Annotated in this window: 51 protein-coding genes and 1 pseudogene; 39 read left to right on the forward strand and 13 right to left on the reverse strand. The window is 54.9% G+C overall.

What is annotated here, in order from left to right:
• Nucleotides 1-314 precede the first annotated feature (314 nt).
• From ABWO67_RS02560 to ABWO67_RS02590, 7 genes are all read left to right on the forward strand, one after another.
• Nucleotides 315-1520 carry an ABC transporter substrate-binding protein gene (locus ABWO67_RS02560; protein ID WP_353147054.1) on the forward strand — a complete coding sequence of 402 codons (1206 nt, stop codon included), beginning with the start codon at nucleotides 315-317 and terminating at the stop codon, nucleotides 1518-1520.
• Between the two features lie 121 nt (nucleotides 1521-1641).
• Nucleotides 1642-2502: a branched-chain amino acid ABC transporter permease gene (locus ABWO67_RS02565; protein WP_353147175.1), complete on the forward strand. Its 861-nt coding sequence runs from the start codon at nucleotides 1642-1644 to the stop codon at nucleotides 2500-2502.
• Between the two features lies 1 nt (nucleotide 2503).
• Entirely contained in the window at nucleotides 2504-3523 is a 1020-nt protein-coding gene (locus ABWO67_RS02570; protein WP_353147057.1) for a branched-chain amino acid ABC transporter permease, read from the forward strand.
• Nucleotides 3520-4284, forward strand: coding sequence for an ABC transporter ATP-binding protein (locus ABWO67_RS02575; RefSeq protein WP_353147060.1), 765 nt, complete (start codon nucleotides 3520-3522; stop codon nucleotides 4282-4284). The genes ABWO67_RS02570 and ABWO67_RS02575 overlap by 4 nt, the downstream gene beginning before the upstream one ends.
• On the forward strand, nucleotides 4284-4985 hold the full coding sequence (locus ABWO67_RS02580) for an ABC transporter ATP-binding protein (protein WP_353147063.1): 702 nt from the start codon (nucleotides 4284-4286) through the stop codon (nucleotides 4983-4985). Before ABWO67_RS02575 ends, ABWO67_RS02580 begins: the two co-directional genes overlap by 1 nt.
• A gap of 61 nt (nucleotides 4986-5046) precedes the next feature.
• Entirely contained in the window at nucleotides 5047-6309 is a 1263-nt protein-coding gene (locus tag ABWO67_RS02585) for a Zn-dependent hydrolase (protein ID WP_353147066.1), read from the forward strand.
• A complete protein-coding gene (locus tag ABWO67_RS02590; RefSeq protein ID WP_353147069.1) occupies nucleotides 6306-7826 on the forward strand; it encodes a M81 family metallopeptidase in 1521 nt (506 codons plus the stop codon). The genes ABWO67_RS02585 and ABWO67_RS02590 overlap by 4 nt, the downstream gene beginning before the upstream one ends.
• A 188-nt stretch (nucleotides 7827-8014) precedes the next feature.
• On the opposite strand, the gene ABWO67_RS02595 is transcribed toward ABWO67_RS02590, so the two are convergent.
• Together ABWO67_RS02595 and ABWO67_RS02600 are read right to left on the reverse strand one after the other, a co-directional pair.
• A complete protein-coding gene (locus tag ABWO67_RS02595; RefSeq protein WP_353147072.1) occupies nucleotides 8015-8608 on the reverse strand; it encodes a cupin domain-containing protein in 594 nt (197 codons plus the stop codon).
• Nucleotides 8609-8831: 223 nt separating this feature from the next.
• On the reverse strand, nucleotides 8832-9872 hold the full coding sequence (locus tag ABWO67_RS02600) for an XdhC family protein (RefSeq protein WP_353147075.1): 1041 nt from the start codon (nucleotides 9870-9872) through the stop codon (nucleotides 8832-8834).
• Between the two features lie 371 nt (nucleotides 9873-10243).
• On the opposite strand from ABWO67_RS02600, the gene ABWO67_RS02605 reads away from it, so the two are divergent.
• From ABWO67_RS02605 to ABWO67_RS02650, 10 genes are all read left to right on the forward strand, one after another.
• Nucleotides 10244-11863 carry an ABC transporter substrate-binding protein gene (locus ABWO67_RS02605; RefSeq protein WP_353147077.1) on the forward strand — a complete coding sequence of 540 codons (1620 nt, stop codon included), beginning with the start codon at nucleotides 10244-10246 and terminating at the stop codon, nucleotides 11861-11863.
• Between the two features lie 70 nt (nucleotides 11864-11933).
• On the forward strand, nucleotides 11934-12932 hold the full coding sequence (locus ABWO67_RS02610; protein ID WP_353147080.1) for an ABC transporter permease: 999 nt from the start codon (nucleotides 11934-11936) through the stop codon (nucleotides 12930-12932).
• A complete protein-coding gene (locus ABWO67_RS02615) occupies nucleotides 12925-13770 on the forward strand; it encodes an ABC transporter permease (RefSeq protein WP_353147083.1) in 846 nt (281 codons plus the stop codon). Before ABWO67_RS02610 ends, ABWO67_RS02615 begins: the two co-directional genes overlap by 8 nt.
• A complete protein-coding gene (locus tag ABWO67_RS02620; protein WP_353147085.1) occupies nucleotides 13767-14774 on the forward strand; it encodes an ABC transporter ATP-binding protein in 1008 nt (335 codons plus the stop codon). The genes ABWO67_RS02615 and ABWO67_RS02620 overlap by 4 nt, the downstream gene beginning before the upstream one ends.
• Entirely contained in the window at nucleotides 14771-15757 is a 987-nt protein-coding gene (locus tag ABWO67_RS02625; protein WP_353147088.1) for an ABC transporter ATP-binding protein, read from the forward strand. The genes ABWO67_RS02620 and ABWO67_RS02625 overlap by 4 nt, the downstream gene beginning before the upstream one ends.
• A gap of 38 nt (nucleotides 15758-15795) precedes the next feature.
• Complete coding sequence (locus tag ABWO67_RS02630) at nucleotides 15796-18252, forward strand: xanthine dehydrogenase family protein molybdopterin-binding subunit (RefSeq protein WP_353147091.1); 2457 nt, start codon at nucleotides 15796-15798, stop codon at nucleotides 18250-18252.
• Nucleotides 18253-18313: 61 nt separating this feature from the next.
• A complete protein-coding gene (locus ABWO67_RS02635) occupies nucleotides 18314-18568 on the forward strand; it encodes a hypothetical protein (protein WP_353147094.1) in 255 nt (84 codons plus the stop codon).
• Nucleotides 18569-18650: 82 nt separating this feature from the next.
• Nucleotides 18651-19115, forward strand: coding sequence for a (2Fe-2S)-binding protein (locus ABWO67_RS02640; protein WP_353147097.1), 465 nt, complete (start codon nucleotides 18651-18653; stop codon nucleotides 19113-19115).
• Between the two features lie 10 nt (nucleotides 19116-19125).
• The gene (locus ABWO67_RS02645) at nucleotides 19126-19920 is read left to right on the forward strand and encodes an FAD binding domain-containing protein (RefSeq protein ID WP_353147100.1); all 795 of its coding nucleotides are present in this window, start codon (nucleotides 19126-19128) and stop codon (nucleotides 19918-19920) included.
• A gap of 53 nt (nucleotides 19921-19973) precedes the next feature.
• Nucleotides 19974-20567 (forward strand): SRPBCC family protein, encoded by a 594-nt coding sequence (locus ABWO67_RS02650; RefSeq protein WP_353147103.1) that lies wholly within the window; start codon nucleotides 19974-19976, stop codon nucleotides 20565-20567.
• A 291-nt stretch (nucleotides 20568-20858) separates the two neighbouring features.
• Here ABWO67_RS02650 and ABWO67_RS02655 read toward each other — a convergent pair whose 3' ends face one another.
• From ABWO67_RS02655 to ABWO67_RS02685, 7 genes are all read right to left on the reverse strand, one after another.
• A complete protein-coding gene (locus ABWO67_RS02655; protein WP_353147106.1) occupies nucleotides 20859-22079 on the reverse strand; it encodes an alpha-hydroxy acid oxidase in 1221 nt (406 codons plus the stop codon).
• Between the two features lie 26 nt (nucleotides 22080-22105).
• Nucleotides 22106-23071, reverse strand: coding sequence for a Bug family tripartite tricarboxylate transporter substrate binding protein (locus ABWO67_RS02660; protein ID WP_353147109.1), 966 nt, complete (start codon nucleotides 23069-23071; stop codon nucleotides 22106-22108).
• A 56-nt stretch (nucleotides 23072-23127) separates the two neighbouring features.
• A complete protein-coding gene (locus tag ABWO67_RS02665) occupies nucleotides 23128-24018 on the reverse strand; it encodes an NAD(P)-dependent oxidoreductase (protein ID WP_353147112.1) in 891 nt (296 codons plus the stop codon).
• Between the two features lie 61 nt (nucleotides 24019-24079).
• Nucleotides 24080-25468: an FAD-binding oxidoreductase gene (locus ABWO67_RS02670; protein ID WP_353147178.1), complete on the reverse strand. Its 1389-nt coding sequence runs from the start codon at nucleotides 25466-25468 to the stop codon at nucleotides 24080-24082.
• A 59-nt stretch (nucleotides 25469-25527) separates the two neighbouring features.
• Complete coding sequence (locus tag ABWO67_RS02675) at nucleotides 25528-26478, reverse strand: 2-hydroxyacid dehydrogenase (RefSeq protein ID WP_353147115.1); 951 nt, start codon at nucleotides 26476-26478, stop codon at nucleotides 25528-25530.
• A 4-nt stretch (nucleotides 26479-26482) separates the two neighbouring features.
• Nucleotides 26483-27148, reverse strand: coding sequence for an RraA family protein (locus tag ABWO67_RS02680; RefSeq protein WP_353147118.1), 666 nt, complete (start codon nucleotides 27146-27148; stop codon nucleotides 26483-26485).
• Between the two features lie 20 nt (nucleotides 27149-27168).
• A complete protein-coding gene (locus tag ABWO67_RS02685; RefSeq protein WP_353147121.1) occupies nucleotides 27169-28137 on the reverse strand; it encodes a Bug family tripartite tricarboxylate transporter substrate binding protein in 969 nt (322 codons plus the stop codon).
• Nucleotides 28138-28336: 199 nt separating this feature from the next.
• Between ABWO67_RS02685 and ABWO67_RS02690 the strand changes: the two genes are divergently transcribed.
• The 6 genes from ABWO67_RS02690 to ABWO67_RS02715 all read left to right on the forward strand — a co-directional run bounded on the left by ABWO67_RS02690 (nucleotide 28337) and on the right by ABWO67_RS02715 (nucleotide 35407).
• Nucleotides 28337-29257, forward strand: coding sequence for a LysR family transcriptional regulator (locus tag ABWO67_RS02690; protein WP_353147124.1), 921 nt, complete (start codon nucleotides 28337-28339; stop codon nucleotides 29255-29257).
• Between the two features lie 131 nt (nucleotides 29258-29388).
• A complete protein-coding gene (locus ABWO67_RS02695; RefSeq protein WP_353147126.1) occupies nucleotides 29389-30867 on the forward strand; it encodes an aldehyde dehydrogenase in 1479 nt (492 codons plus the stop codon).
• 97 nt (nucleotides 30868-30964) lie between these two features.
• Complete coding sequence (locus tag ABWO67_RS02700; RefSeq protein ID WP_353147129.1) at nucleotides 30965-31927, forward strand: tripartite tricarboxylate transporter substrate binding protein; 963 nt, start codon at nucleotides 30965-30967, stop codon at nucleotides 31925-31927.
• Between the two features lie 222 nt (nucleotides 31928-32149).
• Nucleotides 32150-33652, forward strand: coding sequence for an aldehyde dehydrogenase (locus ABWO67_RS02705; protein ID WP_353147131.1), 1503 nt, complete (start codon nucleotides 32150-32152; stop codon nucleotides 33650-33652).
• On the forward strand, nucleotides 33615-34598 hold the full coding sequence (locus tag ABWO67_RS02710) for an NAD(P)-dependent oxidoreductase (protein WP_502929951.1): 984 nt from the start codon (nucleotides 33615-33617) through the stop codon (nucleotides 34596-34598). Before ABWO67_RS02705 ends, ABWO67_RS02710 begins: the two co-directional genes overlap by 38 nt.
• A gap of 95 nt (nucleotides 34599-34693) precedes the next feature.
• Nucleotides 34694-35407, forward strand: a complete 714-nt coding sequence (locus ABWO67_RS02715; RefSeq protein WP_353147134.1) for an IclR family transcriptional regulator — start codon at nucleotides 34694-34696, stop codon at nucleotides 35405-35407.
• Between the two features lie 12 nt (nucleotides 35408-35419).
• On the opposite strand, the gene aptA is transcribed toward ABWO67_RS02715, so the two are convergent.
• Nucleotides 35420-36745: an omega-aminotransferase AptA gene (aptA, locus tag ABWO67_RS02720; protein ID WP_502929950.1), complete on the reverse strand. Its 1326-nt coding sequence runs from the start codon at nucleotides 36743-36745 to the stop codon at nucleotides 35420-35422.
• 143 nt (nucleotides 36746-36888) lie between these two features.
• On the opposite strand from aptA, the gene ABWO67_RS02725 reads away from it, so the two are divergent.
• The gene (locus tag ABWO67_RS02725; protein ID WP_353147137.1) at nucleotides 36889-38316 is read left to right on the forward strand and encodes an aminotransferase-like domain-containing protein; all 1428 of its coding nucleotides are present in this window, start codon (nucleotides 36889-36891) and stop codon (nucleotides 38314-38316) included.
• Here ABWO67_RS02725 and ABWO67_RS02730 read toward each other — a convergent pair.
• From ABWO67_RS02730 to ABWO67_RS02740, 3 genes are read right to left on the reverse strand one after another with little or no spacing between them, the layout of a single operon-like run.
• Nucleotides 38313-38819 carry a dihydrofolate reductase gene (locus tag ABWO67_RS02730; RefSeq protein ID WP_353147140.1) on the reverse strand — a complete coding sequence of 169 codons (507 nt, stop codon included), beginning with the start codon at nucleotides 38817-38819 and terminating at the stop codon, nucleotides 38313-38315. The two genes, ABWO67_RS02725 and ABWO67_RS02730, sit on opposite strands and share 4 nt — an antisense overlap.
• Nucleotides 38820-38829: 10 nt before the next feature.
• Nucleotides 38830-39624 (reverse strand): thymidylate synthase, encoded by a 795-nt coding sequence (locus ABWO67_RS02735; RefSeq protein ID WP_353147143.1) that lies wholly within the window; start codon nucleotides 39622-39624, stop codon nucleotides 38830-38832.
• Between the two features lie 17 nt (nucleotides 39625-39641).
• The gene (locus ABWO67_RS02740; protein ID WP_353147146.1) at nucleotides 39642-40064 is read right to left on the reverse strand and encodes an OsmC family protein; all 423 of its coding nucleotides are present in this window, start codon (nucleotides 40062-40064) and stop codon (nucleotides 39642-39644) included.
• A 145-nt stretch (nucleotides 40065-40209) separates the two neighbouring features.
• Between ABWO67_RS02740 and ABWO67_RS02745 the strand changes: the two genes are divergently transcribed.
• From ABWO67_RS02745 to ABWO67_RS02815, 15 genes and pseudogenes are all read left to right on the forward strand, one after another.
• Nucleotides 40210-41880 carry a cbb3-type cytochrome c oxidase subunit I gene (locus ABWO67_RS02745; protein ID WP_353147149.1) on the forward strand — a complete coding sequence of 557 codons (1671 nt, stop codon included), beginning with the start codon at nucleotides 40210-40212 and terminating at the stop codon, nucleotides 41878-41880.
• A 2-nt stretch (nucleotides 41881-41882) separates the two neighbouring features.
• Complete coding sequence (locus tag ABWO67_RS02750) at nucleotides 41883-42476, forward strand: cbb3-type cytochrome c oxidase subunit II (RefSeq protein ID WP_353147152.1); 594 nt, start codon at nucleotides 41883-41885, stop codon at nucleotides 42474-42476.
• Between the two features lie 57 nt (nucleotides 42477-42533).
• Nucleotides 42534-43130, forward strand: a complete 597-nt coding sequence (locus tag ABWO67_RS02755; RefSeq protein WP_353147155.1) for a c-type cytochrome — start codon at nucleotides 42534-42536, stop codon at nucleotides 43128-43130.
• Between the two features lie 4 nt (nucleotides 43131-43134).
• A complete protein-coding gene (locus ABWO67_RS02760; RefSeq protein ID WP_353147158.1) occupies nucleotides 43135-43767 on the forward strand; it encodes an SCO family protein in 633 nt (210 codons plus the stop codon).
• Nucleotides 43764-44399, forward strand: coding sequence for a hypothetical protein (locus ABWO67_RS02765; protein WP_353147161.1), 636 nt, complete (start codon nucleotides 43764-43766; stop codon nucleotides 44397-44399). The genes ABWO67_RS02760 and ABWO67_RS02765 overlap by 4 nt, the downstream gene beginning before the upstream one ends.
• 8 nt (nucleotides 44400-44407) lie before the next feature.
• Nucleotides 44408-45103: a 2-polyprenyl-3-methyl-6-methoxy-1,4-benzoquinone monooxygenase gene (gene coq7, locus ABWO67_RS02770; protein ID WP_353147163.1), complete on the forward strand. Its 696-nt coding sequence runs from the start codon at nucleotides 44408-44410 to the stop codon at nucleotides 45101-45103.
• 575 nt (nucleotides 45104-45678) lie between these two features.
• Nucleotides 45679-46761 (forward strand): MraY family glycosyltransferase, encoded by a 1083-nt coding sequence (locus tag ABWO67_RS02775; RefSeq protein WP_353147186.1) that lies wholly within the window; start codon nucleotides 45679-45681, stop codon nucleotides 46759-46761.
• 54 nt (nucleotides 46762-46815) lie between these two features.
• The gene (tviB, locus tag ABWO67_RS02780; RefSeq protein WP_353147166.1) at nucleotides 46816-48090 is read left to right on the forward strand and encodes a Vi polysaccharide biosynthesis UDP-N-acetylglucosamine C-6 dehydrogenase TviB; all 1275 of its coding nucleotides are present in this window, start codon (nucleotides 46816-46818) and stop codon (nucleotides 48088-48090) included.
• A 23-nt stretch (nucleotides 48091-48113) separates the two neighbouring features.
• Nucleotides 48114-49139: an SDR family oxidoreductase gene (locus ABWO67_RS02785; protein ID WP_353147168.1), complete on the forward strand. Its 1026-nt coding sequence runs from the start codon at nucleotides 48114-48116 to the stop codon at nucleotides 49137-49139.
• A gap of 1 nt (nucleotide 49140) precedes the next feature.
• Nucleotides 49141-50490 carry a murein biosynthesis integral membrane protein MurJ gene (murJ, locus tag ABWO67_RS02790; protein ID WP_353147170.1) on the forward strand — a complete coding sequence of 450 codons (1350 nt, stop codon included), beginning with the start codon at nucleotides 49141-49143 and terminating at the stop codon, nucleotides 50488-50490.
• A 52-nt stretch (nucleotides 50491-50542) separates the two neighbouring features.
• Nucleotides 50543-51637, forward strand: coding sequence for a glycosyltransferase family 4 protein (locus ABWO67_RS02795; RefSeq protein ID WP_353147188.1), 1095 nt, complete (start codon nucleotides 50543-50545; stop codon nucleotides 51635-51637).
• Between the two features lie 36 nt (nucleotides 51638-51673).
• A complete protein-coding gene (asnB, locus tag ABWO67_RS02800) occupies nucleotides 51674-53590 on the forward strand; it encodes an asparagine synthase (glutamine-hydrolyzing) (protein ID WP_353147173.1) in 1917 nt (638 codons plus the stop codon).
• Nucleotides 53587-54723, forward strand: a complete 1137-nt coding sequence (locus tag ABWO67_RS02805) for a glycosyltransferase family 4 protein (RefSeq protein WP_353147190.1) — start codon at nucleotides 53587-53589, stop codon at nucleotides 54721-54723. Before asnB ends, ABWO67_RS02805 begins: the two co-directional genes overlap by 4 nt.
• Nucleotides 54720-55697 (forward strand): annotated as a pseudogene (locus ABWO67_RS02810) (glycosyltransferase); the annotation flags it as partial. The gene ABWO67_RS02805 and the pseudogene ABWO67_RS02810, both read left to right, overlap by 4 nt.
• Before the next feature lie 303 nt (nucleotides 55698-56000).
• Nucleotides 56001-57113 carry a glycosyltransferase family 4 protein gene (locus ABWO67_RS02815; protein ID WP_353147193.1) on the forward strand — a complete coding sequence of 371 codons (1113 nt, stop codon included), beginning with the start codon at nucleotides 56001-56003 and terminating at the stop codon, nucleotides 57111-57113.
• Nucleotides 57114-57261 lie beyond the last annotated feature (148 nt).

Genomic DNA, 57261 nt, shown 5'->3' on the forward strand with positions numbered 1-57261 from the left:
ACAAGCACGCCGTGCCGGACTGGCCTCACCCGCCCCAGACAACGTCATCAGAGTCGAACAACGGTACCAGAGCGAGACAACGTCACCAGAGCAAGACACCGTCACCAGAGCCGGACAGCGTCCCTAAAGCACCCAAGATGCAAGCGCCGCTTGAAAAGCATGGACCAATACGGAGTATTCCAGGTTTACCAATACGGTTGGCTGATTTGGAAAAACTGCATATTGCTGAACAACAATGCGCCCGTTAGTATTCGCGAACTACCATGCTGTTAGATCAAAACCACAATTATTAGAACCATCTGGAGACAACGCTCATGAATAGACGCGACATATTGAAGGCTGGCGCAACTGCAGCGCTGGTGTCACCGCTCTCACTGAAATCGGTTTTTGCTGCAGAATCAGGCCCCATCATGTTTGGAGCCCCTAACCCGATGTCGGGTCCTTTTGCCGCCAATGGCAAGTTTGCCGCCATGGGTACAGACCTGATTCTGTCGCAGACCAAAACGGTATTGGGCCAGTCGTTAGCGCATAAAGTGCTTGATACTCAGGGCAAACCCGCTATCGCTATACGACAGGTTCAGGATGCCTTCGAGAAAGACAAGGCCCATTTCTTTGCCGGAGGCATTTTGTCGTCGGAAGCGCTGGCGATGGGCAAGACCTTGGACAAGTTGGGCGGGATTTTTGTCACGACTGCCGGGGCAGATGAAATTACGGGTACTGATTGCAATCGCGGAACCTTCCGGTGGTCGGTGCCGACCTTTGGTGCGATTCGTGAAACAGTCGGGCCATTGATTAAATTGCATCCCAAGGCGAAACGCTGGTACACGATTACACCCCAGTATGTATTTGGCGAAGGTTTATTGGGCCACACCAAGAACATACTGAAGGAAAATAATCTTGAACACGTCGGCAATAGCTACCATTCGCTGGACGAACGGGAATTCAGCGGCTACCTGACGAATGCCATGGCAGCCAAGCCCGATGTCCTCGTGTTGCTGAATTTCGGTTCGCAAAGTTCAGAAGCGCTACGCCAGGCTGTCAGTTTCGGCCTCAAAACCAATACCATCATTCTGATGGCATGGGCATCCGGCCTTGAGCAGTTCGACTCTTTGGGGGCGGACTTATGTGAAGATGTTTATTTTGGCGTTCAGTATTGGCACACCGTTGATGCACCGATGAACAAGACACTGGTCGAGCAATGCCGCGCCAAGTTCAACATCACGCCAAACTACAGCCTGGCGGGTGCCTATATCTGCACCAAGATGATGCTCGATGGCATTGCCAAGGCAAACTCAACGGACACGGCCAAGGTCATAGCGGCAATGGAAGGCGCCCAGTACGACGGGCTAACCGGAAAGGAAGAAATCCGTAAAGCAGATCATCAGGTATTAAAAAACTACTACCTGCTCAAAGGTAAAGCCAAGGCAAAAATGGCCGACAAAGACGATTATTGCGATATCGTTAGCGAAGGCCAGTCTTTCCTGTCGCCAGCGGATGCTGGCTGCAAGATGCCTGCCTGATGCTGTGATACTCAGGCGGCAGTAAGGCATTCTGACCCCTGAGGTTTTCTTCTTTCAAGTATCTCGGCTCCACGCTGCCCTTGATGCCAGGGGGCCGGGGTAGTTAATGGTGCCTACCGGTATGAATTTATATGTATTGCAGGTCATAAACGGCGTTGGCATTGGGATGATCTATTTCCTGCTGGCCGTTGGGCTGTCCATCGTGTTTGGCTTGTTGCGTTTCGTCAATTTTGCCCATGGCGCCTTTTACCTTTTGGGTGCATACGCGTGCTATCAGTGCCTGCAGTGGGGCATGAACTTTTGGGTGGTATTGGCGGTCGGTCCCTTGATAGTGGGATTCAGCGCCTGGCTGGTCGAGCGTCTTTTGTTGCGCAGGGTTTACGACATGCCGCACGAATTCCATATTCTTTTCACTCTTGGGCTGGCCATGGCCATTCAAGAACTGGTGATTCTGACCTGGGGGCCAGTCGGCGTGAATGTGCCGCCACCCGACGCCTTGAAAGGGGTCGTGATGTGGGGTTCTTTTATCTATCCAAAATACCGTATTTTCCTGATTGCCTTGACGGCGGTCTTGGCTGTGCTGATTTGGTTGCTGCTGGAGCGCACGAAGCTGGGCAGCATCGTGCGCGCTGGCAGCGAGTCACCCGAAATGGTCACCTTGCTGAGCATCAATGTTTATAAGGTTTTCGGTTTGACTTTCGCGCTAGGCGCGGCCACGGCAGGGCTGGCGGGTGTACTTGCCGCGCCCTTGCGCGGGGTGGAACCTTTCATGGGAATAGAGGCGCTTGCCATCGCTTTCGTGGTGGTGGTGATTGGCGGCATGGGCAGTTTCAGTGGCGCGCTGTTAGGTGGCTTGCTGGTGGGCATAGTGCAAAGCGTGATGAGTACGCTGTGGCCCCAAGGCGCCAGCCTGATGATCTACATTGCCATGGCGATGATACTGTTACTTCGTCCTGACGGACTGATGGGAAGAAGGAGCTGACATGAGCCAGATTTTCTTGAAACGCCGCTATCTTTTGCTGGCTATTGCCGGCGTCCTGATATTGCCGCTGATGCTCGAGTCGGGTTCATTGGCCTCTGAAGTACTTGTTTTCGCCCTGGCGGCATTGGGGTGCAATCTTCTCCTCGGGTACACGGGCCTATTGTCGTTTGGTCAGGGCATATTCTTTGGCGTGGGCAGCTATACCTTGGGGATTCTGCTTACCAGGACGGGCATTCCTATGCCTGTCGTGCTGCTCGCGGCACTCGCGGTGGGCATGTTGGTTGCTGCGCTTGTGGGGTGGCTTGCCATCCGCCAGAAGGGCGTATATTTTGTGATGTTGACCTTGGCGCTGACGCAAATGTTCTATTTTCTGGCGTACTCCACACCAGAATGGACTGGCGGCGACAACGGCCTGCTCGATATTCCTCGCCTGCCGCTCACCGTGTTTGGTTATGCCTTATTTCCCAATAAGTCGGCCTGGCAATTCTATTCTTTCATTGCCATCATTTTCTTGCTGGTGTTCTGGGGACTGCAACGCGTGGTCGACTCGATCTTCGGGCGTACCTTGCTGGCCATACGAGACAACCCGGCGCGCGCAACGGCACTGGGCTACAACATCATCCATTTCAAGTTGCTGGCGTTCATGATCTCTGGCGCGGTGACGGCGTTAGCAGGTGCGCTCTACGCCATGATGACGGGTATTGCCCCGTTGACCAGCATCAACTATCACATGAGTGAAACGATTTTGCTGGTGACCGTGATCGGTGGAACAGGCAATCTGGTTGCCTCATTGTTGGGTGCAGCGCTGTACGTTATTGCCTCGGACTGGTTGTCCAATCTTTGGCCCCGATGGTTATTGCTGTTTGGCTTTCTGCTGATGGCAGTCAGTTTGTATATGCAGGGCGGACTGTGGGGGGCTTCGAAGATTTTGCTGGCCAAAATCAGGGGGAAAACCCCCGTCAGCGCCGCCGAACAGGTGCGACCGCAGGCAGCCGATAGCCAGTCACAGGAGCCATTATGAGCCAGATCATTCTTGATGCTACAGACGTCGTCAAGCGTTACGGCAAGTTCCAGGCGGTGGCGGGCGTCAACCTGCGTGTCAGGTCGAATACGGTGCATTCAGTAATTGGCCCGAATGGGGCAGGAAAGACCACCTTGTTCCACGCTCTGACAGGTACTGTTCCGTTAACCTCGGGGTCCATCCTTTTGAATGGGACCAATGTCAGCAGCATGGCCGATTACGAGCGCGTTCAACTGGGAATGGCCCGCTCATTTCAGGTCACGTCATTATTTCTTGGCCTTACCGTACGTGAAAACCTGCGGCTGGCGGCGCAGGGCGTGCAGCCGCGCAAGGCCTTTTATCTTTGGTCGGGCGCTGATCTGGATAAAGACCACGCCGAATTGACGGAGTCCATCCTGTCCCGTCTGGGCTTGAACTCCAGTATCGACCATATTGCCGGCCAGCTTTCGCATGGCCAGCAGCGGCGTCTGGAGGTAGGTATGGCGCTCGCCGCCAAGCCGAAAATTATTTTTCTTGATGAGCCAACCTCGGGCATGGGCATCGATGACATTGATGCCATGAAAGCCATTATCCACGGCTTGCGTAAAGACCTTACCGTTGTCCTGATTGAGCACAACATGGGGATCGTGATGGATATTTCGGATGTCATCACTGTGATGCAATCGGGTAAGGTCCTGGTAGAAGGACCGCCCGCTTCAGTCAAGTCTGACGAGCGCGTTCGCCAAGCCTACCTTGGCAACATGATTACCGGAGGCGCTTAATGCTTGTCGTCGAGAATATCCATGCCTACTACGGGCAAAGCCATGTTATCCAGAATGTTTCGCTTACCGTCGAACAAGGCGAACTGGTGTGCTTACTGGGGCGTAACGGGGCGGGCAAGTCCACTACCTTGAAAAGCATCATGGGCCTGGTGCCAGCGCGCGAGGGGAAAATCTTGTTCCAGGGCCGTGACATTACGGCAATGCCGACCTATGATATTTCTGCTCAGGGACTTTGCCTGGTGCCAGAACATCGCGGCATTTTTCGCTTGCTGACCGTGGAAGAAAACCTCAGGCTGGCGGAAAACAAGAAATCCCAATGGTCCCTGAAGGACATCTATCGGATTTTTCCGCGGCTGCACGAAAGGCGGCGCAATAGCGGCGCCAACTTATCGGGTGGCGAGCAGCAAATGCTGGCAATAGGACGTGCCATGATGAACTCGCCCAAGCTCTTGATTCTGGACGAGCCTGTTGAAGGTCTGGCGCCTGTCATCGTGGAGGAAATTGTGGCTCAGCTGAAGCTGATCAGGACGAGCGGCGTTGCCGTACTGCTGGTCGAGCAAAACCTGGAAGTGTGCATGCAGCTTGCTGATCGCCACTACATTATTGAAGGAGGCCGCATCGTGTACGAAAATGAGAATGCCGTCTTCATGGCCGACACCAGTGTCAAGGACAAATACCTTAGTGTGGGCGCAGCCGACTAAATACGCGCTGCTTTATTGCAGCTGTTTAACGTGATTTCCTGGCATAAACATCGAGACCGTTATGGATACTACTTTTACTGAACGTACCACTCTTCGCATCAATGGCAAGCGGTTGTGGGACTCGCTTATGTCGCTGGCACAGATCGGTGCGACACCCAAAGGCGGCGTGTGCAGATTGGCGCTGACTGAGCTGGACAAGCGGGGGCGTGACCTTTTCGTGCAATGGGCGCAAGAGGCCGGCTGCTCTATACGTATTGATGGTATCGGCAATATTTTTGCCCATCGGCCTGGCATGGATGACAGCTTGCCACCCGTCATGACCGGCAGCCATATCGACACCCAGCCGACCGGCGGGAAATTTGACGGGAACTACGGGGTACTGGCTGGCATAGAAGTCTTGCGTACGTTGAACGATCAGCAAATCCGTACTCAGGCACCGCTGGAAGTTGTGGTGTGGACCAATGAAGAAGGCTCACGCTTTGTGCCTGTGATGATGGGGTCGGGTGTCTTCGCCGGGGCGTTTACCCTGGATCATGTACTGGCTCAAGCCGATACAGAAGGCCTTACAGTCGGCGATGAGTTAAAGAAAATTGGATACGCGGGCACGGCATCTTGTGCTTCTTTTCCCATTAAGGCTTATTTCGAAGCTCACATCGAGCAAGGCCCCATACTCGAGGCCAGCGAAACCACTATCGGTGTAGTCAGCGGCGCATTGGGACAGCGTTGGTACGACGTCGTGCTGACGGGGATGGAGGCCCATGCCGGTCCGACGCCGATGGAGCTGCGCAAGGATGCTTTGCTGGGCGCCGCTGAACTGATACAGGCCATCAACAAGATTGCCCTGGACCATGCGCCTTATGCGCGCGCGACGGTAGGTTGGCTGAATGTGTTCCCAAACTCCCGAAACGTCATTCCGGGTACGGTTAAATTCAGTGTCGATCTTAGGGCTGCCAGCGACGATGTACTGACAGCAATGGAAGCTCAGTTAAAGGCGGCAGTCGATGTCGTGGTGGGGCGCGGGCAGATCGAGGCGGATCTCAAGCAAGTCGTTTACTTTCCGCCGCAGCCATTCGATAACAGTCTGGTCGATACCGTACGCCAGGCTGCGAAACAGCAAGGCTTTTCGCACAAGGATATTGTCAGCGGGGCGGGGCACGATGCTGTTTATTTGGCGCGGGTAACACCAACGGCCATGATCTTCATTCCTTGTAAAGATGGCATCAGCCATAACGAAATTGAGGACGCGTTGCCCGAACACATTGAAGCCGGATGCAATGTGCTGTTGCAGGCAATGCTGGCGCAAGCAGGGGAAGCCGAGCAATGAAAATACTGATTGCCAGGCTTAATCACGAGACCAACACGTTTTCCCCTGTCCCCACGCCGCTGAGCGCATTTGGCGGCCATGGCCCTGATTATGACGCTGCTGCCTACGCTGCGCAGAAGGGCGAGCGTACTGCCATGGGTGCATTCATCGAACTGGCCGAAGGCGTGCATGCCGATATTGTCACTCCGCTGTCGGCATGGGCGAACCCTAGCGGCCGCGTGGATGCTGACGCCTACAACGCCATGTGCGACCGTATTGTTCAGGCCGCAGCAGGCTGCGACGCCCTCATGCTGGATCTGCATGGCGCCATGGCGGTTGAGAATACTGACGATGGCGAGGGCGATTTACTAGAACAGCTCCGATCGCGTTTCCCAGGGATTCCGATAACCGTTGCCCTGGATCTGCACGGGAATGTTACCCAGAAAATGGTGGATAACGCCGATATTCTGGTGGGGTTCAAGACCTATCCGCACGTCGATATGTACGAGACCGGATTGCTGGCCGGCCAGTTGCTGCTGGATAAGTTGAAAGGCGCAAAGACGCCTGTTACGGCGTGGCGGCAACTGCCTTTGATGACGCATACCCTGACAAGCTCCACCCAGGCGCCAGCCATGAAGCGGGCCGTTGCCACGGCAACCCAAATGGAGCAAGACGGCGATGCGCTTGCCGTTACCGTGATGGCCGGCTTTTCTTTGGCCGATATCCCGGCGCCGTGCTTGAGCATTCTTGTCGTCGGTGAAGATGCCATTGCGGCCCAAAAGGCTGCCGACCGGCTTGCCACAGCAGTGTGGGCCGAAAAGGAAGGGTTTGTCTATCGCAGCCCGCCGTTGGCTGATTCAATCCGCCAAGCCATCGCGTTGGGAAATCAGCAGGGTGCGGCGCAGCCGCAATGCGGCGACGCCAATGGCCCTGTGCTACTGCTGGACCATAGCGATAACTGCATGTCGGGCGGCACTTGCGACACCATGGATGTGTTGCAAGAGGCCAGGGCGCAAGGCATCGTCAGTATTGCAGTCGGGCCATTGTGCGATCCGGAAGCCGTGGCCGCCATGTTCGAGGCAGGCGAGGGCGCCAGCCTTAGCATTGCACTGGGCAACAAACGGCCCCTGACAAGTTTGGGCATACAAAAAACACCGGTCACACTAACTGGTCGTGTACAGCGGCTTAGTAATGGCGAGTATGTCATTACCGGCCCGACCTACCATGGCATGAAGTTCAGCATGGGTCGCACGGCGTTATTTGTTAGCGGCGATATGGAAATCATTGTCACTGAAACCCCTCATGAACCGTGGGATTTGGGCGTGTTTTCGTGCGTTGGCGTTGATCCAACCAAAAAAGAGTATGTGCTGCTCAAATCGCGCATGTATTGCCGACCCGTGTTCTTGCCTATCGCAAAGGCTTTTGTCGAGTGCGACAGCGAGGGCGTTACCAGCTCGAATTATTCGCTGTTTCCCTTCAAAAATGTGCAGCACCCGGTGTATCCGTTGGATGATATTGCCGAGTGGGCGCCTGCGTAGTTCGTTGGAGGTGAAGTTTGGATTGATGTCCAATTTTTGAGGGCAGCTCATCTTCCGCGGGTGTTTTTCACGGAGCACCTACGGGAGGCGCAATTACTCGAAGATGAACTTCTCTATCCGCCCGACGGCACGGCATGCTTCTCAGTTAATAGCTTCGGTTGGCCAATGTATGACGTAAGGCTCGGGCGCTAGATTTCCCCCGCAATCTTGTGAGGGCAGATGATCCACATAAGCTTGGTTTCTTCCGTGGTGATGTTGTGTATGCGATGCGGTTTTCCGCTATCGAACTGAAAGCTGTCCCCCTCACTTAGGTTGTATTGATGTTCTCCGACAGATAACAGCAATTTCCCTTGCAGAATAATGCCGCCTTTTTCGCCGTTGCGCACGAGGTATTCAGGACCTGATCCCCCTCCCGGTTCTACTATCATCATGAAGAACTCAAGTGTTTTGCTACCCGAGCTGCTAGGAGACAGCAGCTCTTTGGTCAAGCCTACAGAAGGAAAATCCAGCCTCGCTCTTTCATTTGCACGAACTACAGGAGAACTAGAACTATTTTCTGTTGGTTCTTTGACGGGAAAAACCGCTGGCATCTCAACGCCAAGCGCTTGGCATATTTTATCTAAGGTTTTCAGCGAGGGCGTGGTTTGCGCCCTTTCGATGTGACTTAGCATGCTGACCGAAACATTTGATAAATCGGAGAGTTGGGCTAGCGATAGCCGCTGGTCTTTTCGTAATTTTCTTAGCCGGTGCCCGAGGTCTGTGGAAGGGTCAAGCGTAGCCATGTTTTTATACTCCGTCGGAAACGTATGTGCTTTTTTCTTTGCCGATAGCGATAGCGCTATCGGCTGTTATGTACTGCTCACCGTCATTTCCATATTATAAATTTTTGTTTTGAATCATCATGAGCCTGTCGGTTTAAGTAGGTTTTGATATGACAGTCTACAGAATGTCATTTACGGGTGGCTGCGAAGAAGCAAGGAACGCTCAATTCGCATCTGGTTCTAGTCACTCGTGTTGTCGAGCATGCTGCTTTTCTTCCTTAGATGACTCAGCGGAAACGAAGGCCTTCTTCTTGGCGTGGCAAATGTCAAATTCGCTGGGTAACAAAACTCCATTCTTGATCGCGATGACCTCTGCCATGATGCTGATCGCAATCTCTGGCGGAGTCTTGCTGCCAATATAGACTCCGACGGGGCCGCGTAGCGCAGCCACATGCGACGGTGACTGGTCTAGATGCTGGATCATGCGCTGTCGTCGTGTGAGGCTGTTACGTCGCGAGCCGATTGCTCCTACATAAAATGCCTCCGACTGCAGGGCGGCTAGCAGCGCCAGGTCGTCCAGTTTCGGGTCGTGAGTTAGAGCGATAACACAAGTTCGGCGGTCAGGTTTGAAAGCGTCAACGGTATCGTCTGGCATGTCGGTGACCAGCTTCACGCCTTTTACAGACCAGGATCGGGTGTGCTCAATACGTGGATCACACACAGTGACGGCAAAGCCACTAAATAGAGCCATTATGGCCAGATACTCGGTGAGCTGCCCTGCACCAATCAGCAGCATCCGATACTCGGGGCCAAAGGTGTTGGACATGGTCGAGCAATCGACTGTAAGCGCTGCTGGAGCATGCGTTTGGTTGAGTTGCACATCGCCGTTCTGGAGATTGACGGTTCTTAGCATTAAGTGACCCTGTTCCAATTGCGTTATGAGTTGCGCAAGCAGTCCAGTATCGGGTGTGTGCTCGAGCAGAAGCTCAATGGTTCCTCCACAAGGCAGTCCAAACTTATGGGCTTCGTCCGCATCAATGCCATATTTTATGAATGACGGCGGACCTGATTTTTCCATCTTAGGGTAACGAAGAATCAGGTCATCTTCGATACACCCGCCTGAAACCGAGCCTATTACGCTGCCGTCTTGGCAAATCGCCATGACTGATCCAACGGGACGGGGCGAAGATCCCCAAGTGCGTACAACAGTGACAAGACAAGCATGTTTGGCCTCTCTACGCCATTGCCATAGGGTTCGCAGCACCTGTAAATCCAAATTCTCCATATCCTTTCCTGTTAAAGAGGGCGCTAATAATTGCTAATGGGACAAAGTATCCCTTCTTTTGTTGGCGCTGACTCTAAGTATTTACACTGCCAGTATATATAAACGCCATTTTTCGGATTCTTATAGGGTTTTCACCTGTTTTTTATTGTAATTTTCAACGGTAGAATAATTTTTGTCCCGAATTATCAAATATTTCCAATGTGTCGATATTTGTTTCTTCTCCTTAAGACAGTGCGGAAGATGACTATGCGTATCAACATATGCCAGGGTCGGCGGTCATTTGGCTGAGGTTTTTCAGTGCTTCAAATTTGGTGATAAGCGTGGCTAGGTGCCACTGATTCTCTCGTTGTCTAAAAATAAAAGGACGGACCATGGTTTTAATGAAGCGAGTTTCAAGATTTGCGCAGTGTGCTGTTTTGGCCGTTGCCGCTTTAGGGGTTATGCCGATTTCAATGGCAGTTGAACCTCAGAAAGGCGGTACGTTGATAATCACGACGACACCTGAGCCGTCGATTATTACGAATGCTCTAAGCTCTGCGCCTACCACTAACGAAGTGGCGACAAAGATTTTTGATGGGTTATTGGAATACGACTCCAAATTGGAGCCTATTCCTTCGCTGGCCGAGTCATGGGAAATCAGTGAGGATGGAAAAACTGTCCAGTTCAATTTACGCAAGGGTGTTCTGTGGCATGACGGCAAGCCGTTTACCAGCGCGGATGTGGCTTTTTCTTTATTGAAGGTGGTGAAGGAGTTTCATCCTCGTGGGCTGAGCAATTTGGGGCCGGTGACTGCGGTGAAAACTCCCGACGAGTTTACAGCGATACTTGAGCTGGAACATCCCTATCCACCCATGATGAGAGGATTGTCTGGTCTGGAAGTGCCTATGCTACCCAAGCACATATACGAAGGCACTGATATAAGAAACAATCCCGCAGTGAATGTGCCTATCGGTACAGGGCCCTTCAAGTTCGCAAAATGGGAAAAAGGCAATTTTATCCAGCTTGACCGTAACGAACACTACTGGCGCAAGGGGATGCCTTACCTTGATCGCGTGATCTTTCGGTTTATTGCCGACGCATCGACCCGGTCAGCAGCGTTAGAGAAAGGCGAAGTTCATGTCGCGACTTTCGGTACGATTAATCCGGTGGAAATGAGACGGCTTGCCGACTTGCCGAATATAAAAATTGCGGAAGGTGGTTACGAAGCCCTGGCGCCCGTAATGCTGATGGAGTTGAATACTAAGCGTGCGCCACTCGATGATAAGCGTGTTCGGCAGGCCATTGCTTACGCGATAGATCGTAATCTGATCACGGAAAATATTTGGTATGGCTTTGGTAAGCCTGCTGTAGGTCCAATTTCTTCTGTATATGCCGGAGCAGGGTTGTATACGGAAGAGGGCGTACGTCAATATGGCGTAAAGGACCGTATCGATATTGCCAATAAACTGCTTGACGAAGCTGGTCTGAAGCGCGGCGCCAACGGTATGCGCTTCAAGATAGTGCATGACGTTGTGCCGTTTGGCGAGGACTGGCGTCGCATGGCTGAGTATGTCAAACAGGCGCTGGGCAAGGTTGGCATAGATGTCGAGTTGCGCACCAGTGACGCTCCGACCTTTATGCGCCAAGTATACGGAAGCAACTATGACTTTTGGATGGCTTCTGGCTGGTTTATCGGTATGGGTGATCCAACGCTCGGGGTTCAGAGGCAATACTGGTCCAAGAATATCAAGCCGAATGTCCCCTACACCAACACAGTTCGTTATGAAAACGCTGAAGTGGATCGGCTGTGGGAGGCCGCTCAGACTGAGCTTGACCCCAAAAAACGCGCCGAGCTATTTCACGGTCTCCAGCGTCAAATCGCAGAAGACAGCCCTGTGATCTGGATTATGGAGATGGCCTTGGTCGCACTGCAGGATACGAGGGTGCAGAACCTGATTACGTCGCCTCTGGGTATTCGTGGTGGTCTATATGACACCTGGATCAAACAATAATAAATATATTGCCCAGGCAGGCGCATCCAGCGATAGCTGATGCGCCTGAAACGGTAACGAAAGGAAGTCTATGTGGACAGCTAGGGGAAAGTACGTTTTAAAGAGATTGGTGAATGGATTGCCAATCATATTTGCGATCGTGGCCGTCAATTTTTTTCTGATACGACTCGCGCCTGGGGATGCCGCTCAGGTGCTGGCGGGTGAAGCCGGCGCTGCAAGTGAGCAATATATGGCTCAGATTCGTGCGCAGTTTGGCTTGGATCAGCCACTTTATTTGCAGTTTTTTGACTACATCAAGAATATCGCTTTCTTTGATATGGGGTATTCCTTCAGGCACGGGCGTCCCGTAGCCGACTTGATCTTCGAGCGTCTTGGGGCAACTGCGCTGCTGATGGTGGCGTCCATGATTATCTCTGTAGGTTTTGGCATTTTGTTGGGGTCGATTGCAGCAGTTAAGGGACGCAGCTTTGCGGGATTGGTAATTATGATTTTTGCCATTATTTCGTACGCTACGCCGCTTTTCTGGATAGGTTTGATGTTCATTATCGTCTTCTCGTTGAATCTGGGCTGGTTCCCGACTAGTGGTATCGCCAGTGTCGGCAGCAGCCTTACCGGAATGGCTTATGCATTGGACGTAGCCAGACATCTAGTCTTGCCTGCGATTACCTTGGCTTTCTTTTATATGGCCCTGTATACCCGTTTGATGCGTGCATCCATGCTTGAAACATTGCGCCTGGACTTCGTGACCACGGCAAAAGCCAAGGGCTTGTCCAACAGGAAGATTGTCTGCCGCCATGTGTTGCGTAATGCCATCTTGCCCGTGTTGACCATGGCCGGAGTGCAGGTCTCGAGCATGTTAGGTGGGTCCGTGATCGTCGAATCCGTGTTTGGTTGGCCAGGCCTCGGCTTGCTGGCCTATGAGTCTCTTTTTGCCCGAGACCTGAACCTCCTGTTGGGTATTTTCTTTTTGAGTTCAATCTTGGTAGTTATCACGAACGCTCTGGTCGACTTGATCTATACGCTTATTGACCCACGCATAGAGTTGGCAGGGGAGAAAGGAAATGTCTGATGCGCGTTATACGGGGCCTGGCGTATTTGGGCGCTTCTGGCGTAATCCTGGTGCTGTGATTGGCATACTCATATTGGCCTGTGTTGTTGCTTTCGCCATCACTGCACCCTTGTTATACCCCGACGGGCCCTTTGAAATGGTAGGACGACCGTTTCTCAAGCCATTTGGCGAATATGTGTTCGGCACTGATATGTTGGGTCGGGATATCGCTGCAGGTATCGTTTATGGGGCCCGTATTTCCTTGTTGGTGGGTGTCGTTGCAACGCTGGTCATTGTCGTGCTTGGAACGAGCATTGGTGGGTTTGCAGGTTACTACGGGGGGCGGATTGACACGGCCTTAATGCGGGTGACTGAGTTCTTCCAGACGATACCTACCTTTATTGGCGCGATCGTTATTGTGGCTGTACTGGGGCCGACATTGGGCAACGTAATCGGTGCAATTGCCGTCGTCTCATGGGCGCCGTTGGCGAGGCTGGTGCGTGCCGAGGTGATCAGTATTAAAAATCGCGAATTTGTTCATGCCTGTATTTCGCTTGGAATGAATGATTTAAAGATTTTTGTGGTTCAGATACTGCCCAATGTGATGTCGACCATTATCGTAGCTGGTTCACTGATGGTCGCTACTTCAATTTTATTCGAGTCTGGACTTTCGTTTCTAGGGCTGGGCGATCCAAACATAATGACATGGGGCTTCATGGTGGGGGCTGGGCGGTCTGCAATGCGTACAGCATGGTGGATGGTTACGATTCCCGGCATCGCCATTTTAATGACTGTACTGGCGATCAATCTGGTTGGCGATGCATTGAACGAAGCACTGAATCCGAGGTTGAAGCAATGAATGAACCAAATATGCTTTTGAGCGTACGGGGGTTGCGTACCGAGTTCAGGTCTGCCGCAGCCGATTGGTTTTCCGTCGTTAATGATGTGGATTTGGAGGTCGCTGCGGGTGAGACGCTCGCTGTGGTGGGCGAGTCAGGTTGTGGCAAAAGCATGCTGGCGCGTTCCATAATGCGCTTGCTGCCTCATCCTGTTGCCAGACGGGCTGGTGGACAGGTCAAGTTGGCGGGTCGAGATTTGATGGCGTTGTCTGAAAAGGAAATGCGTAGGGTTCGTGGCCGTGATGTTTCGATGATTTTTCAGGAGCCAATGACGAGCTTGAATCCGTTGATGACAGTCGGAAAACAAGTCATCGAAAGCATATTGGAACATGATAAATGTTCGGCAAGTGAAGCAAGCAAGCGTGCCCATGATTTATTTGAATTGGTAGGCATTCCTGAACCCGCTGCACGTTTTAATCAGTATCCGCATCACCTGTCCGGAGGAATGAGGCAGCGTATTGTAATAGCCATCGCACTGGCTTGTCGGCCCAAGATTCTGATTGCTGATGAACCTACAACAGCGCTGGATGTCACCATACAGGCGCAGGTGCTCGCCTTGATAGATCGCTTGAAGAAAGAGCTGGGCATGGGGGTTATTTTGATCACCCATGACCTTGGCGTGGTCGCTGAGTGGGCGCAGCGGGTCATGGTCATGTATGCCGGTAGAAAAGTAGAGGAGGCGCACTGTGAGGAGTTCTTCACGATGCCCGGCCATCCCTATAGCAGAGCTTTGCTGGCTAGCGTGCCTTGCCCTGATCTAGAGGGCGTGGATGATGACCATTCATTGGCCGAAATACCGGGCACTGTCCCGCCGCTGGATAGATTAGGCCCTGGCTGTTCGTTCGCGGAGCGTTGTCAGTTTGCTGAAAATGACTGCAAAAAAGCCGTTCCGTTGTTGACGAGCACTGGCCCTATGCGATGGGTGGCTTGTCGGCGTGCCCATGAAATTGGAGTGAATACATGAACCAGGCTGAAATGTTGCCTTTGCTGAAGGTAGAGAATCTGGTTAAGCACCATGAGACATCGGGGGGCAAGGTTCATGCGGTAGATGGTGTGGACTTTGAGGTTTATGCCGGTGAGACGCTGGGAATTGTCGGTGAGTCGGGCTGTGGCAAGTCTACTCTTGGCCGAACCCTGGTTCGTCTGCATGAGCCTGACGAGGGACGTATTTTATTTCATGGCGAGGACATCACGCATTTGTCACGCAAGGCGTTACGTTCGGTGCGGCGCGAGGTGCAGATCGTTTTCCAGGATCCGTATGCGTCGTTGAATCCCCGACGGACGGTTCGACAAATTCTGGGCGAGCCTTTCGATGTCCACGCTGTTGGTACGCGTAGTAGTAGGGCCGGAAAAGTTAATGAGCTGCTTGCACGCGTTGGCTTGCATGCGGAGCATGCCGACAGATTTCCACATGAATTTTCAGGCGGCCAGCGCCAGCGTATTGCGATTGCGCGGGCGATCGCACTGGAGCCTAAGCTGGTTGTGTGCGATGAGCCTGTTTCAGCGCTGGATGTGTCAATACAGGCACAGATTATTAATTTACTGCGCCGTCTGCAGCGCGAGAACAGTCTTGCTTATATTTTTATTTCCCACGATCTGTCTGTGGTGGGGTATTTGGCCGATCGGATAGCTGTTATGTATCTAGGTGAAATTGTTGAAATTGCACCGAAATCAGAGCTATGGAATAAGCCTTTACATCCCTATACCCAGGTTTTGTTCTCAGCGATTCCGATTGCGCGGCCTCCTAGTGAAGCGCGTCGCCGCAGGATTTCCATGAACGGGGAGCTACCCAGCCCCATGAATCCTCCCGCTGGTTGCAGATTTCATACGCGCTGCCTTCATGTCATGCCTAAATGCAAAACCGAAGTTCCGAAGCTGGTTCCGGTGCAGACGGATCAGTGCGATAGCCGTAAAGTTGCTTGCCATCTTTTTGCTGAAGACCGGTAAGCAGCTTTTTTGAAATGAATCTTTGGAAATAAGACGCTATGGAAATCATCAAGCCGCAGCTCCTGCGGGAGCTTAATAAGCTGGATACCAACGAAAACGCCGGGAGTGCTGCCGATTCGGGAATTGGTCGTTCAGTCAAGCGAAAAGAAGACGCACGGTTTGTTGCTGGGGCGGGCCGCTATGTGGATGATCATCACTTTCCGGGGCAATTGTATGCACGCTTTGTGCGATCTTCTTATGCGCATGCAGTGATTCGTGGGATCGACGTAAGCAACGCGCTGAATGCTCCAGGAGTAGTGGCGGTTTATACAGCAGCCGACATGCTTTCGGCGGGTGTAAAAGGCATTCCCTGTGGGTGGCTGATTCACGATAGAGAGGGTCGGCCGATGGCGGAACCGCCCCACTATCCGTTAGCGTTAGATAAGGTGAGGCATGTCGGAGAGCCGGTTGCCGTCGTTATCGCAGAAACCTTGCTTCAGGCGCAGGACGCGGTTGAGCTCGTCGATGTGGATTTCGAGCCTCTGGAAGCCGTAGCGGATGTCACTAGTGCTACTCGGGAAAATGCGCCGCTTGTGTGGGACGACATCCCTGGCAACGTTTGTTGCGATTGGGTGCTGGGTGACCAGAACGCTACTGATGACGCCTTTAATCGTGCTTCGCATGTCACGCGGATCGAGCTGAAGAACAATCGGCTGATTCCGAATCCGATGGAGCCACGTGCCGCTATCGCGAACTACGTTGCGTCAATGGGTGACTTGACCCTTTACACCACGAGTCAAAATCCCCACACAGTTCGCGGCACGCTTTGCAATATTTTAAGTATGCCTGAGACCAGTGTGCGGGTCATCTCACCGGACGTGGGCGGTGGGTTTGGTTCGAAGATTTTTGTGTATCCCGAGGAAGTCTGCGTGAGTTGGGCAAGCCGGTGTCTTGGCCGTCCCGTACGGTGGACGTCTGACCGCTCTGAGGCTTTTTTGACGGATGCGCATGGGCGTGATCATCAGACAACTGCAGAGCTGGCATTGGATGCTTCGGGGAAGTTTATAGGCTTACGCGTCAAAACGCTGGCGAATGTGGGTGCGTACCTATCAAGTGGTGCGACGGCTATTCCTACCTTTTATTACGCGCCATTGCTGGCAGGAGTTTATCAAATTCCGGTCCTACACTGTAATGTCATCGTGACTTTTACGCATACCTGCGGCGTCGATGCCTACCGAGGGGCAGGCCGACCGGAGGCCACTTATGTACTCGAGCGCTTGATCGATAAAGCCGCTCGGGAAATTGGTCAAGATCGGGTGGAGTTAAGACGCCGCAATTTTATAAGGTCAGATCAGTTCCCGTACGCCACACCAGGTGGGCTTACATATGATTCGGGAGATCATGAGGCGACGTTGAGGGTGGCCTTGGAAAAGTCCGACTGGGCAGGGTTCGAGGCACGTCGTCAGGCAGCTCGCCGCCAGGGGAAGTATCGTGGTATCGGAATCTCGACATACGTTGAAATTGCGGGAGGAACACCATCTAAGGTTTTGGGTGAGCTGGGTGGCCGTGGTGGCAGAGCTGAGTCTGCGCAGGTGCGTGTTCACCCAAGTTCCGCAGTGACTGTGTTCAGTGGGTCGCACAGCCATGGTCAAAGCCATGAAACCACCTTTGCACAATTGGTCTGTGACCGGCTTGGCATTGCCATAGATAAGGTGAAAGTTGTGCAAGGGGATACGGATCAGATACCGTTTGGCCGGGGTACGGCGGCATCCCGATCGCTGGTACTCGGGGGATCGGCGATTGTGAAGGCGCTGGACAAAATTGTTCTTAAGGGAACAAAGATAGCAGCCCATCTTCTGAATGCGGATGTTGCTGATGTCACTTTTGATAATGGTCAGTTCAAGGCTGTTGATGGCCGATCAGTGATGTTTCAGGATGTGGCAAAGGCAGCATATACGCTACATAATTATCCGATTGAAGAAGTCGAGCCGGGTCTGGATGAAACGGCATTCTATGATCCGGCCAATTGGACTTATCCGTGTGGTTGTCATATTTGCGAGCTGGAAGTCGACCCAGAAACGGGGCGCGTAAGTATCGTCAACATTGTGGCGGTCGATGATGTGGGGGAAGTGGTGAATCCCATGGTTGTGCACGGGCAGCTTCATGGGGGACTCGCCCAGGGTGTGGGACAAGCTCTGCTTGAGGAGTGCGTACACGATGAGACGGGCCAGTTGCTTACCGGTTCGTTTCAGGACTATTGCATGCCGCGCGCCGACGACCTACCGAATTTCGAAGTCCATATCCAGAGTACCCCTTGTGAACATAACCCCTTAAAAGCGAAAGGATGCGCTGAAGTAGGTTCGGTAGGTGTGCCTCCGGCCATTATCAACGCCGTGTTAGATGCGCTTGCAGACCTTAAGGTGACAAATATCGACATGCCGGCTACAGCAGTGGCGGTCTGGACAGCGATTCAATGTGCTCGTGATCAGAGCGAGCACGGTATTGCAGACCACTAAGGTGGTTGCAGAACAAATTTGCTCTGTTTTATTCATTTTATTTAAGTAAGAAGGAAAACTCATGAAGTACATTACCGCTCATATCCGAGCTGCTAACGTTTATCACGGTTACACGCAAGATCGTCAACCGATTATCGATCCGGTTCCTGCGGATGGTTTTGTCGAAAAGGTGATCAAGTTGGATAGGATCCTCTCTATTACGGCTAAATACATTTTTATCGAAACGCCGCACGATACTGTGCAGACATGGGAGTACACGGACGGTTTCGAGAACCTGAAGAAAAAGCTTTCCTCAGCAGGTCTGCTTATTGATTGAACGGCGTTTGCATGGCGTGCCATTTTCCGATCGGATGGCACGCCCGCAGGATATAGCAATGTCATTTTTCTAAAGGCACACTATGACTATTTCCATTTCTCTATCTGTCAATGGAAAGCACGTTGAGGCGAGCATAGATCCGCGTATGTTGCTCGTTCAGTTTATTCGTGAACATCTGAGACTTACGGGAACCCATGTTGGTTGCGATACCGCGCAATGCGGCGCTTGTACCGTACATATGAATGGCAACGCCGTTAAGTCGTGTTCAATGCTGGCGGCGCAAGCACAAGGAGCCCAGATCACCACGATAGAGGGATTGAGCCAGGGTGGAGAGCTGCATCCTATGCAGGCAGCATTTCGTGAGTGCCATGGTTTGCAATGTGGTTACTGTACGCCTGGCATGGTCATGTCCGCGGTGCACTTGCTTGCCGAGAATCCGCGTGCGACTGAAGAGGAAATTCGAGAGTCACTTGACGGCAATATATGTCGCTGCACTGGCTACCAAAATATTGTTAAGTCGATTCAGCTTGTCCAGGCGGGGAAATAGGAGCTTATCCATGTATATATTCGATTATCAGCGCCCTGTGGACAAGGCGGGCGCGATGCTTGCCATGCAAGGTGATGCACGATATCTGGCAGGGGGGCAGAGTTTGGTCCAGGCCATGAAACTACGCTTGTCCGCATGTGAACGTTTGGTCGATCTGGGTGGGCTCGATGAGCTTAGAGGCATATCGGTTCATGAAGGATTCGTGACCATTGGTGCGATGACAACGCACGCAACCGTAGCTCGATCGCAGGATGTGCTTCAAGCCGTTCCGGCGATAGCAGAGTTAGCGGGCGGTATAGGCGACCGTATGGTTCGCAACATGGGAACCTTAGGAGGATCACTTGCCAATGCAGACCCCGCGGCTTGTTATCCAGCTGCCGTTTTGGGCTTGGGGGCCAAGATACAGACTGATCGTCGTGTAATTGATGGCGATACGTTTTTTACCGGGTTGTATGAGACAGCTCTGGAGGCTGGGGAACTCATTACATCGGTGAGTTTCGCTATTCCTCTGCGGGCTGCTTATATAAAGTACAAGCAGCCCGCGTCTCGTTTTGCTCTGGTAGGCGTTTTTGTAAGCCAAGGGGCGGGCGGGGTGCGGGTGGCAATTACAGGTGCGAAAAATAGCGTATTTCGCTGTTCAGAGATGGAGGCGAAGCTAAATACATCCTTCACCTCGGAAGCAGCCAGGTCGGTAAAAATTTCTACTGACAACATTAACGGCGATATGCATGGGTCGGCCGATTATCGTGCCGAAATGATTAGTGTGATGTCGGCTCGAGCCGTCGAAGCTATACGCGCGCGTTGATGCTGATTCGCCGGAATCGGCTTTGATATTTACTAGTTTTTTATTGGATGCAAATGGAACTGCAAGACGAGCGATTTATACCCGCGACCCTGGATGTTACCTGGGCTGCGCTCAATGACCCTGCGATATTGAAAGAATGTATCGCAGGTTGCGAAACCTTGGAGCGCACAGAGGAAAACGCGTTTGTGGCGTTAGTGTCTGTGAAGGTTGGTCCAGTTAGTGCCAGATTCAAGGGGAATCTGAAGATGACCAATGTGCAGCCGCCTCATAGCTATACCATTCACTTTGACGGCCAAGGGGGGGTTGCAGGTTTTGGAAAGGGATCTGCCGATGTATCGTTGGTTGCCGACGGAGAAAAAACCCGGCTCAACTATACCGCTCGTGCACAGGTGGGCGGGAAGATTGCCCAGATAGGCTCGCGCCTGGTCGATGCAGCAGCGGCAAAACTATCGGAAGATTTTTTTAAGGCTTTTGAGCAGCGCTTGCAAGCGCTTGCGAAGCCTGAGGATGGTGCGATAACGGCAGTCAAGACAGAGATGGAGGCAGCCGCAAAACCGGTGCCTGAGAAATCTCGAAAAACAGGCCTTGTGTGGTGGGTTTCGGGAGCAATGGTTGTGCTCGTCGTTGCTTATCTGATCATGCGCTAAGGCAAATGGTGAGGGTGGCCTCTGACTTGCTTGAGCAGGTGGACTGCATAGTGACTGAATGTCCGGAGTCGGAGCGTGGTATGGGGGCATCCTTATGTCACGCTTTGTTGTCGGCGAGGGAACCCCGCCGCGTTCAGTAGAAGGCATTTAATGCGGTTGTTGGAGATTTCTGGCGACACAGGAGCTCGACGCTTACTACAAGAGTATCCTGTGCAGAACGTGCCTGTGCTTGATCCTGGTATCCACCGGGACGTCGATACGCCTGCAGACCTTCTGGTCTAGCGTTCTTGTCTATTGCAAAAGAATGTCCCTATCGATTTCCGATATTGATGCCAAGCCGCTTAGCCGCATAGAACGAAGCAGTTCTTCTTGCAGCAGGAACAGGGCGCGCTCGGCGCCATCTTGTCCGCCTGCGCTGACGCCATAAAGCATGGGGCGGCCGATCATGACTGCCTTGGCGCCTAAAGCCAGTGCTTTGATGACGTCGCTTCCGCGGCGTATGCCGCCATCCATAATGACTTCCAGATTCGACCCGACCTCCTGAACGATAGCGGGTAGCGCCTGGAGGCTGGAGGGAGCTCCATCTAGTTGGCGCCCGCCATGATTCGAGACGATCAGGCCGTCACAACCAATCTGTGCGACACGCCGGGCATCTTGAGGATGGAGTACGCCCTTGATGATTAGGCGGCGCGGCCAGGCATCCCGGATCTTGGCCAGGTCGTTCCAGTTGAATGTGGGGTCATAGTTCTTGCCGACCGACGAGGCTATCGTCGAGGTGTCGAGCGTATCAGGTACAAAGCCGACCATGTTTTCCAGGGTTGGCATACCGTGGCGCAGCAGGCGGGATACCCACCCCGGCTTGCTGGCGAAATCCAGCATATTGCGGGGTGTAAATCGGAATGGCAAGCCGAAATCGTTACGCATATCGCGCTCGCGTTTACCGCCAGTCGGCATGTCTATGGTAATGATCAAGGCTTCGTATCCAGCATTGCGGGCGCGGTCGATTAACCCCATGGTGAAGTCGCGTTTGCGCAGCATGTACGACTGGAACCAAAGCCTGGTATTTGGCGCTTCGCGCGCCACTCGTTCAATCGACGATGTTGACGAAGTAGGCAAGGCATACGGTATACCTGCTGCGCCGGCGGCGCGTGCAATGGCAACGTCGCCGAAAGGCCAGCCATAGCCAATGGCTCCCGTGGGTGCAACCGCAATAGGCAGTGAGGCCGGCGCGCCCAGCAGATTTATGCTGGTATCGATTTTCGATACATCAACCAGATAACGCGGAACAATATTCAGTCCGTCGTAGGCAGATTGGTTGGCCCGAAGCGTCGTCTCGTTTTCAGCACCGCCATCATAGAAATCGAAGACTGCGCGCGGCAAGTTTCTGCGAGCGCGGCGGCGCAGCTCGTCTATTGAATAGGCTTGCTGCAAGGATTGTTTTACTCGGGCGGGCGCAGCAGGCGAAGACGACTTGGGCAAGGTTGTAGAGGTCGCGCTTTTTGAGGTAGTCATAATCTATCCAGATAATTGAGTACGCGCTATTTTTTGGGTTGCCCAGCGTCAGCCAGCAGTTTTCCCCACATGTCCGTTTGCGCGGTGACATAATCGGCAAAATCTGCGGGTGTGCGAGGTGTTGGTTCCAATCCTTGCTTGCTGAAGAACTCAGCTGCTTGCGGGCTGTTCAGTGCTTTTACGAACGCCTTGTTAATCCGGTCGACGATGACAGGGTCGGTTCCGGCGGGGGCGAACAGGCCTCCCCAGGCGACGAACTCGTAACCTGTCAAACCCGCCTCAGCAAGCGTAGGTACGCCGGGCAAAGCGCTGGTAGTCTTGATCGGTGTGACACCTAGCGCCCGCAGCTTGCCGGCTTCGATGTATGGCTTCGTTACCGATATATCGGTAATCATGAAGTCGAGCCGTCCGGCAATTAAGTCCGTGATAGCCTGAGGCGTTCCTGCGTATTGAATATCCATGGCGTCAATACCGGTAATGCTTTTAAGCATTTGAACTGCGGCCAGGCTTCCGGTGTTGCCTACGCCATAGTTCAGTTGACCAGGCTGCGATTTGGCGTAGTCTAGAAATTCTCGCAGGTTCGTGACTGGCAAGTCGGGCCGCACGACGAGCACCAATGGATTCATGGAGAACTGTGTGATGGCGGTGAAGTCCTTGGCGGGGTCGTAGGACAGTTTTTTAAACAGATGGATGTTGGCCGATTGCGTAGAGTTAGTGCCGACCAGCAAGGTATAGCCGTCAGGCGTGGCGCGGCTTACCTCCGCGGCTGCAATGCTGCCTTGCGCGCCGGCTTTGTTTTCAACGACCAGCGTTTGGCCCAGGTCTGCACGGACCTGGTCGCTCAGGAAACGTGCCATGGTATCGGTCGTACTTCCTGCCGGGAAGGGAACCACCAGGCGAATGGCGCGCTCAGGATACTTGTCGGCTGACCATGCGGTTGTGGTGGCCGCGAGCATGACAGTCAATGCTGCTGCTAGTTTCAAGATTTTCATAATGTCTCCTCGTTATGGATCGTAAGATGCTTTATTTTTCGTTGTTGCGTAGCGAGCTATTGGGCGGGAACTGTTGGTTTTCCCCAGTCGGCCCATACCTTGGCAATGGCGGCATAGTCATCCCGGCCATATCCGGCTGCCGATGCGATTTCATATATTGTGTGAGAGCCTTGAATGGCGAACATAGGCACGCCTAGCGATTGGGCCAGTTCAAGTGCGAGCGTGGAGTCTTTACGCGCTGCATCCAGTGGCATGCCGCCCGCATAGTTATTGCCGAGAATACGCTCGGCATAACGATGGGTAAGTGGCCGATGCAGGCCCATTTGTGGATCGGCAAGCAAGGAAATCAGTTTTTCGCAGCTGACGCCCGAGGCTGTGGCCAAAGCGCCGGCTTCCGCCACGACTACCATTACGGCGTGGGCGACGGCATTATTAATGACTTTGGCAGCGGCGCCTGCGCCCGAAGGGCCAAAATAAATTTGCTTTTCAGTAATGGCGTTCAACACCGATTGTGTTGTCGCGATATCGCTTTCGTCGCCGCCCAACAGCAAGGTAGCAGTGCCTGCTTCCATCTGACTAACTCCGGCGAGTATGGATGCGTCGACGATACGCAGACCGAATGGAGTCAGTATTTTCTGGCTGGCGTGGATGTCGTCAGGATTGACTGTGCTGGTCTCCAGCACAATGGTATCGGGTGAAAGATGGGGGGCAATCTGCTTGAGTACGTTTTGCGAAGCGGCCGGGCTGGGCAAGCACAATACGATGGCATGAACATCCGAGACGTCTTTGGGGTCGGCGATGGGTTGTGCTGCGAAGCTGTCGCGCGCGCGCTGGACTTGGGCCGTATCGAGATCCGCCACTTTGGTCGGGAAGTGTTTTGCGATACGTTGGGCGACCAGATAGCCCATGTTGCCAAGGCCGTATACTGCGACTGGTTTGTTGCTCATGAAAATGACTCCATAAATAATGGCAAAACGGCATCCTTTGGCTTTTGCTGCCAGGAACGCCCTATCTCGTTGATGAATGTGTTGCTGACAGACCCAGTACTTTTCCTGGGTTCATGATGTTTTCAGGGTCTAGCGCGTGTTTTATTCGATGCATTAGCGCGAGCTCGACAGGATCTTTGTAGCGGGCAAGGTCATCGACCCTTCGGGAGCCTATGCCTTGTTCGGCACTGATAGATCCTCCGGCGGCCACGACACGGTCATGCACCAGTGCCTGAATTTCGCTTTCCCGCCCAGCAACGCTTTGGCGGTCTGCGCTTGCTGGACCAAGCAGGTTGTAATGCAAGTTGCCGTCACCCAGATGCCCAAAGACCATCATCCGTGCGCCAGGATATCGTTGTTGAATTTCGATGTTGGTGCTTCTTACGAAAGCAGGAATGATCGAGACAGGTAAGGAAATATCGTGCTTGATACAGTATCCGTTCTCGGCCAGCGCCAGGGTAATGCTTTCGCGCAAGTGCCAAAACGCATCGCTTTGTGCCTGCGAACTCGAAATCGCCGCATCGATCAGGCATCCGCTTTCCATGGCGGCTTCCAGTACGCTTTCGAATCGTAAGGTGGCGTGCGCCTCATCTTCACTATCCGAAAGTTCGAGCAAACCATACCATTCAGCGCCCTCAGGAGGACTGATAAAGGGAAGGTGCTGTTGCGTGTAAGTCTGGACTACGAGGTCCATGCATTCGCGCGACATGACTTCGAAGCCGGTAAGCGATGCTCCCAGATGCGATCTGGCCAGTCGCAGGACAGCCGCCGCATCATCCAGGCTTCCCAAGGCCAGCAGTGAAGTACGCTGGGCGTTGGGCAGGGGAAAAAGCTTAAGCGTTGCCGCGGTAATAATGCCAAGGGTCCCTTCGCTTCCGATATAGAGGTCGCGCAAGTCGTACCCAGTGTTGTCCTTGCGCAAGCCGCGTAAGCCGTTCCAGACGGCGCCTTCGGCAGTGATGACTTCCAGTCCCAAGGTAAGCTCGCGGGCGTTTCCGTAGCGCAGGACTTGCGTGCCCCCTGCATTGGTTGCCAGGTTTCCGCCGATGAAACAGCTGCCTTCTGCACCCAAAGAAAGGGGGAAAAGGCGGTTTGCCGATTTTGCGGCCTCTTGGACAGCTTGCAGAATGCAGCCGGCTTCGACAGTGATCGTATCGTTATCCGTGTCGATGGCGCGGATGCGATTCAATCGTTGCATGCTGATGACGATTGCCGTGCCGGTGTCGTCGGGCGTTGCCGCGGCCACTTGCCCTGTGTTGCCGCCTTGGGGCACGATGGGAACGCCAGCGTGTGAAGATAACTGTACTATCTTGGCAACTTGTTGTGCGTTTGCCGGACGGACTACGGCGAGCGCTCGACCCGTAGAGAAATTCCGCCAGTCGGTCAGATAAGGTATGGCGTCCTCATTCATCAGGACGTTTTCAGTACCCAGCAATTCGATCAGAGCAGGCAGTAAAGAATGCACGCAGGTTATTCCTTGATGGGTGTCAGCAAGCGACCGCTTTCCAGGAATGAGACGGCGTTGTCGAAGACCAATCGGGACATATCATGTCGGGTCTCGTGAGTTGCGCTGCCAACATGGGGCATAAGTGCGACTTGGTCCATGTGCAGGAACGGTTCGGGAACAGCTGGCTCGCGTTCCAGCACATCAAGTCCGGCGCCGCCTACTTCGCCATTTTCCAGCGCTGCGACTAAGGCCTGTTCATCAACAACAGTGCCTCGAGCAATGTTGACCAGTATTCCTTTGGCGCCTAGTGCGCGAATTACCGCTGCGTCGACAATATGATGTGTACGCGGCCCGCCTGGGCAAGCCAGTACAAGAAAATCGGCCCATTCGGCCAGCTTCAGCAACGAAGGCTCGAAGGTAAAAGGGCTGTCCGGGCGTTCACGGCGGTTGTGATAACGCACTTGCATATTGAAGCCTGTGCCGCGCTGTGCGATAGCGAGACCGATGCGGCCCAGACCCACGATACCCAGGCGTTTTCCCCAGACCCGCGTGGAGAGCGGGAAAGCCCCAATCGTCTTCCATTGCCCGGTCTTGACGTAGCGGTCTCCTATGTTGGTGCGCCGCGCGGCAGTCAGCAATAGGGCCCATGCGAGGTCTGCAACACAGTCGTCCAGTATTTCCGGCGTGTTGCTCACCACGATGCCGCGCTCTGCCATGGCCTCGGTATCGAGCGTTTCATAGCCGACTCCCCAACTGCAAACGGCGCGAAGGGCCGGCAGGTGCCCGATTGATTCGCGTGACAAGCCCTTACGTACCGATGTAATGACCAGACTGGCGTCTGTTGCTGCTGCAAGTTTTTCTGTCGCGCATGCGTCATTCCAGAGTGCAAGCACACGGTACTTGTCGGCCAATGCTTCATCGAAAGCCGTGCCCAGCGAAGCGAGTTGCACAATCTGGTAGTCGGGGTGTGTCATAGAATCAGCCTTTTGCCGGGATGTAATTAGCGGCGGCAGCCGCGTCGGCGAAAGCGACACCTTTGCGAACTGCGGCCTCTACCTCGTCATCAATCGCCAGCGCTGCTTCAGCGGCAACCAGGACTTCCTGAAGACGATCGCGGGGAATGACCACGATGCCGGTGTCATCGCCGACAATCAGATCACCTTCCTTGACCGGAATACCGCCCAGGGTGACCTGCCCGCCCATTTCCTGCAGGCGCAAACGTGTTTTTCCTGTCAGGGGTGAAACATGCCGACTTGCCATCCATAGGCCCGTTTCCTGGATTTCGTCGACATCGCGGCAAGCGCCATCGATAATGACTGCGGTGGCGCCGCGCAAGGAAGCAGCGGTCGAGGCAATACCGCCGAAAGTGGAAATCGCCTGACCGTCCACATCGATCACCAGGACCTTACCCGGCCCGGTCGCTGCAACCAGACGGCCGACAGCAAAATCGGCGCGCTCGAAGTCGCCCAGTTTCCCCCAGACATGTCGGGCAGTCACGGCCTCGCCGATGATGCGGCCCTGGCCGGCGCGTTGGGTGATGCCTTGAGTTACGCCTTGGATGCATAGGGTATCGAGGGCGTCTGCCCATGTGCTGCTGCCTATGCGTGCGCAGCGCTGCAAGAGTTCAGGAGTGATTTGAGTCATCGTCAGTATTCCAAGGAGCTTCAATCGACGCTTGCGCCAGAAAGGCGTACGCCTTCTGCCCAGCTCTTGAGTTCTTCATCAATGAAGGCCGCAAACTCCTCAGATGAGCTGTTGTTAACCTCGGCGCCCATGTCGCGCAGCCTATTTGTCAGCTCTGGCGTAGCCACCGCTTTTTGTATGGATGCCTGGAGTTTTTCCTTGACGGCTGGATCCAGGCCGGCTGGGGCGAATATGCCGAACCATGTCGCAGAGCGGAATCCGGGTAATCCGGCTTCTTCCATAGTGGGCACGTCTTTGATTGACGCTACGCGAGTTGGATGCGCCAGAGCGATGGCCCGTAGCTTACCGGCAAGGATATGGGGCTGAGCGGCAGACAGCGTAACGAATGCGACTTGGACCTGTCCGCCAAGCAGGTCCGTGAGCATTGGCGAATCGCCACGATAGGGAATATGCGTCAACGGAACGTCAGTCTTGGCTTTGAATAGCTCCCCTGTCAGGTGCTGAGGGGTTCCATTTCCGGTCGATGCCATAGTCAGGCCATTGGGCGATTTCTTGGCGTAATCGATCAGGCTTTTCAGATCTGTGACCGGCAGTGAATTCGTCGCGACCAGTACAAGAGGAATCGTGGAGGTTAGTGAGATGGGTTCGAAATCTTTGATGGGATCATAGTTCAGCTTCTTGTAGAGACTGGCGCTGATAGTATGGGCGGCGGTAGTCATGTACAGTTTGTAGCCGTCAGGATTTGCGCGTGCAAACTGTGAAGCGGCCAGCGTCGTGCCGGCGCCGGGCTGATTGCGAACTACCACTGGCTGATGCAAATAAGTGGGTAGTTTTTCCGCAACCATGCGGGCGATGACGTCAGTTGCACCACCCGCCGGGTAGGGCACAACCAACTCAATCGGGCGATCCGGCCACGCGAAAGCAGGGGCTGCGGCAAGTGTCAGCAAGGCGCATGTCGTTCGGCCCAGCCAGGTTTTGAAATTCGACATTTTTGTCTCCTTCTTGATTTTTACTGATTTGAAAAGAGGTGAGCGTCAGCGCAATGGGCATACCCGCTTGCCCCTATGCTCGGTACCGAATACTGCCTCATTAGTCTTATAGAGACAAATAGAATTTAGTCGATGATTATGAGTCATTGACTAACAATGGCATAATGGGCTCCTCGTCTGAAAGGCAAGAATCCAGAAAATGACACTCAATATCAAGTACCGCCCTTTGAAAGCCTTTTTGTTGGCGGTCGAAACAGGTTCGTTTACTCACGCTGCTGATCAGTTGGGGGTGACTCAGCCTTCGTTCACCGTCCTGATTCAGGATCTTGAAAAAGCGCTGGACCTCAAGCTCTTTGAACGCACGACGCGAAGTATCACTCTGACGGCGGCGGGTATCGATTTGCGCGATCGTATTCACCGTCCGATTGCCGATCTGGAAGAAACCTATCGGAATATGATGGATCTGGCCGCTGTACGCAAGGGGCTGGTGGTAGTGGGGGCTTTGCCATCCACCGCGCTGACCATTATTCCTTCGACCTTGGGGAATTTGCGTCGAAAACACCCCGCCTTGCAAATTCGGGTGGTCGAGGCACATAACGATGAACTGATAAAAATGCTTCGTACTAATCAGGTGGAATTCGCTTTGGCGACCATGCTGGCGGAAGTGCCTGATTTGGAGTTTGTGCCGTTAGTGGCTGATGTGTTCTGCGCGGTCTATCCCATAGATCATCCGGCAGCGACGATGGAAACATTGGGTTGGAAGGACTTGGTCCCGCAGGATTTGGTGTTGTTGTCGCAAGGTTCAAGCGCGCGCAGTCAGTTCGATCGTTCGATAACGTCGGACGGCGCGGTGACCGGATTGCGATATGACGTCACCCACATGATGACTGCAGTCTTGCTTGTTCGCGAAGGCTTGGGCATTACCTTGCTGCCAAGACTGGCTTTACCAGCATTACCGCTTAAAGGGTTGCAACATCGGCCGATTGCCGACGAGACGGCGAAGCGCACCATCGGGGTGCTTCGACGCCGGGATCGCCACCTGTCTCCGGCCGGGAAGGTGTTTCTGGAAGAGCTGCAGCGTTCCGCTTCGAAAATTGATGCAATGTATGCATCTGCTTGAACAGACAGACTGCGATTTGATTTTAATAGTTTTTGTCTAATAGTTTCATTGAGTTTTCAATTGGACCGTAACAATATACACAGGCATTATTCGCGCAGGTATTTCAATTCGCTAATTATCCTGGACTGTATATGGACGCCCCAATTATCAAATCGTTTCGCATTGGCGGAACTTCGCGTGATAGCGCTGTTGGCAGCTCGGCTGTCATTACCTCAATTAACCCCGCAGATGGAAGTATTGCAGGTACCGTGACGCGCGCTACGGCGCAAGATGTTGATGATGCCGTTGCCGTCGCCTGGGACGCCTTTCGCAATAAGCCATGGCGTAAGCTGCGGCCCGACCAACGTGCGACGACCCTATATGAAATTGGGCGCCGTTTATTGTTAGAGCGGGAATCTCTGGCCCGTTTGCAGATGCAGGATAGCGGCAAGCCGATGAAAGAATGTCTGCACATGGTTGATGCAGCCGCCGGCCACTTTAGGTACTACGCTGCCGTGTGCGAAACCTGGCAGAATGAAATGACTTCGCCGCGCGGCGAATACTTTTCGATGGCGCTCGCCGAACCTTTTGGCGTTGTGGCGTGCATCACTCCCTGGAATTCACCCATCATGAATGAGGCGCAGAAAGCCGCGCCGGCCTTGGCTGCTGGAAATGCCGTATTAATTAAGCCGTCCGAGGAAACACCTCAGTTAGCACTTGAATTGGTCCGTATTTGCTACGAAGCCGGCTTGCCTGAGGGGCTGATCACTGCCTTGCCAGGTTACGGTGAGGATGTAGGCGCCGCGATGGTTAAGCACCCCGGCGTACGCATGGTTTCCTTTACTGGCGGTACTGACACCGGTAGGGCGATTGGCGCGATCGCAGGCCAGCGTCTGATTCCAGTCGGCCTTGAGCTGGGGGGAAAGTCGCCCCACATCGTATTTGAAGATGCGGATATCGATCGCGCGGTCGCCGGGGTGATGTCCGGAATTTTTGGTTCTGCAGGGCAGAGTTGTGTTGCCGGATCCCGACTGTTTGTTCAGAAGAGCATCTACAAGCGCTTTATGGAAAGTTTGGTGGAAAAAACCCGTTCACTATGTGTCGGTCTGCCTGATGATCCAGGTGTCCAAATGGGCCCACTGGTATCAAAGGCGCATCGTGACAAAGTTGCGGGCTATGTAGACATCGGTAGGCAGGAGGGTGGGAAGATCCTGGTTGGTGGCGATCGTCCGACCGACCCACGCTTGCAAAATGGCTGCTTCTATATGCCGACGATTATCGATGGGCTGACTAATCGTGCGAGGGTGTGTCAGGAAGAAATCTTTGGACCGGTACTGGTCGCACTGCCTTTTGAGGATGAGGCTGATGTCATTGAGCAAGGCAACGATACAGCTTTTGGTCTGGCGGCAGGTATGTGGACTGGCGATTATGCACGCGCCTGGCGCGTTGCTCGCGAACTGGAAGCGGGTTCGGTGTGGATTAACACCTATAAACAGTCGCACATCGCAACGCCATTCGGTGGGTTCAAGGATAGTGGTATTGGGCGTGAGAAGGGCCTGCATGGTTTGCGGCTGTATAGCCAAGTGAAGAGTGTTTATTTCGGCACGCACGAAAAACCGATGGGCTTGTAATCGGATCAAGATGCCAGTCTTCCGAAGGCAGTTTCAGTCTTCGGTCATCAATTTATGCACATCATTTCCGTCGGTGTGACGGCAAGGAGAAAAAATAATGATATCGCTCAAACTCCGGTCTTGGCTTCGAGGGGTTTTATGCGCGAGCCTTACGCTCGTCAGTAGTTCAGCTTTTGCTTGGCCCGATCGTCCTATCGAGCTGATCGTCGGATTTGCTGCGGGAGGAGGTACCGATCTGACCGCCCGCACACTTGCCACATACCTGGAAAAAGAGCTGGGTGGGCCGGTTGTTGTTGTCAACAAAGCGGGTGCTTCCGGGGCATTGGGGTTGGCCTATGTCGCGCGGGCGAAGCCGGATGGCTACACTTTGGGCGTCACGAATATGCCGGGATTATTGACGCTGCCGATCGAGCGGGAGGCGGGTTTCAATTTCGAGAGCTTTACCTATTTGGGCACTTTGGTGCGTGATCCCAGCGCGTTCAGCGTGAGCGCTGAATCTCCTTACCAGAATCTAAAGGAATTAATCGACGACGCGCGCAAGCAACCGGGTTTGCTAAGCTATGCATCGACGGGTGTCGGCACCGACGATCATTTGGCCATGGTGCTGTTCAATAGCGATACGGGCGTGGAACTGAATCACGTTCCTTTCAATGGCGCGGCGCCAATGCGTAACGCCGTGTTGGGTGGACACGCTACGATCGGAGGGATGAACCTGGGCGAAGCAATGCCTTATCAAGGCACAAAGCTGCGAATTCTTGGACAGGCGAGTGAGAAACGCTCGCCTTTGGCCCCAGATGTTCCGACCTTTATCGAGCAGGGTGTCAACCTGGTTTTTGCTTCCGAACGCGGTGTCGTCGCACCTAAAGATTTGCCCGCCGAGGTGCAGGTGAAGATTTCAGATGCGTTGGAAAAAATTGCCGCCGATCCTAAGTTCCAGGATGCGATGCATAAACAGTTCACCGAAATGGACTATTTGCGGGGCGACGCCTGGAAGGTCCGTCTGAAGAAAGCTGATGATCACTTCAGGGCGCTATGGGCCAAGCAACAGTGGATCGATTAAGCCGCTTTTCCAGCGTTGGTGTCGACGAGTAATTGGTACTGCCTGATAAGAAAAGCCCGCAATAGCGGGCTTTTTTTTGAATTTTCTTGACAACGATCTTGGTCTTATTGATAATGAAACAGAACATCTAGTGCGTCAGGCAGAACATAATGCTTGGGCCTGTAGGTCCGTAATCCATAGCGAAACTAAACCAATTCTTGTATTTAACCGGAGTAACTCAGTATGTCGCAGCAGTCGGTTTCCGACCTTAAGTCGTTTTTGATCAATGGCGAATGGGTATCGAACCCAACGGAGTCATTCGAGTCAATCAATCCAGCGACGGGAGAGGTCAATTACCGCTTGTCCGTAGCCACGGCGCTTCATGTCGATGCGGCGGTGGCGTCGGCCAAAGCCGCAGCGGCCTTGCCATCCTGGAAGGAAATGCTGCCACACGTGCGCGCCCAGATATTGATGCGCATTGCCGCCCTTATCGTAGAGCGCGGCGATGAACTCGCCGGGCTACAAATGGCCGAGAATGGGAAGGTCTGGTCCGAATGTAAAGCGCAGGCTGGTAGCGCCGCAGCTACGTTCCGATACTATGCCGCAGTATGCGAAACGCTGGGGGCGGAAGTGACGCCGTCTCGAGGTAATTACCTTTCGATGACGTCTTATGAACCTTATGGGGTCGTCGCTGCCATAACACCGTGGAATTCGCCCCTGACAATGGAAGCCCAAAAGGTGGCTCCGGCGCTGGCAGCGGGCAACGCCGTTATCTTAAAGCCGTCCGAGATCACGCCATCGGCGGGTTTGCTATTGGGTGAAATCGCATTGCAGGCGGGCTTGCCGCCCGGCATTTTGAACGTATTGACGGGAAATGGCGCGATTACGGGCAAAAGCCTGGTCCAGCACCCGGGCGTACGCATGGTGTCGTTTACCGGTGGCACCGCCAGCGGCCGCGCTATTGGCATGATGGCTGCCGAACGACTGATACCGGTCGCCCTCGAGCTTGGCGGTAAATCACCGCATATTGTGTTTGACGATGCCAATCTGGAAGCGGCTGTCGAAAGTATCGTAGGCGGCATCTTCGAGGGCAGCGGGCAATCTTGCGTTGCTGGATCCCGGCTATTTGTACAGAGCTCGGTTTACGACAAGCTGACGGCATTACTGGTGAAGCGCGGTCAGGCGATAAAACTGGGCTTGCCTGACGCCCCCGGATCGCAGATGGGGCCCGTTTCCAGCTTTGCCCATCGCACGCGTATCGAGCAATTAGTAGCATCGGCCGTGGCCGAAGGCGGGCAGGTACTGCTTGGCGGACAGCGTCCTGAAGGTCAGGAGTTTGAGCAGGGTGCGTACTATTTGCCCACTATTGTTGCAGGCCTGGATAACCAGGCGACAGCCGTACGCGAAGAGATCTTCGGTCCCGTGCTTTGCGTTCTACCGTTTACGGACGAGGCCGACCTTATCGCCCAGGCCAACGACAGTGCTTTCGGCCTGGCATCCGGAATTTGGACGGCCAATTACCAGCGTGCCTGGCGGGTTGCACGAGCACTGGAAACCGGGCTTGTCTGGATCAATACCTACAAACAACTGTCGATTTCCACCCCGTTTGGTGGATTCAAAGATAGCGGGATAGGGCGCGAAAAGGGCGTGACGGGGCTGAGACTTTACCAGCAGAGTAAAGGCATTTACTGGAGCATGGATCCTGACAATTTTCCGGTGGCAGCAACGGCATCAACGGAAAGCTGAGTGCCGCCGCTTCAACTCAATCTTTATCCATAACAAACAACATAAAGGACAGACATTCATGTCTACAGTAAACACGATTGGATTTATTGGCGTTGGCGTGATGGGCGAACCAATTTGTCGTCACTTGGCTACAAAAAGCGGTGCTCGTGTCATGGCCTATGATCGCGACAATGCGCCACTGGAACGCCTGGCCGAGCATGGCGTCATCACCGCTACACTGACAGAGATAGCCGAACAGGCCGATATAATTTTTATGTCCTTGCCGTCGGGTGAAATTGTTCAGGACGTCATACGCGGCAACGGCGGCGCAGGGCTGTTGGCACTGTGCCGCTCTGGGCAACTGATTGTCGATCTAAGTACTTCTCCGGTCGAACTCAGTCGCCAGTTGTCTGCCGACCTGGCGAACGTCGGCATTTCGTTTGCCGACTCACCTGTCATGCGCACTCGTGCGGCTGCCGAAGCCGGCACGCTAGCTGTACCAGTAGGGGCGGATGACGCCGTTTTCGCGCGTATCGAACCGCTATTGCGTACGTTTGCCGCCGATGTCGTTCATGTCGGAGGCATTGGCGCAGGCCAGGTTGTGAAGATTCTGAATAACATGGTGCTTTACGAAACTGTTCTGGCGCTGGCCGAGGCGCGCGCGATCGGCATACGCGCTGGCGTGGATCCCGAGCGTTTGTTCGCAGCGATGTCAGTCGGTTCGGCAGATAGCTTTGCATTGCGCAATCATGGCATGAAGGCGATTGCGCCCCAAAACTTTCCGGAAAAGGCGTTCCCAGTGGTGTATGCCAAAAAGGACTTGCAGTATGCCGTAGGTTTGGCCGAGCAAGTGGGCGTGAATGCGACAGGGGCGAAAAACCTGATCGCATGCTTTGACCAAGCGATTGCCGCTGGCCATGGTGATAAGTATGCACCTGCCATCAGCCTGGTTTTTGAAGGGCAATAATTCGGTTTGGCCAGAGACGGGCTGGTTTACGCTGGGCGCGGTACAACATGCCATAATTGGCTTTCATCCATAATCATCTAGTCAATAGCCTTTATATGAGTCCTACTTCAGCACCAGGCGATGACGGGGTAGCCGCAGTAGATCGCGCCCTGGCTATCGTTGATGTCATTACGCGTCGCAGTGACCCTATCACTCTGGCCGATTTGTCTCGCGCCACGGGCTACTATAAAAGTACGCTGCTGCGCTTAATTGCCTCGTTGGAAAAGGCGTCATTAGTGGTGCGACGCAGTGACGGGCGCTATGCCCTTGGCCGCTACGCTCACGATCTTGGCCGCGCCTACGAGGCAGCGTATCGGCTTACAGAAATCCTGCTTCCCATATTGCAAGATCTGGTCAATCGAGGCAGTGAAAGCGGTTCTTTTCATGTGTATCACGATGCCCAGTCACGTGTTTGTCTGCTGCGGGTTGACTCACATCACTCCACGCTGGACCGCATCCGGGTCGGGGACCTTTTGCCACTAAGCAGGGGGGCTGCCGGCAAGCTGATACAAACTTATCACGGCAAAGGGCTTGCGCCGTCGAAAGATCATGTCATTGCTATTTCGATGGGCGAGCGGGATGCTAACTGCGCGGCCGTTGCCAGCCCAATATTCGGGCTGGATAACGAGTTTTGCGGCGCCATTTCACTGTCCGGGCCTAAAGAAAGGTTTACGCCTGAAGCCGTCAGCAAGATGTCGGAAATGGTGCAGACCGCAGCGGCGAAGGCCACCGAAACCTTGGGCGGCATCTGGCCGAACAAGGCTTCCTGACCAGTCCCGTCTTTACTCCACTGTCTTCAAGACCTCCTCAAGCGTGCGGAATATTTTCTGAATCTCGCTTTCTTCGATGATTAGCGGCGGCGATATAGCGATGATGTCGCCGGTGTAGCGCACCATGACGCCTTGGTCGAAACATTTCTTGAACACTTCGGCCGCGCGTGCTCCGGGGGCGTCGGGGCGGGGTGTCAGTTCTATGCCGGCGACCAGGCCCAGGTTGCGCACGTCGATGACATGGCGCGCGCTTTCCAGCGAATGAGCGGCGTCTTCGAATTTGGCGGCGAGTCCGTGTGCACGCTGGAATAATTGATCGCGTTCATAGATTTCCAGCGTGGCCAGGACGGCTGCGGTAGCCAAAGGGTGTGCAGAATAGGTGTAGCCATGGAAGAATTCGATGCCATTGGCAGCCGCTTCCAGGATGGTGTCGTGAATCTGGCGTTTGACGGCGACAGCGCCCGCAGGGACGCTGGCATTGCTGATGCCTTTGGCAAGCGTGATCAAGTCGGGCGTAACGCCGAAGTATTCGCTGGCGGTGTTGGCGCCAAGGCGACCAAAAGCGGTAATGACCTCATCGAAAATCAACAGAATGCCGTGTTTTTCCGTGATGGCGCGTAGCTTCTCAAGATAACCTTTGGGCGGCACCAGTACGCCTGTAGACCCGGCCAATGGCTCAACGATAACTGCGGCGATGGTTGAGGCATCGTGCAGGGCGATGATGCGTTCAAGTTCGTCGGCAAAGTGTTCGCCCCAGGCTGGCTGCCCGCGTGAGTGGGCATTCTTGGATAAGTCGTGTGTGTGCGGCAGGTGGTCGATGTTGGGCAGCAGGGCGCCTGAAAAGGTCTTGCGGTTAGGTGAAATGCCACCGACCGAAATGCCGCCGAAGCCTACGCCGTGATAGCCGCGTTCGCGTCCTATCAGCCTGGTGCGTTGGCCTTCGCCGCGTGCCCGATGGTAGGCCAGCGCAATTTTCAACGAGGTATCTACCGACTCTGAACCCGAGTTGGTAAAGAATATGCGATCCATGCCCGCAGGCATCATTTTGGCTACGGCCGAGGCAGCGCGAAAGGAATCCTGGTGACCCAACTGAAAGCTGGGCGCATAGTCCATTTCTGCAGTTTGGCGCGAAATGGCTTCGATAATTTCGCTGCGTCCATGGCCTGCATTGACGCACCAGAGCCCCGCCGTGCCGTCGAGTACCTGCTGGCCTTCAACGGTGGTGTAGTACATGCCTTTGGCCTTTGCGAGCAAGCGTGGGTGCTCTTTGAACTGGCGATTGGCGGTAAAGGGCATCCACAGGTTCGAGAGGTCTGGCGTGTGGGCTGTATTGGTCATGATCACCTCAGTGGGCAAGAAATAAATAAAGGCTTACAGGTGCTATTCTCGTTGCGGTCGCTGCCTAATTACATATACAGTTGAATTAAAGTCTCCTAACCGTACTGATACTATAAACTTCACTGTACATATATCGGGAAAATATGATTTATTTCGATGCTGTGCGGGACCGATCAAAGGCGCCTTCCTTGGTAGACCAGACGGTTGCTGCGCTGGAAAAGGCGATAAGCCAGCAGATGCTTCGTCCAGGCATGTCGGTGCCTTCGGTTCGACAGTTTGCCAAGACACATGGCTTAAGTACGTTTACGGTATCGGCGGCATATAACCGCCTGGTGGCGCAGGGTTGGCTGATCGCCCGGCCAGGCTCGGGGTACCGGGTAGCCATGCGCGGCAAAGCTGAGCCTGTTTCGACGGTACCGGTCAATTGGAGCCCGCCCCGGGTCACCGCATCCTGGCTGCTTTCAGATGTTTTTGCCGATCATTCCATACCGATCAAGTCTGGCTGCGGCTGGTTGCCGCCGGAATGGTTGAATGAAACCGGCCTGGAGCAGGCGATGCGGCAGGCTGCGCGTGTGCCGGCCAGCCAAATAGGCGGCTACGGACATCCCTATGGCTATTTTCCCTTGCGCGAACATTTGACCCAGGAGTTGGCGCAGCACGGCCTGAGAGTCGAGGTGGATCAAGTCTTGCTAACCCAGGGTGCGACACAAGGGCTGGATATCATTGCTCGCACCTTGTTCCGTCCCGGCGACGTCGTGGCGGTGGAATTGCCCGGTTATGCCAACTTGCTGCAAACCTTGCGTTTGGCAGGCTTGACGGTGGTGGGCGTGCCGCGTAACAAAGACGGCCTGTGTATTGACGCTTTGCAAAAAATTGCGCGTACACAAAGTATCAAGGCATTGTTCGTGAACCCGGTGCTGCAAAATCCCACTGGCGCCAGCTTGAGCATGGGGAATGCTTTCCGTGTGTTGCAGTTGGCCGAGACGCATGGGTTCTGGGTCGTGGAAGATGATGTGTCGCGCGACCTGATGCCCGATCTGGGCCCTCTGCTTGCGGCCTTGGCAGGGTCGGAGAGAGTGATTTACGTATCTGGCTTTTCCAAATCTATCGCACCCTCGATGCGTGTGGGATACATTGTCGCGACGGCAGCTTTGCTGAAAGAATTTGCCAAAACCAAAATGACCATAGGTTTGACGACGCCTGAAATCATGGAACGTACGGTGTATCAGGTATTACGCCTGGGGCGTCACAGGCCATATCTGCAACGCATCCAGGAACGTTTGCGGCAAGCGCATGACGAGCTTGTCGAGGTGATGGACAGGCATGGTTTTGAAGTGTTCGCCAGGCCGCGCGCCGGCCTGTTCTTATGGGCTCGCCCGAAGGGCGAATGGTGTGCTCAACGAACAGCACAATTGGCCGAGTTGGCGCTGAAGGATGGTATTTGGCTGGCGCCTGGATATTATTTTTATCCTGATCAAACCGATGATGGCTGGATACGCTTTAACGTTGCGTATTCTTTGCATCCGTCATTGTGGGAGTTCATGCGGCGCGTCGGCGCCGCGTCTGGCTAAGCCTGTTGCTGCGTGGCGCGGCGCTTGTATGTGACGAAATCAAAGGAATAGCCGTTTTCTTCGGGCTGCGGCAGCCTTTCGGTCTCTCGCCATGCCGCCATGTCCATAGGCGGAAAAAAGGTATCGCCTTCTATATGGGCATGGACTTCGGTCGCCACAACCTCGTCGGCAATGTCCAGGGCGTGCCTGAAGATCTGTTCGCCGCCTATGATGCAAATTCGTTCGGCATTCTGGCTGGCTGCCAGAGCGGCGTCCAGCGTAGGGTAGACCGTTGCGCCGTTGGCCTGGTACTGAGCGTTGCGGCTAATGACAAGGTTAGGGCGCCCCGGCAGCGGCCTGCCCAGCGATTCCCATGTGTTGCGTCCCATGACGATGGGCTGGCCGAGGGTGACCCGCTTGAAGTGGGCCAGATCGGCGGGAAGTCGCCAGGGCAGAGCGTTGTCGCGGCCTATGACATGGTTATCGGAGTAGGCGACGACAAGCTGGACTAGGGGTTTTGGCATGGTGGGCAACTTATACCGCTACGGGCGCTTTGATATGCGGATGCGATTCGTAGCCGACGATTTCGAAGTCTTCGTAGCAGTAATCGAATAGCGATTCGGGTTTGCGCTTTATATTCAGGGTGGGGTAGGGCAAGGGTTCGCGCGACAGTTGCAACGCTACTTGTTCCATGTGGTTGCTATACAGATGGCAGTCGCCGCCGGTCCAGATGAAATCGCCCACTTCCAGGTCGCACTGCTGTGCCACCATGTGAGTAAGCAGGGCATAGCTGGCAATATTGAATGGCACACCCAGGAAAATATCGGCGCTGCGCTGATAAAGCTGGCACGATAATTTGCCGTCGGCTACATAAAACTGGAAAAAGGCATGACAAGGCGGCAGCGCCATATTGGGGATCTCGGCCACGTTCCAGGCCGAGACAATCAGGCGCCGCGAATCGGGGTTTTGCCGAATTTGCTGTATCACTTGGGAAATCTGGTCAATATGACCGCCGTCGGGTGTAGGCCAGGAACGCCATTGCACACCGTATACGGGCCCAAGATTGCCTTGGTCGTCGGCCCATTCATTCCAGATGCTGACGCCTTGCTCTTGCAACCAGCGCACGTTGGAGTCACCGCGCAGGAACCAAAGCAATTCGATAAAAATACTTTTGGTATGCAGCTTTTTGGTGGTGACCAGTGGAAAGCCTTGCGACAGGTCGAAGCGCATCTGGTGGCCGAAAACGGATCGTGTGCCGGTACCGGTTCTGTCGGTCTTGCTTAGTCCATGTTCGTAAACATGGCGCATGAAATCTTCGTACTGGTGCATGTGTGGGTAATTACTTTTTATGCGTCAATGATCGTAACCGAGTGCGTAATGTCGGCTGTCTTGGCGAGCATGGCCGATGCCGAGCAGTATTTTTCGTGCGATAGTGCAACGGCGCGCTCGACGGCGGCGGCGGGAAGATTCTTGCCCGTAACCGTGAAGGCGAAGTGGATTTTGGTAAACACTTTGGGATCGGTTTCTGCCCGGTCGGCAGTTAGTTTAACCTGACAGTGGCTTACCGCATGGCGCCCGCGCTTCAAGATAAGCACCACGTCGTAGGCAGCGCAGCCGCCTGTCCCGGTTAGCAGCATTTCCATCGGCCGGGGGGCCAGGTTGTGACCGCCGCCTTCGGGTGCGCCATCCATTGCCGTTATATGGCCGCTGCCTGTCCGGGCAACAAACAACATGCCTTCGGGGCCGCCCCAGTCGATTGTGCATTCCATGCTGATTATTCCTGCTTAGGATCTGAAGCATTAATCATACCCATTATTCCCCCCGAAAGTACCAACATTGAACGTAGGGAGATGACCGTATCCGAGATAGCGGTCGGGTACCATCGACAGTATTTATATCGTAGAGCGATATGTAATGAATACTCTCACCGTCCTACTTCTGACTTTCATCTTGTCAGTCACTGGCTTGTTTGTGTTTATCTGGTCATTGCGCAAACATTTATTTGACGATAATCCCGCCGCCGCCAACGTTATCTTCTCGGAAGGCGAGATCGGTATCGTGGAAGAGCCCGCCGCCACCGCCGCGCAGCACAAGGCCCTGCAAAGCGCAGTAGATGCCACGCATGTGCCCATTGCCGACCCTGCTCGAGATGCGCGAATGAAAGTCGAAATTGCCGAGCGCGTGCAGGCTGACAGGTCTACGGCCTATGTGACCTTCGTGTTTCTTGCCTGTGCCGTGGTCTGGCTGATATTTGCGTCGACTGCAGGGTTGATCAGTTCCATCAAATTGCATGAGCCTGATTTCCTTTCTCAATATGCCTGGCTGACTTTCGGGCGCATACGCACCCTGCATCTGAATTCGGTCGCCTATGGCTGGGCGCCGATGGCCGCTTTCGGTATTGCCATCTGGACTTTACCTCGTCTCCTTAAAACAGAACTCATGGGAGGCCGCTTTGCGCTGCTGGGCGCCATGCTGTGGAATGCTGCGTTGATTGCCGGCCTTGGCAGCATAGCCGCGGGTTTCAACGATGGCCTGGAGTGGCTGGAAATCCCGTGGCAGATCGATATTTTGTTTGTTGTCGGCGGTGCACTGATTGGATTGCCTCTGGTCTTTACCTTACAGAACCGCAAGGTTGATCATCTCTACGTTTCGATCTGGTACATGGGGGCGGCGCTCTTTTGGTTTCCAATTCTGTTTTTAGTGGGCAATATCCCAGGCCTGCATTTTGGCGTTGAGCAGGCCACGATGAACTGGTGGTTCGGGCACAACGTATTAGGGCTGTTCTACACGCCTGTCGCCCTGGCCTCGGTCTACTACTTCCTGCCCAAAATTATCGGTCGTCCGATTCAGTCGTATAACTTGTCCCTGCTGGGTTTCTGGGCGCTGGCCTTTTTTTATGGGCAAGTCGGTGGGCACCACTTGATTGGCGGCCCTGTACCTAGCTGGCTGATCACGCTTTCCATTGTTCAAAGCATCATGATGGTGGTGCCTGTGTTGGCTTTCTCCGTGAACCAGCATATGACCATGCGTCATCATTTCAAGACGTTGATCTACTCGCCTACGCTGCGATTCATCGTGCTGGGCGGCATGATGTACACGCTGAGTTCGGTCCAGGGGTCGCTGGAGGCCTTGCGCAGCGTCAATACTGTTGTGCATTTCACGCACTTCACTGTTGCGCACGCTCACCTGGGCTTGTATAGCTTCTTTTCCCTGGTGATGTTTGGCGCTATTTATTTCGTCATGCCGCGCGTCATGTCGTGGGAGTGGCCTTATCCGAAACTGATTGCGGTGCATTTTTGGCTGGTCGTGATCGGTTTTGGCATTTATTTTGTCGGCCTGAGCATAGGCGGCTGGCTGCAAGGCGTGGCCATGCTTGACGCGTCAGTTCCTTTCATGGAATCGGTACGCGTCACGATTCCCTATCTTGAGGCCAGAACGGTAGGGGGCGCTTTGATGACGCTGGGTCATGTGGTCTTTGCGGGGCATTTCGTTGCGATGGCATTGCGCTATGGTCCCGCGCGTGTCGGACCGGCGTTGTTTCATAAACGCAGCGCAACCGCTGCCTCTGCGTTGGCGGAGGCTTGATCATGGAAAGCGAATACAAACTCTTGGGCGGCGCCATGGTCACGCTGGCACTGGCAACCGCTACCTTGGTGGTCATCCCTTACCTGCAATTGCGGGATGTGCCGCCTTCAGAAGGGCTCAAGCCATATACCTCACAGCAGTTGCGAGGTCGTGCGGAATACATCAAGAACGGTTGTGTTTATTGCCATAGCCAACAACCGCGTGCGCAGTCGCAAGCCCCCGACTTCAAGCGGGGCTGGGGACGCGCGCCAGTAGCGGGCGACTATTTCTACGATAAGCCGCATTTGCTGGGCACCATGCGCACTGGTCCAGATCTGCTCAACATCGGCGCGCGCCAGCCCAGTGCCGATTGGAATCTGGGTCACTTGTATCAGCCGCGAGCGTACGTGCCGGGCAGCATCATGCCGTCCTATCCCTTCCTTTTTGAAATCAAAGACAAGGCTGAACCGGGCGATAAAGTCGTCAGTCTGCCGCCTGGGTATGCGCCGGTTGGGCAGCAGGTGGTAGCCAGGCCCGAAGCGCAGGACTTGGTGGCCTATTTGCTGGCGCTTGATCGTACCTACCCGGTCAAACCCCCGCCTGATTCTGCCAAGTAGCAGGGCGAAGCGCTGTGCGGTCATGTGTGGCGCAAGACGGGTATGTTGGAGAACAGGATGTCAGACAGATCAAAGAAAATCGAAGCTCAGCAGCGGGAAATGCCCGAGCCTTATGAGGGCAATCGGCCTATCCCGTGGTTGGTCATTACCATTGTGGGGGCATTGTTCTTGTTCGCCATTGCCTATATATGGGCCACCTACCAGAACAATCCTCCGTCATATGGCGACCGCCGTACTGCTGCTGATTTCAAGGTGGCGGCTCCTGGCGCGGGCGGGGCGGTGGATGGCGGGCAACTCTATACCGCTCAATGCCTGGCCTGTCACCAGGCGACAGGTCAGGGCTTGCCCGGCGTGTTTCCTCCTTTGGCGGGGTCGGAATGGGTCACAGGCAAAGAATCGCTGGTCATTCAGATTGTGCTGCATGGTGTCACCGGCGACCTAACGGTAAAGGGCACGCATTACAACGGACTGATGCCTACCTTCAAGGACAAGCTTAGCGACGCCGAAATTGCAGCGGTGGTGAGCCACATTCGGACCAGTTTTGGCAATTCGGCAAGCAAAGTCGATGCTGCAACCGTCAAGGCCGAACGCGAGGCTACGGCCACTCATCTGCAGCCCTGGAGCGGCGATGCCGAGCTGCAGGAAATGAGGTGACTGCATGAGGCTCTTGGTGGCTATTTTAATGGTGTGCGGTGTTGGGCTAGGCGCTATTTATACGCAGACTGATGGCTTTACTGTGCTGACCACCGAGGCAGCCCGGCGCGCTGATGTGCGGCACAACCCACGGATCGTGCCGGACGCGCCGCTACGCACTAGCGACAGCGCGGCCGGCGCGACGACGCTATTGCGTAACTTGAAAGAGGATGGTCGGATAGCCATCGTCAACTTCATGTACACGCGTTGCTTCTCCATCTGTCTTGCCATGGGGACGCAGTTCCAGCAACTTCAGGCCGAAATCAAGCGGCAAGGGCTGGGCAGCAGAGTCAGGCTGCTTAGTATCAGTTTCGACCTTGCCGATAGCCCGGATTTATTATCGCGTTATGAGCAGCGCATGAAATTCGACACTGAGGTCTGGCGCTCGGCCGTAATGGCGGATGCCGCTGCCAGCCACGCTGTGCTGGATGCATTCGGCATCGTCGTAGTGGCTGCTCCTATGGGGCAATACGAGCATAATGCGGCTTATCACCTCGTTATGCCCGATGGGCGCCTTGTTCGCATTATCGATATGGACGACGACGTCATGCTGCTTGAGTATGCGATGGCGCTGGCTGAGAAAGGTGCAAGCCAATGAGCGCCGTTGCCTGTCTGTGGCGGCCTGCTGCCCCATGGCTGTATGCGGCGGCCAGCGCCATGTTGTTGCTGGTTGCTGTTATCTTCAGGCCCTGGATGACGAGCACTATGGCATTGCATATGCTGGTGCATATTCCGCTTATTCTGCTTGCCGGCGCCTGCGCTGCTGTTGCCTGCCTGGCCCAGATTCGGCGCGGCATGTTCTTGAGGCGTCCGTGGGTGTTCGATCAGTATCGGAAATATAATGGCTATGGCCTGCCGGGTTTATTGTTCGTTACGTTGGTGCTGGCCTATTGGATGATCCCGAAGTCCCTCGATCAGGTTTTGTTTTCAACCGGAGCAGGCTGCTTGAAGTTTTTGGGCCTGTTTCTGGCGGGAATGGTGTTGTTCGATTCGCTGGGTCGCGCCGATAAGGTGATAAAGTTGTTTTTTCTGGGTGGTTTTTCCTGGATGACGGCTGTCGTCGGAATGCTTTATCAAGATAACCCTAGTCGCTTGTGCAATTTCTATTTGCTGGGTGATCAGGAACTGACGGGTAGGGGCCTGGTCGTCGTTGCTGTGGTTTTGCCTGCAGCGTGGCTATGGATCGAGCATAGGCAGGCCAGGCGCTATCGGCGGAAATGTGTACGTTAAGGATATTCATGGTTAAGCAACATTCAATGCAAAGCGGCTCGGGTTTTTCCCGTCGCCTGGGCGTACTGGACGGGCTATTGTCCGAAGTCGGGCGTGCCATGCAGGTGCTGGGCGGGTCGGTTCATGCCAGTCGCGCCAACCCGGCAGGCAAGCTGTCTCGTGCCGCGGCGTCTGAATCGGCCGAGGCGTTAACCGACGCCCAGCGCAAACATGCCGCAGGCCTCATGCGGGTTAACCATGTAGGCGAGATCTGTGCACAGGCTTTGTATCGAGGTCAGGCTTTATTTTGCGGCGACGCACCAATCAAAAAACTGTTGCTCAAGGCGGCTAACGAAGAGGTCGATCACTTGGTTTGGTGTCGCCAGCGATTGACCGAACTGGATAGTCGTCCCAGCCTTTTGAACCCACTGTGGTATGCCGGCTCATTGACTTTGGGCATTGCGGCAAGCCGGGCAGGCGTGGCCCGAAACCTGGGTTTCATGGCCGAAACCGAAAGGCAGGTCGAGCAGCATCTTGACCAGCATTTGTCTGACTTGCCAGCCAACGACGAGCGTTCTCGAACGATAGTCAGGCAAATGCGGGATGACGAAATCGAACATCGGACTACCGCCGAGAACAACGGCGCTACAAAATTGGCTGCGCCGGTGCGAATGGCCATGCGGGTAATGTCGAAGGTTATGACCACCACGGCGTATCGTATGTAGTGCTCGACGGACATAGTTGTAACGAAAGAAGGGGGCGAGGGTTAATACCAAATTGCTTTTTTGCAGTTTTACCGACACAAAAGTATTAAAAAAACCACAAATTGCTCGCCGAGTGCTTTTCTTATTGATTTATCTTGCGTTGCACAAAAAATCGCTATACACTTTAGTTATCGGATGTCGAAACGTGATTGCACAGGGAAAACCCGGGTCACGCGGTCTCAAGCTTAATCGCTTTAGTAGCCAGGCATGCCAAGGTTGTCTCCTCCACCCTCCTCCTTTGGTGGATTTAGCCCAAGATCGCAAGATCTTGGGCTTTTTTTTGCCTTACACCCTATGGTTTTATTTCCATTTTTGTGTAATGTGGTGCTTTCAGGGTGCAGGCGGAAAGTTCCGGGTTTGGTCAAGCGCGTGCTTATGCCAGTAACATTTCTTGTTGCATCTATTTCTCTGTACTCGCCCAGCTTGTTACAGAAACAACCGATAATGATGCTGCTTTTATTTGTTTTGGGGATTGTGTGATATCGCCTCACCTTTGGGGATCTTTTACCTGGCTTTATATCTGTATTGTGGCGTTCATGGTGGGCGGCTTGATTGTCGCCTCCGAGCGCTGGCACGGTGCATTTACCGGCGATTCCGACATGAACAAGCCACAAGCGTCCCATTCGCGGGCAACGCCCCGTGTGGGAGGGTTGGCGGTGCTGGCGGGAACGCTGGCCGGCTTGCTGGTTCTTGGGCCAAGCAACATGACGCTGACCTGGCTATGGCCGGTATTGTTCATTGCCGCCATGCCGGTATTTGTCGCGGGCCTGCTTGAAGACATCACCAAGGATGTGGGGTCGGGCAAGCGCCTGCTGGCCGCATTCTTGTCGGCGGCCATTGCCTGGTGGCTATTGGGCGGCGTATCTCGTGTAGGGCTGGGGTGGGCTGACTGGATCCTGTCGTTCTGGCCTATCTCACTCTTTTTCACCATGATCGCCGTTGGCGGCTGTACTCACGCGTTGAACATTATTGACGGCATGAACGGCCTGGCCGGCATGATCGCCACGCTGATGGCGTTATCGCTGGCGTTGGTAGCCTTGCAGGTACAAGACATCCCCATCTTTTTGATTGCTGCGGCGCTTGCTTCGGCTACCCTGGGCTTCCTGGTCTGGAATTTTCCGTTCGGGCGTGTCTTTCTTGGCGATGGTGGCGCGTACTTCCTTGGCTTCATGCTGGCCGAGCTGGCCGTGCAATTGGTTGTACGCAATCCTAGTGTTTCGCCATTCTATGCGCTAGCTGTGTTGTTTTATCCGGTTTTCGAGACCTTGTTCTCGATATGGCGGCGCCGGTTCAAACGCGGCGTGCCGGTCGATCAGCCGGACGCCCTGCATTTGCACCAATTGGTATTCCGCCGCCTGGTGCGTGTCACGTTCAGTCGTGACGGTCGTCATGCGGTGCCGTCACTATGCAATGCAATGACCTCGCCTTACTTATGGGTGCTTGCGCTTATCGGCCTGGTGCCGGCGACAATATTCTGGGATAACGCCTGGGCGCTATGCGCCAGCCTGGTGGTGTTCTGCTGGGTATATATCTGGCTGTATTCCCGCCTGGTGTCATGGCGTCGCCCAGCCTGGCTGCTGCTGCCCTCGATAGGGCGCGATCACCATCGCCGCAAATAGCTGCTTTGTAAAATCAGTTTTCTTCTTTTTATGTATATCGCCTGGGAGAACAAGTTGGAAATTCAAGATGTGAAACTTGCCGTAGTTGGTCTAGGCTACGTCGGTCTGCCTCTGGCGGTGGAGTTCGGTAAAAAGCGTAGTGTACTGGGCTTTGATATCAATAGCCGCCGTATCGCTGAGCTGAAAGATGGTCAAGACCATACGCTGGAAGTCGATTCCGCCGAGCTCGCCGAAGCCGCCCATTTGCGTTTTACCAGTGAAGCCGTGCATTTGTCTGAAGCCAATGTATTTATCGTGACGGTGCCTACGCCTATCGACGAATACAAACAGCCTGACTTGACGCCGCTGATTCGCGCCAGCGAGACCATTGGCAAAGTCCTCAAGCGCGGCGATATCGTCATTTACGAGTCCACGGTTTATCCCGGCGCCACCGAAGAAGACTGCGTCCCGGTACTAGAGCGTATCTCCGGCTTGCGCTTTAACGAAGACTTTTTTGCCGGCTATAGTCCCGAGCGTATCAATCCGGGCGACAAAGCGCATCGGGTGTCCACGATCAAAAAGGTCACGTCGGGCTCTACGCCTGAAATAGCAGACTTGGTCGACGCGATCTACGGTCAGATTATTACCGCTGGCACGCACAAAGCCACGTCGATACGTGTCGCCGAGGCCGCGAAGGTTATTGAAAACACCCAGCGCGATGTCAATATCGCCCTGATCAATGAACTGGCGCTTATCTTTAATAAAATGGGTATCGATACCCAGGCTGTACTGGAAGCTGCCGGCACCAAATGGAACTTCCTGCCTTTCAGGCCGGGTCTGGTGGGCGGGCACTGCATAGGCGTGGATCCCTACTACCTCACGCACAAGGCTCAATCCCTGGGTTATCACCCGGAAATCATTCTGGCGGGCCGCAGGCTAAATGACTCGATGGGCGGTTACGTGGTGTCGCAGTTGGTCAAGCAAATGACCAAGCGACGCATCCAGGTGCAGGGCTCCAAAGTGCTGGTGATGGGCCTGGCGTTCAAGGAAAACTGCCCGGATCTGCGCAATACCCGTATTGTCGACATTGTCAGCGAGCTTGGGGAATACAACATTGACGTCGATGTCTACGACCCTTGGGTGGAGCCAGAGGCGGCAGTGCATGAATATGGCATTTCCCCCGTTGCAAGTCTCGAAGCAGGAGCCTACGATGGAATCATCCTCGCCGTGGCGCACGAGCAGTTCGTGGCGATGGGTTGCGAGGCGATTCGCGCCTTGGGTAAGCCCGAGCACGTTCTCTATGATCTTAAATATGTACTAACCGCGGCCGAATCCGATCTGCGGCTTTAATACAGAAAGTTGAAAGGTTCTATATGAGTAATCGTTATCAGGAAATCACTGCAAGTCTGCAGTCAGAACCCAAGGTATGGCTGATCACCGGCTGCGCCGGTTTTATTGGTTCCAATCTGCTGGAAACGTTGTTGCAAATGGGGCAGAAAGTTGTCGGCCTTGATAATTTCGCGACCGGGCATCAGTACAACCTGGACGAAGTCCAAAGAACCGTTGCACCGGAGCTATGGAAAAACTTTAGCTTCCAGGAAGGCGATATTTGCGACCTGGATGCCTGCAAAAAAGCGGTGTCCGGGGTGGACTATGTGTTGCACCAGGCAGCGTTGGGCTCGGTGCCGCGCTCGCTGCAAGATCCCATTACCACCAATAACGTTAATATCGGCGGGTTTTTGAATATGCTGGTGGCTGCGCGCGACGCGCAGGTCAAGTCTTTTGTGTACGCGGCATCCAGTTCCACCTATGGCGACCATGAAGCCTTACCCAAGGTCGAGTCGCAAATAGGGCGGCCGTTATCGCCGTATGCGGTTACCAAGTTCGTCAACGAGCTCTACGCCGATGTCTTTACCCGCGCCTATGGGTTCGGCAGCATCGGCTTGCGTTATTTCAATGTCTTCGGCAAGCGCCAGGATCCTAACGGCGCCTATGCGGCAGTCATTCCGAAGTGGGTCGCCGCCATGATACGTGGCGAGGATGTCGTAGTGAATGGCGACGGTGAAACCAGCCGCGACTTCTGCTTTATTGAAAACGTGGTGCAAGCCAATATTCTGGCGGCTTTGGCGCAACCAGAAGGGGTCAATCAGGTTTACAACGTGGCGTTCAATGCCCGCACCAGCTTGAACGAGCTGTTTGAATACCTGGCCAAGGCCTTGGGCAATAACGGTATTGTCTACGACAAGCAGCCCGTATACAGCGAATTCCGTGCCGGCGATGTGCGGCATTCGCAAGCCGACATCACCAAGGCCAAGCAATTGCTGGGCTACGAGCCTATGCACAACATTGTGCAAGGACTCGAGGTTTCCATGCCTTGGTATACGCAGTTCTTAAGGTAACTTGAAAACCTTAAAGCAGCGACTTTCCGGCCTGCATTCCGACCACAGGCGCATTGCGCAGGGCGCAATGCGGGTGGCCTTTTTTTTGCTGCTTGGAAAAGCGGCAGGGGCCTTCAAGGAAATGGCGGTGGCCTATCGCTACGGCGTCAGCGATGTCGTAGACGCCTATCAGTTCACCATGGTCATGGCGAACTGGCTGCCCGTTACCATCGTCGGCGTTTTATCGGTGGTGCTGATCCCTGTGCTGGTGCGCACTCGCTATGAAGATGCCGCCGGTCGCAAACGTTTTCTGGGAGAGCTACAAGGCGCGGTGATCGCGGGGGGCACGGTGCTGGCCGTGCTGACTTACGTTGCCTGGCCGTGGGTGCTTGACTACGCGGGGCAGGGGTTGCCGGCCGAAGCCAGGCGCATGAGCGCTGAGCTGACGCTGGCTTTCGCGCCGGCCGCGTTGCTGACGCTGGTAACCGGTATTAGCGCCGCGCGTTTAAGAGCACATGAACGGCATATCAATACCTTGCTCGACAGCGTGCCGGCCGTGGTCATTCTGGTCTGGGTCATGCTGGCCGCCACGGTTACCGATGTTGGTCCGTTGCTTTGGGGTACCCTGGTCGGCTATCTGATTCAGTCGATATGGCTGCTTAGCCTTGCAGCGAAAGCGGACGGCATGTGGGGCTGGCCTAAGCTGGGTCTGACGTCGCACCAATGGCCTGATTTGGTCAAGGCGGCTGGGGTGATGCTGATTGGGCAAGTCGCGATGAGCTTTGTCGGTCCGCTGGATCAGTACACAGCCGCTAATCTCGGTGCTAACGCCAATGCCACATTAGGCTACGCTAGCCGACTGTTGGCGTTGCTGTTGGGGGTTGGCGCGGCGTCTGTAGGGCGAGCGGCGTTGCCGGTTCTGGCCGATGTGCAAGGCCGTGGTGATAAGGCTCGCGCGCGATCGATGGCCCTTAAGTGGTCGGTGGTAATGGTGCTGGCCGGTTCTGCGGTTACTCTGGTGGGTTGGCTGCTTGCGCCGTGGGGCGTGGCCCTGCTGTTCGAGCGCGGCGCATTTACGGCGGAAAACACCCAGACGGTCGCCCATGTGTTGCGTTGGGGTTTGCTGCAAATGCCGTTTTATTTCGGTGTGCTGATATTGGTTCAATTGTTGGCCAGTCAGAACCGTTATCGAATCATGGCGGCTATTGCCGTCGCCAACTTTGCGTTAAAGGCGGTCATGAACCTGGTGCTCGCTCCTGTCATGGGGCCTGCGGGGATCATGTTGGCGACCAGCCTGATGTACGTTTTATCCTATTTTTGTTATGTCGCGGTGGCTTTGCGTCCCGTTACAGCTACGAAGGTTTCCGGCTAGTTTTTAAGATACAGGTATTGTTTTGAGTTCTTCGCGTTTTCAACCCCATCTGATGATAGTGATCCACTCTTTGAGCGGAGGAGGGGCTGAGCGGGTGGCTGCCGATCTAAGCGCCTATTGGGTGCAGCGCGGCTACAAGGTTACGCTGGTTACGCAGGCCGATGCCGAGACCGATGTCTATCCCCTGCATGCGGGGGTCAAACGGTATGCCCTGGGAACAGCGGCTTTCAGCTCGGGAAAAATCAGCGGGATTTTGGCCAATTTGCGTCGCGTGCGGGCCTTGCGCCGCCTTATAAAGCGCGAGCGTCCCAGCATTGTGCTGGGCATGATGACCACCGCATCGATCCTGGCGATTGTGGCCGCGCGCGGCCTGCAATGCCGGGTCATTGCGACTGAACATACGCATCCGCCCTCCCAGGATTTGTCTGAAATGTGGCTGCGCCTGCGGCGTTGGGCCTATCCCCAGGCAGCGGCGGTAGTGGCCTTGACCTCCGGCACGGCGGCCTGGATCAAAGAGCACGTGCCTGGCTCGCGGGTAACGGTTATTCCCAATGCAGTACGCTGGCCCTTGGAGAATGCCGAACCGTTGTTGAGCCCACCAGCCAGAGAGGGGCGCTATCGTCTGTTGGCCGCTGGCCGCTTGCATCCCCATAAAGGTTTCGACCTTTTGATTAAGGCGTTTCAGGCTATCGCCCGGCAGTTTCCAAGTTGGGATCTGGTCATCCTCGGAGAGGGTGATTGCCGTGAGGCCTTGCAAAGCCAGGTCGATGAAGCTGGGCTCACCGAGCGCGTCAGTATGCCGGGTCGGGTTGGCAATGTAGGCGACTGGTACGCCCAATCGGATCTTTATGTACTAAGCTCGCGCGTCGAGGGTTTGTCCAACACCTTGCTGGAAGCCATGGCCAGTGGCCTGGCTCCTGTGGCATTCGATTGCGAGACTGGGCCTCGAGAAATCGTGCGTAATGGCATCGATGGCGTGCTGGTTAGTCCCCCCGAGGATGACGAGGCGTTGGCCGCCCATTTGTCGGACATGATGGCGCATCAGGAGCAGCGGATAGCCTATGCACGGCGCGCTGTGGACGTGCGTGACAGGTTTTCCACGACCAGGGTTATGGCTTTGTGGGGCCATTTGTTTGAAGTCCATTAAGCCGCCCCTTTGGGCGGCTGCAAAAGCGAGCAGACTATGTGCGGGATCATTGGAATATGGGGCGCGTTGCCGGACAAGCAGGCCATAGTCAAATATGGATGCCGCAGCATGCGGCATCGAGGTCCGGACAGCGAAGGTTATTGGGAAGACCCTGAGGCGGGGCTGGCATTGGGCCATGTCCGCCTGGCGATTCTTGACCTGACCGAGGCCGGGCATCAGCCCATGGTGTCGGCCTGCGGACGCTACGCCTTGGTGCTGAATGGCGAAATCTATAATCACCTTGACCTGCGGGCTTTGCTGGAAGCCCAGGGGCACGCGCCGGCCTGGCGCGGCCACTCCGACACCGAGACGGTGCTCGCAGGATTTGCCGCCTGGGGGGTGCAAAAAACGCTGCAGGCCGCCGTGGGTATGTTTGCCATGGCCTTATGGGATCGTCAGGCACGCACCTTGTCGCTGATGCGCGACCGCATGGGTGAGAAGCCGTTATATCTGGGGTTTGTCGCTGGCAATTTTGTGTTTGCTTCGGAACTCAAGGCGCTTACCGCCATACCCGGTTTCAACAATGAGCCGGACCGCAGGGCGTTGTCGCTGCTGGTCCGGCACAACTATATTCCCGCGCCTTTCAGCATCTACGGCGCGATCAGCAAGCTGGAGCCTGGTTCGTGGGTGCAGTTATCCCAAGAACAACGCAGGCATGGGTCCTTGCCTGTGTCGCAACGCTACTGGTCGGCGCAGGACGTAGCCCAGGACGCATCCCAGGACATGCTGTCATTCGGTTCCGACAACGAGGCGGTAGACGCCTTGGAAGCGGTGTTGTCGTCCGCGGTAAAGGGCCAGATGATATCGGATGTGGCGCTGGGGGCGTTCTTGTCGGGGGGTATAGATTCGTCGATTGTCGTAGCGCTGATGCAGCAACGCAATGCCCAGGCAGTCAAGACATTTTCCATCGGCTTCGATGATCCGGCCTTTAACGAGGCCGAACATGCCAAGGCCGTTGCTAGCCACTTAGGCACCCAGCATACGGAGCTCTATGTCAGCGCCAACGACGCGCTTGCAGTGGTTCCCGGTTTGGCAGGGCTGTATGACGAACCTTTCGCAGACTCTTCCCAGATTCCAACCATTCTGGTTACGCGCATGGCTCGCCGCCACGTCACGGTAGCCTTGTCCGGCGATGGCGGGGACGAGCTGTTTGGCGGCTATTCGCGCTATTTCCGGGCCAAGCGCTGGTGGGATAAGCGCGAGTCCATCCCTGGGGTGCTGCGCACGCCCATGGCCGCAGCGGCACGCATTGGGGCGGGGGTGCTGGGGGCGGGCCATCAACGCGAACAGTTTGAAAAGCTGGCGGAAGTCCTGGGGGCGGCGCATTGCGGCAAGTTTTATCAGCAATTCGTGTCGTACTGGAAAGATCCCGCGCAGGTGGTGATAGGCGCCAATGTCCCTGAGACGCCGTTTGACCACCCGTCAAACGCTGCGATTTTCGAGCGCATGATGTTGCTGGATGCGCAGACCTATTTGCCCGATGACATCCTCGTCAAGGTTGATCGGGCTGCAATGGCGGCAAGCCTGGAAACCCGCGTGCCCATGATCGATCACCGCGTATTCGAATTCGCGCAGCGCTTGCCGCGCGACTACAAAATACGCGACGGGCAAGGAAAGTGGCTTTTGCGCCAGCTCTTGTACCGGCATGTGCCGCGCCAAATGGTCGACCGTCCCAAAAAAGGGTTCTCGGTTCCATTAGGCGCATGGTTGCGCGGGCCCTTGCAAGACTGGGCCAGCGCTTTGCTGGATCCGGCTTTGCTACGTCAGCAGGGACTCTTCCATGCTGAACCCATCATACGTAAATGGCAGGAGCACCAGTCCGGAAAGCGAGATTGGAGCACGCATTTATGGAGCATTCTGATGACGCAGGCGTGGCTGGAAACGAACAAGGCAGCAAGTACGAGGCAGCCATGAAGATTCTGTTTTTCGTCAGTTCCATGCATGCAGGGGGCGCTGAACGAGTGGCGGCCACGCTGGCCAGCGCCTGGGCAGCCAGGGGCGACGAGGTCGTCCTGGTTCCGACTTATACGAAAAAGGGCAGTCTGTTTTATCGTTTGCATCCCGGGGTCAAGCTGCTTTGGCTGGCCGACCGCATGGGGTGGATGGGCAAGACATGGTTCGCCAGTATCAGGAAATGGTTCGCCATTCGGCGCGTGGTCAAGGACATTCAGCCGGACGTTGTCATCTCATTCTTGACCAACGTGAATGTCATGGTCTTGCTTTCGACTCGTGGCCTGGATGTCCCGACCATCGTGTGCGAGCGCACCAATCCCGCGGTCAGTTCCAGTGCCGGCAAGGCGCTGGTTGCTTTGCGCCGTCGCGTTTACCCATGGGCCACACTGGTCACCGTGCAGGCTCAGGCCAGCGTCGAGACATTTCGTGCAATGGTGCCGGGCATTCAACGCCTGGCCGTCATTCCCAATCCTTTGCCGCCCGAGCTGGCGCAAGCCTTTACTGGTCGCCCCATGCCAACCGATGGGCAACGCCGCCGAGTGGTGGCCATGGGGAGAATGGTGCCTATCAAGCGATTCGAGTCAGTGATCCACGTGTTCGCCGCGCTGGCCGAGGAATTTCCCGATTGGGACCTGTACATTTGGGGTGAAGGCCCTTTGCGTGCCGCGCTTGAGCGGCAAGTCAAGGAGGCTGGGCTGGAGGCACGGGTTTTTCTGCCGGGCCGTACCGCCGAACCCTGGCGCGAATTGGCTCAGGCCGATGTGTTTGTTTTGGCGTCCGAGGTGGAAGGCTTTCCCAACGTGTTGCTGGAAGCCATGGCGTTAGGGGTCGCGTGCGTGACAGTCGACTGCCCCAGCGGGCCTCGCGAGATCAGCCGCGACGGAGAAGACGCGTTGTTGGTGCCGCTGGGCGACCGACCCGCGCTGGGCCAGGCACTGGCCGAGTTGATGGCCGACCCTGTATTACGGGATGTGCTGGGCAAGCATGCGGCAGTGTCGGTTCGCGACCGCTATGAGCTTGAAGAAATCGTGCGTCAGTGGGATGTCCTGATTGCCGATGTGCGCGGCTTGAAGAGCCAGGAAGTGGTTGTATGAATAATTACACAGAAACAGATAGTGGTCCCTTGCACGTGGTGCATATTATTTCGGGGCTGGGGCATGGTGGGGCAGAGACAGTATTGCATCGCCTGATTACCGCCCCGGGCCAGCGAGATCGCCATTGCGTCATTTCCATGGGCGATGAAGGTGTATTTGGTCCGCGCCTGCGCGCAGCGGGCATCGCCGTGTATACGCTGGACATGAAGACCCCAATGGGGGCCCTTAAAGGCTTATGGCGCATGCATAGCCTGTTGCGCAAGCTTAAGCCCGACGTCGTGCAAACCTGGATGTACCACGCCGACCTGATCGGCGGCTTGGTGGCGCGCCTGGCGGGCATCAAGGCAGTGTCCTGGGGGATACGGAACTCAGGGGCGGATCTGCACAAGAGCAGTCGCTCTGCAAAGGTATTGTCATGGCTATGCGCCCATACCTCGCGGCTGTTGCCTGGGGTTATCGTTGCCTGCGCGGAAAACGCATCGCAACGCCATCAACAATGGGGTTATCGGGGCGATCGTATGTTGGTCATTCCCAATGGCTACGATCTGTCGTGCTGGCGTCCCGATCCACAGGCGCGCGCTGCATTGCGGGCCGAATGGGGGTGGGCTGACGACGTGCCAGTGATAGGCAGCGTGGCCCGCTGGAATCCCCTGAAAGATCACGCCAATTTACTGTCTGCGTTTGCGCTAAGCGTCAAGCGCGATCCTTCCTTGCGCTGCGTATTGATCGGCCACGGCATGGAAGCATCCAATGCTCCTCTTATGTCATTGATCAACGGGCATGGCCTGGGCGAGAAAGTGAAATTGCTGGGCAGGCGGGATGATGTGCCAAGACTGATGAATGCGCTGGATATTCACGTATTGTCCAGCCGCGCCGAAGGCTTTCCGAATGTGGTCGCCGAGGCCATGGCGACAGGCGTGGCATGCGTCGTGACGGACGTGGGTGACGCCGCGCTGATTGTTGGATCTTCCGGGTGGGTCGCCGCGCCGCAGAATAGCTCTGCTTTGGCTGGTGCGATTGATGAAGCCGTAGCGCAGATCGGCACCCCGGCGATGCAGAAACGCCTGCAGGATGGGCGTGAGCGCATGGGGCGTTTGTTTAGCCTGGAAGCTATGGTAGATGCCTACCGTGTTGTATGGCGACGTTTGGCCGCAGATTATCCTGGCTGGCCGGCCTCGACGGTTCGTGCTGGTTATGGCAGTGACGGTAGCGATAGCAAGGTTGGCGACAGCGATGCCGACAGTCATTCTGGTCGCTGCGGCGACCAGAATCGCCGTTTGTTGTTTGCGGTGAATAATCCCGCATTCTTCCTGTCGCACCGATTGCCCTTGGCTTTGGGTGCGAAACGGGCAGGCTTCGATGTCCATGTGGCAACCATGGATGGCCCTTCGGTACCGGAAATTGTGAAGCACGGCCTGATTCATCATGTCATTCCCATGTCCCGCAGCGGCAAGCATCCTGTGCAAGAGATGCAAAGCATCTACGCGTTATGGAAGTTGTTCCGGAAATTGCAGCCCGATGTGGTGCATGCCGTAACCATCAAGCCTGTGCTGTATGGCGGTATCGCCGCGCGGCTTGCGGGCGTACCGGCTTATATTGCGGCGATATCCGGCCTGGGTTTCATCTTTACCAAGCGCGGTAGCGGCTTCGATTTCTTGCGATGGGCGGCAACCTTGCTATATCGATTGGCGCTAGGCCATCCGAATAGCCGGGTCATTTTCCAGAATACCAGCGACAGGGATGTGTTGCGCAATGCCGGGGTGGTCAGGCCTGAGCAGGTTGTGCTGATACGTGGTTCCGGGGTGGATCTGAATGAATTCCCCGTGGTGCCGGAACCGGAAGGCCCGCCTGTGGCCATCATGGCAGCTCGATTGTTAAAAGATAAAGGGGCCGCCGAGTTCGTTCAGGCCGCCCGGATGACGGTTGGACACCCCAGTGGCTTGCGCTGGATGTTGGTGGGCGGCCCAGATAGCGGCAATCCGGCCAGCGTCACTGAAGAAGAATTCGCCAGGTGGAAGCAGGAAGGCGTGGTCGAGTGCTTGGGTGAACGTTCTGACATTGCCGAGCTATATGCGCAATCGCACATCGCTGTCTTGCCGTCGTATCGAGAAGGTTTACCCAAGTCGTTGGTGGAAGCAGCTGCATGCGGACGCGCCGTGGTGACGACAGATGTCCCTGGATGCCGGGATGCCATTGAACCTGGTGTGTCTGGTTTACTGGTGCCGGTACGGGACGCGCGTGAGCTTGCCGATGCGGTTTTGCAACTGGCTGAAGATGCGCAGTTACGACGTGAAATGGGGGCTGCTGGGCGGCGTTTGGCTGAGCAGGAGTTCGATATCCGGAAGATTGTCGATGTGCACGTTGAGCTTTATGAGAGGCTGGCTAAGTAGTATTTGTCGTCATCGTTTTTGTAGACGCGTCATTGTTTCTTGTGACACTTCATCGTATTTATGACGGCGCAGCTAGCGGGGGTGGGCACGGCGAATAATCGCTGCGATCCCTTCGGGATTTCCCGCGCAGTCAGCCTGGGAGCAAGGC

This window comes from Pollutimonas bauzanensis (genome assembly GCF_040393045.1).
Lineage (GTDB): Bacteria > Pseudomonadota > Gammaproteobacteria > Burkholderiales > Burkholderiaceae_B > Pollutimonas > Pollutimonas bauzanensis_A.

Coding starts and splice junctions, on each gene's coding strand:
- ABWO67_RS02610 (WP_353147080.1), top strand. CDS start 11,934: ATGTGGACAGCTAGGGGAAAGTACGTTTTAAAGAGATTGGTGAATGGA.
- aptA (WP_502929950.1), bottom strand. CDS start 36,745: ATGACCAATACAGCCCACACGCCAGACCTCTCGAACCTGTGGATGCCC.
- ABWO67_RS02760 (WP_353147158.1), top strand. CDS start 43,135: ATGAGGCTCTTGGTGGCTATTTTAATGGTGTGCGGTGTTGGGCTAGGC.
- ABWO67_RS02635 (WP_353147094.1), top strand. CDS start 18,314: ATGAAGTACATTACCGCTCATATCCGAGCTGCTAACGTTTATCACGGT.
- ABWO67_RS02755 (WP_353147155.1), top strand. CDS start 42,534: ATGTCAGACAGATCAAAGAAAATCGAAGCTCAGCAGCGGGAAATGCCC.
- ABWO67_RS02650 (WP_353147103.1), top strand. CDS start 19,974: ATGGAACTGCAAGACGAGCGATTTATACCCGCGACCCTGGATGTTACC.
- ABWO67_RS02600 (WP_353147075.1), bottom strand. CDS start 9,872: ATGGAGAATTTGGATTTACAGGTGCTGCGAACCCTATGGCAATGGCGT.
- ABWO67_RS02620 (WP_353147085.1), top strand. CDS start 13,767: ATGAATGAACCAAATATGCTTTTGAGCGTACGGGGGTTGCGTACCGAG.
- ABWO67_RS02725 (WP_353147137.1), top strand. CDS start 36,889: ATGATTTATTTCGATGCTGTGCGGGACCGATCAAAGGCGCCTTCCTTG.
- asnB (WP_353147173.1), top strand. CDS start 51,674: ATGTGCGGGATCATTGGAATATGGGGCGCGTTGCCGGACAAGCAGGCC.
- coq7 (WP_353147163.1), top strand. CDS start 44,408: ATGGTTAAGCAACATTCAATGCAAAGCGGCTCGGGTTTTTCCCGTCGC.
- ABWO67_RS02560 (WP_353147054.1), top strand. CDS start 315: ATGAATAGACGCGACATATTGAAGGCTGGCGCAACTGCAGCGCTGGTG.
- ABWO67_RS02660 (WP_353147109.1), bottom strand. CDS start 23,071: ATGAAAATCTTGAAACTAGCAGCAGCATTGACTGTCATGCTCGCGGCC.
- ABWO67_RS02670 (WP_353147178.1), bottom strand. CDS start 25,468: ATGAATGAGGACGCCATACCTTATCTGACCGACTGGCGGAATTTCTCT.
- ABWO67_RS02805 (WP_353147190.1), top strand. CDS start 53,587: ATGAAGATTCTGTTTTTCGTCAGTTCCATGCATGCAGGGGGCGCTGAA.
- ABWO67_RS02575 (WP_353147060.1), top strand. CDS start 3,520: ATGAGCCAGATCATTCTTGATGCTACAGACGTCGTCAAGCGTTACGGC.
- ABWO67_RS02645 (WP_353147100.1), top strand. CDS start 19,126: ATGTATATATTCGATTATCAGCGCCCTGTGGACAAGGCGGGCGCGATG.
- ABWO67_RS02595 (WP_353147072.1), bottom strand. CDS start 8,608: ATGGCTACGCTTGACCCTTCCACAGACCTCGGGCACCGGCTAAGAAAA.
- ABWO67_RS02775 (WP_353147186.1), top strand. CDS start 45,679: ATGGTGGGCGGCTTGATTGTCGCCTCCGAGCGCTGGCACGGTGCATTT.
- ABWO67_RS02570 (WP_353147057.1), top strand. CDS start 2,504: ATGAGCCAGATTTTCTTGAAACGCCGCTATCTTTTGCTGGCTATTGCC.
- ABWO67_RS02680 (WP_353147118.1), bottom strand. CDS start 27,148: ATGACTCAAATCACTCCTGAACTCTTGCAGCGCTGCGCACGCATAGGC.
- ABWO67_RS02740 (WP_353147146.1), bottom strand. CDS start 40,064: ATGGAATGCACAATCGACTGGGGCGGCCCCGAAGGCATGTTGTTTGTT.
- ABWO67_RS02565 (WP_353147175.1), top strand. CDS start 1,642: ATGAATTTATATGTATTGCAGGTCATAAACGGCGTTGGCATTGGGATG.
- ABWO67_RS02765 (WP_353147161.1), top strand. CDS start 43,764: ATGAGCGCCGTTGCCTGTCTGTGGCGGCCTGCTGCCCCATGGCTGTAT.
- ABWO67_RS02715 (WP_353147134.1), top strand. CDS start 34,694: ATGAGTCCTACTTCAGCACCAGGCGATGACGGGGTAGCCGCAGTAGAT.
- ABWO67_RS02615 (WP_353147083.1), top strand. CDS start 12,925: ATGTCTGATGCGCGTTATACGGGGCCTGGCGTATTTGGGCGCTTCTGG.
- ABWO67_RS02665 (WP_353147112.1), bottom strand. CDS start 24,018: ATGAGCAACAAACCAGTCGCAGTATACGGCCTTGGCAACATGGGCTAT.
- ABWO67_RS02625 (WP_353147088.1), top strand. CDS start 14,771: ATGAACCAGGCTGAAATGTTGCCTTTGCTGAAGGTAGAGAATCTGGTT.
- ABWO67_RS02795 (WP_353147188.1), top strand. CDS start 50,543: ATGATAGTGATCCACTCTTTGAGCGGAGGAGGGGCTGAGCGGGTGGCT.
- ABWO67_RS02705 (WP_353147131.1), top strand. CDS start 32,150: ATGTCGCAGCAGTCGGTTTCCGACCTTAAGTCGTTTTTGATCAATGGC.
- ABWO67_RS02655 (WP_353147106.1), bottom strand. CDS start 22,079: ATGACTACCTCAAAAAGCGCGACCTCTACAACCTTGCCCAAGTCGTCT.
- ABWO67_RS02590 (WP_353147069.1), top strand. CDS start 6,306: ATGAAAATACTGATTGCCAGGCTTAATCACGAGACCAACACGTTTTCC.
- ABWO67_RS02745 (WP_353147149.1), top strand. CDS start 40,210: ATGAATACTCTCACCGTCCTACTTCTGACTTTCATCTTGTCAGTCACT.
- ABWO67_RS02700 (WP_353147129.1), top strand. CDS start 30,965: ATGATATCGCTCAAACTCCGGTCTTGGCTTCGAGGGGTTTTATGCGCG.
- ABWO67_RS02735 (WP_353147143.1), bottom strand. CDS start 39,624: ATGCACCAGTACGAAGATTTCATGCGCCATGTTTACGAACATGGACTA.
- ABWO67_RS02640 (WP_353147097.1), top strand. CDS start 18,651: ATGACTATTTCCATTTCTCTATCTGTCAATGGAAAGCACGTTGAGGCG.
- ABWO67_RS02675 (WP_353147115.1), bottom strand. CDS start 26,478: ATGACACACCCCGACTACCAGATTGTGCAACTCGCTTCGCTGGGCACG.
- ABWO67_RS02695 (WP_353147126.1), top strand. CDS start 29,389: ATGGACGCCCCAATTATCAAATCGTTTCGCATTGGCGGAACTTCGCGT.
- ABWO67_RS02750 (WP_353147152.1), top strand. CDS start 41,883: ATGGAAAGCGAATACAAACTCTTGGGCGGCGCCATGGTCACGCTGGCA.
- ABWO67_RS02580 (WP_353147063.1), top strand. CDS start 4,284: ATGCTTGTCGTCGAGAATATCCATGCCTACTACGGGCAAAGCCATGTT.
- ABWO67_RS02585 (WP_353147066.1), top strand. CDS start 5,047: ATGGATACTACTTTTACTGAACGTACCACTCTTCGCATCAATGGCAAG.
- ABWO67_RS02630 (WP_353147091.1), top strand. CDS start 15,796: ATGGAAATCATCAAGCCGCAGCTCCTGCGGGAGCTTAATAAGCTGGAT.
- ABWO67_RS02785 (WP_353147168.1), top strand. CDS start 48,114: ATGAGTAATCGTTATCAGGAAATCACTGCAAGTCTGCAGTCAGAACCC.
- ABWO67_RS02730 (WP_353147140.1), bottom strand. CDS start 38,819: ATGCCAAAACCCCTAGTCCAGCTTGTCGTCGCCTACTCCGATAACCAT.
- ABWO67_RS02605 (WP_353147077.1), top strand. CDS start 10,244: ATGGTTTTAATGAAGCGAGTTTCAAGATTTGCGCAGTGTGCTGTTTTG.
- ABWO67_RS02690 (WP_353147124.1), top strand. CDS start 28,337: ATGACACTCAATATCAAGTACCGCCCTTTGAAAGCCTTTTTGTTGGCG.
- ABWO67_RS02685 (WP_353147121.1), bottom strand. CDS start 28,137: ATGTCGAATTTCAAAACCTGGCTGGGCCGAACGACATGCGCCTTGCTG.